The 57,671-nt window shown below is 61.0% G+C and carries 41 protein-coding genes and 3 pseudogenes (1 of these 44 running past the window's edge); 17 read left to right on the forward strand and 27 right to left on the reverse strand.

Annotation, left to right across the window (positions count from 1 at the left end; all coding sequences use genetic code 11):
* The 3 genes and pseudogenes from CKW26_RS28230 to CKW26_RS30615 form a co-directional block, all read right to left on the reverse strand.
* Nucleotides 1-148, reverse strand: a 148-nt coding sequence (locus CKW26_RS28230; protein ID WP_141231873.1) for a transposase, incomplete at its 3' end; no start/stop codon positions are given.
* 590 nt (nt 149-738) lie between these two features.
* Nucleotides 739-1,494 (reverse strand): methyl-accepting chemotaxis protein, encoded by a 756-nt coding sequence (locus CKW26_RS30610; RefSeq protein ID WP_371857720.1) that lies wholly within the window; start codon nt 1,492-1,494, stop codon nt 739-741.
* Between the two features lie 102 nt (nt 1,495-1,596).
* Nucleotides 1,597-3,105, reverse strand: a pseudogene (locus CKW26_RS30615) (HAMP domain-containing protein); the annotation flags it as partial.
* Nucleotides 3,106-3,271: 166 nt separating this feature from the next.
* On the opposite strand from CKW26_RS30615, the gene CKW26_RS28245 reads away from it, so the two are divergent.
* The 3 genes and pseudogenes from CKW26_RS28245 to CKW26_RS30625 all read left to right on the forward strand — a co-directional run.
* Nucleotides 3,272-4,588, forward strand: a complete 1,317-nt coding sequence (locus CKW26_RS28245; protein ID WP_095050993.1) for a Na+/H+ antiporter family protein — start codon at nt 3,272-3,274, stop codon at nt 4,586-4,588.
* A 203-nt stretch (nt 4,589-4,791) separates the two neighbouring features.
* A pseudogene (locus CKW26_RS30620) lies at nt 4,792-5,568 on the forward strand (cache domain-containing protein); the annotation flags it as partial.
* Nucleotides 5,569-5,880: 312 nt separating this feature from the next.
* A pseudogene (locus CKW26_RS30625) lies at nt 5,881-6,474 on the forward strand (methyl-accepting chemotaxis protein); the annotation flags it as partial.
* Nucleotides 6,475-6,680: 206 nt separating this feature from the next.
* Here CKW26_RS30625 and CKW26_RS28260 read toward each other — a convergent pair.
* Nucleotides 6,681-7,616 carry a LysR family transcriptional regulator gene (locus tag CKW26_RS28260; protein WP_095050996.1) on the reverse strand — a complete coding sequence of 312 codons (936 nt, stop codon included), beginning with the start codon at nt 7,614-7,616 and terminating at the stop codon, nt 6,681-6,683.
* A gap of 111 nt (nt 7,617-7,727) precedes the next feature.
* On the opposite strand from CKW26_RS28260, the gene CKW26_RS28265 reads away from it, so the two are divergent.
* The 3 genes from CKW26_RS28265 (at nt 7,728) to CKW26_RS28275 (ending at nt 10,094) form a co-directional block, all read left to right on the forward strand.
* Nucleotides 7,728-8,213, forward strand: a complete 486-nt coding sequence (locus CKW26_RS28265) for a DMT family transporter (protein ID WP_095051024.1) — start codon at nt 7,728-7,730, stop codon at nt 8,211-8,213.
* A gap of 3 nt (nt 8,214-8,216) precedes the next feature.
* On the forward strand, nt 8,217-8,669 hold the full coding sequence (locus CKW26_RS28270; protein ID WP_093433867.1) for a DMT family transporter: 453 nt from the start codon (nt 8,217-8,219) through the stop codon (nt 8,667-8,669).
* A 1,260-nt stretch (nt 8,670-9,929) separates the two neighbouring features.
* A complete protein-coding gene (locus CKW26_RS28275; RefSeq protein ID WP_077573617.1) occupies nt 9,930-10,094 on the forward strand; it encodes a metallothionein in 165 nt (54 codons plus the stop codon).
* A 25-nt stretch (nt 10,095-10,119) separates the two neighbouring features.
* Here the strand turns inward: CKW26_RS28275 and CKW26_RS28280 are convergent, their stop codons facing one another.
* Both CKW26_RS28280 and CKW26_RS28285 read right to left on the reverse strand, forming a co-directional pair.
* Nucleotides 10,120-10,392 (reverse strand): hypothetical protein, encoded by a 273-nt coding sequence (locus CKW26_RS28280; protein WP_095050997.1) that lies wholly within the window; start codon nt 10,390-10,392, stop codon nt 10,120-10,122.
* Between the two features lie 39 nt (nt 10,393-10,431).
* Nucleotides 10,432-10,659, reverse strand: coding sequence for a DUF6555 family protein (locus tag CKW26_RS28285; protein WP_093433873.1), 228 nt, complete (start codon nt 10,657-10,659; stop codon nt 10,432-10,434).
* A 136-nt stretch (nt 10,660-10,795) separates the two neighbouring features.
* On the opposite strand from CKW26_RS28285, the gene CKW26_RS28290 reads away from it, so the two are divergent.
* From CKW26_RS28290 to CKW26_RS28300, 3 genes are all read left to right on the forward strand, one after another.
* Complete coding sequence (locus tag CKW26_RS28290) at nt 10,796-11,569, forward strand: helix-turn-helix domain-containing protein (RefSeq protein ID WP_095050998.1); 774 nt, start codon at nt 10,796-10,798, stop codon at nt 11,567-11,569.
* A gap of 236 nt (nt 11,570-11,805) precedes the next feature.
* Complete coding sequence (locus CKW26_RS28295) at nt 11,806-11,979, forward strand: DUF1427 family protein (protein WP_007969534.1); 174 nt, start codon at nt 11,806-11,808, stop codon at nt 11,977-11,979.
* Between the two features lie 30 nt (nt 11,980-12,009).
* Complete coding sequence (locus CKW26_RS28300; protein WP_095050999.1) at nt 12,010-12,966, forward strand: zinc-binding alcohol dehydrogenase family protein; 957 nt, start codon at nt 12,010-12,012, stop codon at nt 12,964-12,966.
* A 138-nt stretch (nt 12,967-13,104) separates the two neighbouring features.
* Here the strand turns inward: CKW26_RS28300 and CKW26_RS28305 are convergent, their stop codons facing one another.
* Both CKW26_RS28305 and CKW26_RS28310 read right to left on the reverse strand, forming a co-directional pair.
* Nucleotides 13,105-14,127, reverse strand: coding sequence for a purine nucleoside permease (locus CKW26_RS28305; RefSeq protein WP_095051000.1), 1,023 nt, complete (start codon nt 14,125-14,127; stop codon nt 13,105-13,107).
* 15 nt (nt 14,128-14,142) lie between these two features.
* Nucleotides 14,143-15,102, reverse strand: coding sequence for a nucleoside-specific channel-forming protein Tsx (locus CKW26_RS28310; RefSeq protein ID WP_095051001.1), 960 nt, complete (start codon nt 15,100-15,102; stop codon nt 14,143-14,145).
* 512 nt (nt 15,103-15,614) lie between these two features.
* Between CKW26_RS28310 and CKW26_RS28315 the strand changes: the two genes are divergently transcribed.
* From CKW26_RS28315 to mnmH, 3 genes are all read left to right on the forward strand, one after another.
* Entirely contained in the window at nt 15,615-26,138 is a 10,524-nt protein-coding gene (locus CKW26_RS28315; protein ID WP_095051002.1) for an autotransporter-associated beta strand repeat-containing protein, read from the forward strand.
* Nucleotides 26,139-26,370: 232 nt separating this feature from the next.
* Nucleotides 26,371-27,405: a selenide, water dikinase SelD gene (selD, locus tag CKW26_RS28320; protein WP_095051003.1), complete on the forward strand. Its 1,035-nt coding sequence runs from the start codon at nt 26,371-26,373 to the stop codon at nt 27,403-27,405.
* Complete coding sequence (mnmH, locus tag CKW26_RS28325) at nt 27,405-28,508, forward strand: tRNA 2-selenouridine(34) synthase MnmH (protein WP_095051004.1); 1,104 nt, start codon at nt 27,405-27,407, stop codon at nt 28,506-28,508. Before selD ends, mnmH begins: the two co-directional genes overlap by 1 nt.
* Nucleotides 28,509-28,643: 135 nt before the next feature.
* On the opposite strand, the gene CKW26_RS28330 is transcribed toward mnmH, so the two are convergent.
* The gene (locus tag CKW26_RS28330; RefSeq protein ID WP_007918234.1) at nt 28,644-29,318 is read right to left on the reverse strand and encodes a hypothetical protein; all 675 of its coding nucleotides are present in this window, start codon (nt 29,316-29,318) and stop codon (nt 28,644-28,646) included.
* A gap of 343 nt (nt 29,319-29,661) precedes the next feature.
* Here CKW26_RS28330 and CKW26_RS28335 point away from each other — a divergent pair, with 343 nt between their 5' ends.
* Nucleotides 29,662-30,360, forward strand: coding sequence for a glutathione binding-like protein (locus CKW26_RS28335; protein ID WP_095051005.1), 699 nt, complete (start codon nt 29,662-29,664; stop codon nt 30,358-30,360).
* Between the two features lie 242 nt (nt 30,361-30,602).
* Nucleotides 30,603-31,577: a porphobilinogen synthase gene (gene hemB, locus CKW26_RS28340; protein ID WP_095051006.1), complete on the forward strand. Its 975-nt coding sequence runs from the start codon at nt 30,603-30,605 to the stop codon at nt 31,575-31,577.
* Between the two features lie 128 nt (nt 31,578-31,705).
* Here the strand turns inward: hemB and CKW26_RS28345 are convergent, their stop codons facing one another.
* Nucleotides 31,706-33,241 carry an FAD-dependent oxidoreductase gene (locus CKW26_RS28345; protein WP_095051007.1) on the reverse strand — a complete coding sequence of 512 codons (1,536 nt, stop codon included), beginning with the start codon at nt 33,239-33,241 and terminating at the stop codon, nt 31,706-31,708.
* A gap of 337 nt (nt 33,242-33,578) precedes the next feature.
* Nucleotides 33,579-35,783, reverse strand: a complete 2,205-nt coding sequence (locus tag CKW26_RS28350) for a TonB-dependent siderophore receptor (RefSeq protein WP_095051008.1) — start codon at nt 35,781-35,783, stop codon at nt 33,579-33,581.
* 273 nt (nt 35,784-36,056) lie between these two features.
* On the opposite strand from CKW26_RS28350, the gene CKW26_RS28355 reads away from it, so the two are divergent.
* The gene (locus tag CKW26_RS28355) at nt 36,057-37,148 is read left to right on the forward strand and encodes a DUF1615 domain-containing protein (protein WP_095051009.1); all 1,092 of its coding nucleotides are present in this window, start codon (nt 36,057-36,059) and stop codon (nt 37,146-37,148) included.
* A 70-nt stretch (nt 37,149-37,218) separates the two neighbouring features.
* On the opposite strand, the gene CKW26_RS28360 is transcribed toward CKW26_RS28355, so the two are convergent.
* From CKW26_RS28360 to CKW26_RS28415, 12 genes are all read right to left on the reverse strand, one after another.
* Nucleotides 37,219-37,542: a hypothetical protein gene (locus CKW26_RS28360; protein WP_095051010.1), complete on the reverse strand. Its 324-nt coding sequence runs from the start codon at nt 37,540-37,542 to the stop codon at nt 37,219-37,221.
* 132 nt (nt 37,543-37,674) lie between these two features.
* Entirely contained in the window at nt 37,675-38,367 is a 693-nt protein-coding gene (locus CKW26_RS28365; RefSeq protein ID WP_095051011.1) for an anti-sigma factor domain-containing protein, read from the reverse strand.
* On the reverse strand, nt 38,364-38,897 hold the full coding sequence (locus CKW26_RS28370; RefSeq protein WP_095051012.1) for a sigma-70 family RNA polymerase sigma factor: 534 nt from the start codon (nt 38,895-38,897) through the stop codon (nt 38,364-38,366). The genes CKW26_RS28365 and CKW26_RS28370 overlap by 4 nt, the downstream gene beginning before the upstream one ends.
* A gap of 163 nt (nt 38,898-39,060) precedes the next feature.
* Nucleotides 39,061-39,582, reverse strand: a complete 522-nt coding sequence (locus CKW26_RS28375) for a DUF3455 domain-containing protein (protein ID WP_093433916.1) — start codon at nt 39,580-39,582, stop codon at nt 39,061-39,063.
* A gap of 114 nt (nt 39,583-39,696) precedes the next feature.
* On the reverse strand, nt 39,697-41,382 hold the full coding sequence (locus CKW26_RS28380) for an ABC transporter ATP-binding protein (RefSeq protein ID WP_256579974.1): 1,686 nt from the start codon (nt 41,380-41,382) through the stop codon (nt 39,697-39,699).
* 1 nt (nt 41,383) lies between these two features.
* A complete protein-coding gene (locus CKW26_RS28385; protein WP_077573741.1) occupies nt 41,384-42,406 on the reverse strand; it encodes an ABC transporter permease in 1,023 nt (340 codons plus the stop codon).
* Nucleotides 42,406-43,470, reverse strand: coding sequence for a microcin C ABC transporter permease YejB (locus CKW26_RS28390; RefSeq protein WP_095051014.1), 1,065 nt, complete (start codon nt 43,468-43,470; stop codon nt 42,406-42,408). The genes CKW26_RS28385 and CKW26_RS28390 overlap by 1 nt, the downstream gene beginning before the upstream one ends.
* 1 nt (nt 43,471) lies before the next feature.
* The gene (locus CKW26_RS28395; protein ID WP_095051015.1) at nt 43,472-45,337 is read right to left on the reverse strand and encodes an extracellular solute-binding protein; all 1,866 of its coding nucleotides are present in this window, start codon (nt 45,335-45,337) and stop codon (nt 43,472-43,474) included.
* Between the two features lie 149 nt (nt 45,338-45,486).
* Nucleotides 45,487-48,198: a TonB-dependent receptor gene (locus tag CKW26_RS28400; protein WP_176471234.1), complete on the reverse strand. Its 2,712-nt coding sequence runs from the start codon at nt 48,196-48,198 to the stop codon at nt 45,487-45,489.
* Nucleotides 48,199-48,406: 208 nt separating this feature from the next.
* On the reverse strand, nt 48,407-48,808 hold the full coding sequence (locus CKW26_RS28405; RefSeq protein ID WP_093433931.1) for a biopolymer transporter ExbD: 402 nt from the start codon (nt 48,806-48,808) through the stop codon (nt 48,407-48,409).
* Nucleotides 48,808-49,494 (reverse strand): MotA/TolQ/ExbB proton channel family protein, encoded by a 687-nt coding sequence (locus CKW26_RS28410; protein ID WP_371857721.1) that lies wholly within the window; start codon nt 49,492-49,494, stop codon nt 48,808-48,810. Before CKW26_RS28410 ends, CKW26_RS28405 begins: the two co-directional genes overlap by 1 nt.
* Nucleotides 49,495-49,561: 67 nt before the next feature.
* Nucleotides 49,562-50,386: an energy transducer TonB gene (locus CKW26_RS28415; RefSeq protein ID WP_095051017.1), complete on the reverse strand. Its 825-nt coding sequence runs from the start codon at nt 50,384-50,386 to the stop codon at nt 49,562-49,564.
* Between the two features lie 1,112 nt (nt 50,387-51,498).
* On the opposite strand from CKW26_RS28415, the gene CKW26_RS28420 reads away from it, so the two are divergent.
* Nucleotides 51,499-52,122 (forward strand): glutathione S-transferase, encoded by a 624-nt coding sequence (locus CKW26_RS28420; protein ID WP_095051018.1) that lies wholly within the window; start codon nt 51,499-51,501, stop codon nt 52,120-52,122.
* 55 nt (nt 52,123-52,177) lie between these two features.
* Here the strand turns inward: CKW26_RS28420 and CKW26_RS28425 are convergent, their stop codons facing one another.
* Nucleotides 52,178-52,618, reverse strand: coding sequence for a CBS domain-containing protein (locus CKW26_RS28425; protein ID WP_008084932.1), 441 nt, complete (start codon nt 52,616-52,618; stop codon nt 52,178-52,180).
* Nucleotides 52,619-52,816: 198 nt separating this feature from the next.
* Here CKW26_RS28425 and CKW26_RS28430 point away from each other — a divergent pair, with 198 nt between their 5' ends.
* Nucleotides 52,817-55,177: a DNA polymerase II gene (locus CKW26_RS28430; RefSeq protein WP_177409298.1), complete on the forward strand. Its 2,361-nt coding sequence runs from the start codon at nt 52,817-52,819 to the stop codon at nt 55,175-55,177.
* On the opposite strand, the gene CKW26_RS28435 is transcribed toward CKW26_RS28430, so the two are convergent.
* From CKW26_RS28435 to CKW26_RS28445, 3 genes are all read right to left on the reverse strand, one after another.
* Nucleotides 55,142-55,612 (reverse strand): DUF1810 domain-containing protein, encoded by a 471-nt coding sequence (locus CKW26_RS28435; protein ID WP_095051020.1) that lies wholly within the window; start codon nt 55,610-55,612, stop codon nt 55,142-55,144. The genes CKW26_RS28430 and CKW26_RS28435 overlap by 36 nt on opposite strands.
* Nucleotides 55,613-55,637: 25 nt before the next feature.
* Nucleotides 55,638-56,459 (reverse strand): aldo/keto reductase, encoded by an 822-nt coding sequence (locus tag CKW26_RS28440; RefSeq protein ID WP_095051021.1) that lies wholly within the window; start codon nt 56,457-56,459, stop codon nt 55,638-55,640.
* A 184-nt stretch (nt 56,460-56,643) separates the two neighbouring features.
* Nucleotides 56,644-57,671, reverse strand: the 3' portion of a protein-coding gene (locus CKW26_RS28445; RefSeq protein ID WP_095051022.1) for an aldose epimerase family protein. The gene runs 121 nt beyond the window's last position; the window shows 1,028 of its 1,149 coding nt (coding positions 122-1,149); the start codon falls outside the window, past its right edge; the stop codon is at nt 56,644-56,646.

Here is a 57,671-nt window from a genome sequence, read left to right on the forward strand (position 1 = left end):
GCTCCGCACGCAGTTGCTCAACCCAGCGACGCAGAGCTGTAGGGCCCACGCCCATTGCTTCGCAGGCTTCACTCACCGAATAGTCTTTATCCAAAACCAGGCAAGCCGCATCCCGTTTGAAATCTGTCGAAAAATATCGTCTGGTCAAATCACACCTCGTCGTTGGGCGTAGATTAACGCCCTTTAGGGGTGTCCAGAATCATTAAGCCAGATCAGTGAGCCTCTAAAAGCCCCTCACCCTAACCCTCTCCCAGAGGGAGAGGGGACTGACCGAGGTGTTTGTTCGAGGTACACCGACGTGAGATACCGAGCCGAACTCAGGTTCCGAAAGCCTTCCCGGGACCGGAGATATCGAGCCGAACTCAGGTTTTGAAAGCCTTCCCGGGACCGGAGATATCGGGTCGAACTCAGGTTTTGAAAGCCTTCACTGGACCGGAGATATCGAGTCGAACTCAGGTTTTGAAAGCCTTCCCTGGACCGGAGATATCGGGTCGAACTCAGGTTTTGAAAGCCTTCCCTGGACCGGAGATATCGGGTCGAACTCAGGTTTTGAAAGCCTTCCCTGGACCGGAGATATCGAGTCGAACTCAGGTTTTGAAAGCCTTCCGTGATCTGAAATACCGAGCCGAACTCAGGTTTTGAATGACATGAAGATCGGCTCCCTTTCCCCCTCGCCCCCCTTGGGGGGAGAGGGCTGGGGTGAGGGGGGAATCCCACTGACACCCCACAACCTGCGAATCAAACGCGAAACTGATCCATCAAACTCTGCTGCTGATTCGCCAGGCTATTGAGCGACTGGCTCACCCGCGCCGACTCATTCGCCTGCCCGGACAACGACTCTGTCACATCGCGGATCGTCGCCACGTTGTTATTGATCTCTTCCGCCACCGCACTTTGCTCTTCAGCGGCGCTGGCGATCTGCAGGTTCATGTCGCTGATCACCGTCACCGCATCGCCGATCTGACGCAGCGCAGTCACCGCCTGGCCGACTTGTTCGACACTGCCCTGAGCTTGACGGTGGCTGTTGCCCATCGAACCGACTACATCCTGCGTGCCGGTTTGCAGTTGCTCGATCACCTGACGGGTTTCTTCCACCGACTCTTGCGTGCGGCGGGCGAGGTTGCGGACTTCATCGGCGACCACGGCAAAACCACGTCCGGCTTCACCAGCACGCGCCGCTTCGATCGCGGCGTTGAGCGCGAGCAGGTTGGTCTGCTCGGCGATGGCGCGAATGGTTTCCAGTACCGCGCCGATCTTCTCGCTGTTGGCCGCCAGCCCTTCGACTTGCACCATCGCCGCACTCATGTCGGCGGCGAGGGTGTCGATGCTCGCCGTGGTGCGATCGATCACGGTCAGGCCCTGACGGGTAGCGCGATCAGCATCCTTGGCCGCCTCGGCAGCTTGTGCCGCGCTACGGGCGACGTCTTGTGCAGTGGCGCTCATCTCGTGGGACGCGGTGGCGACCTGATCGACCTGACGGTATTGCTGTTCCATGCCAGCACTAGTCTGAGTGGCGATGGCCGAGGACTGGTCGGCGGTGTTGCGCGCATCCTGCACCGAGCGTTTCACCTCGGCGATGATCGGCTGCAACTTGTCGAGGAACTTGTTGAACCAACCGGCCAACTGACCGAGTTCGTCCTTTTTGTCGTAGGCCAGACGGCGGGTCAGATCGCCTTCGCCGCTGGCGATGTCTTCCAGCATGTGCGCCACGCCGAGGATCGGCTTGGTCACGCTGCGCGCCATCAGCCACACCAGCAGCAGGCCGATCAACGCCGCCAGCACGCCGAGGCTCAGTTCGATCAACGTGCCGGAATTATTGCTCGCGTCCAGCTGTTGCTTGAGCGCTTCGGCGCGGCTGACCAGAACTTTTTCCGGTACATCCAGCAGCACGCCCCACGAAGGGCCGCCGGGAATCGGCTGGAACGGCGACAGCACTTTCAACTGGCCGTTGCTGTGCAGGCTGCTGACGCTGGTGCTGGAAGCCAGTTTGCTCAGCAGTTCGGCGCCGCTGATCTTGTCGACGGCATCCAGACGCTGGCTGAGTTTGCCGGCATCCCGGCTGTAACCGGCGAGGAGGCCGGCGGGGCTGATAATGCTCACGGCGGTCTGGCCGTCATAGAGCTTTTTGCTCGCGGCCTGACTGATCGCTTGCAGGCTGTTGAGGTTGATGTCGACCGACAGCGAGGCGATGACTTTGCCGTTGACCATCAGCGGGAAGACGATGCTGGTCATCAGCACGTTTTGCCCGTCGATCACGTAGAAGTACGGTTCGATTACACACGGCTTGAGTGTGGCGCGCGGGCAGGTGAACCAGGCGTTGGCCGCTTGACCGCTGGGGCCGGTGCTGGTGTCGGCCATGTCGCTTTCCGGCAGGGCCATGGAGGTGACTTTGCCCGGGGTCGGTTGCGACCAGTACAGGGCGAAACGGCCCTTGTCGTTGCTGCCGAGTTCAGCCTGACCGGCAAACAGTTCGTCCTTACCGTCCAGCGCGTTGGCTTCGAATACCAGCGACAGGCCGAGCAGGTCAGGGTTGGCTTGCAGCGCGGATTTGACCTGACGGGTCATGTCTTCGCGCAGGTCGAAGGCATCGAGGAACCGCTTCTCGGCCTGCTCGCGCAGAAACAGTACCTGCCGCGAGAAGCCGTGACCGTACTGATAGGCGTCCATGAACTGCTGGCGAATGCCGGCCGCCTGCACTTCCCCTTGCGATTCGATGCGCGCTTGCGCCGACTCGGTGAGCATTTCCATGCTCGAAGCTTTCACCAGTTCAGAACTGTGCTCCATGCGATACAGCGAAAGACCTACCAACAGGGTCACGATACCGGCCAGGCAGAGGCCGGCGAGCAGGGTGATTTTCCATTGGATGGAAAGTTGTCTGAGCGACATGGAGACGTCCTTATTCGATAAATATCTGAGACTTTGCACTGTAACGGCCGCGTTTCGGCTTTCTTTATCCTTGAAACACAATATGACCAATTGCCGCATGCGGAGGCTGGAAACCCTGTTCTTGATCGTTCCCACGCGCAGCAAAGGAATGCAGCCCGGGACGCGCCGCGTCCCAAAGCGGACGCAGAGCGTCCAGTGAGGCGTTCCCACGCAGAGCATGGGAACGATCACTGGAGGCGGTGTTGGCTTTGACAAGGGAAGTTCGCTGCGGCACAGTGCGCGCCCTTCTAATAAGACCCTCTTTGCAAATCCGCCGGTATTCCGTTGGCGGACTCATCCTGTCTGGCGATGTGTTTTCCATCGCAGTGTTTTTCGAGGAAGTGAAATGAACGCAGTCATAGCGGCAGTCGGCATCATGCTGATCCTCAGCCTGTCCCGCGTGCACGTAGTGATCGCCTTGATCGTCGGCGCGCTGGTCGGCGGCCTGACCGGTGGTCTGGGCATCGACGCCACGCTCAAGGCGTTCAACAGCGGCCTGGGCGGCGGCGCGACCGTGGCGTTGTCCTACGCCTTGCTCGGCGCTTTCGCCGTGGCGATTGCCAAGTCCGGCCTGGCTCATGCGCTGGCCGATAAGGCGCTGGCAATGGTCGATCGCCAGCACTCGACCGGCGGTGGCAGCGTCAAATGGCTGCTGATTGGCCTGTTGTGGGTAGTGGCGATTGCCTCGCAGAACATTCTGCCGATCCACATTGCGTTCATTCCGCTCTTGGTGCCGCCGCTGCTCTATGTGCTGACCAAGCTGCAACTCGACCGCCGCTTGATCGCCTGTGTCATGACATTCGGTTTGATCACGCCGTACATGTTCCTGCCAGTGGGCTTCGGCAACATCTTCCTCAATGAAATCCTGCTGGCCAACGTTGCCCGTAGCGGTGTCGACATCAGCGGTATCAATGTCACCCACGCCATGGGCATTCCGGCGCTGGGCATGGTCTTCGGCCTGGCGATGGCGTTCATCACCTATCGCAAGCGGCGCGTATACGACCTGGCGAAGATCGAGCAGGTCGAGCAAGTGGCGGTGCAGTACAACCCGCTGAGCCTGATGATTGCCGGTGTGGCGATTGCTGCTGCGTTCATCGTGCAACTGCTGCTGGACTCGATGATTATCGGGGCGCTGGTCGGTTTCCTGATCTTCTCGGTGTCGGGCATTGTGAAATGGCGCGAGACCGATGACCTCTTCACCGAGGGCATGAAGATGATGGCGATGATCGGCTTCATCATGATCGCCGCCTCCGGGTTTGCCGAGGTGATGAAGGCCACTGGCGAAGTGCAGACGCTGGTTGAATCCTCGGCATCGTGGATCAATCACAGCAAGGGCATCGGTGCACTATTGATGCTGCTGGTCGGGTTGCTGGTGACCATGGGCATCGGTTCGTCGTTTTCCACAGTGCCGATTCTGGCGGCGATTTTCGTACCGCTGTGCGTGCAACTGGGCTTCAGCCCGATCGCCATTGTCTGCATCGTCGGCACCGCCGGTGCTTTGGGCGACGCCGGTTCGCCAGCGTCGGATTCGACCCTCGGCCCGACCTCCGGCCTGAACATCGACGGCCAGCATCACCACATCTGGGACACCGTCGTGCCAACGTTCCTGCACTACAACCTGCCGTTGCTGGCGTTCGGCTGGGTGGCCGCGATGGTCCTCTGAACCCTCTCCGGTGATCGTTCCCACGCTCTGCGTGGGAATGCCTCTTGTGACGCTCTGCGTCACGTTGTTGGACGCGGAGCGTCCGGGGCTGCATTCCCACGCAGAGCGTGGGAACGATCCTCATACCGAAGCTCAACTTTTGCTTGCGCGTGCCGTTAAAGCCTTTAACCACGCCAATAAAACCAAAAGAGTGAGCCCCCACAATGCGCCTGAGCCTCAAGGCTAAAGTCCTCTCCCTCGCCGTTCTCCCGGTGTTGCTCTTTGCCCTGGTCATCAGCCTGACCACGCTGTTCATCCTCCAGGAACAGGCGCACAAAGAGGTCGAACAGACCCGCGAGCGCCTGCTCGGCGATGCCAAAGCCACTCTGCAAAGCTACGTCGCCGTGGCCATGACCACGATCAAACCGCTGTACGACGCGGCCGCGCCGGGTGACGTTGAGGCGCGGGCGCAGGCGATCAAACTGCTCTCGGGCATTCGCTACGGCAAGGACGGCTACTTCTTCGGCTACGACTCCGAGACCGTGCGCCTGTTCAAAGCCAACGACCCCGAAGGCGTGGGCAAAAGCTTCAAGGACAACCGCGACCCGAATGGCGTTTACGTCAATCTCGGGTTGGTGAAAGTGGCGAAGGACGGCACCCACTATCTGCAATACAGCTCGCCACTGCCGGGCAACGCCAACGTGCTGGTGCCAAAGCTCGGTTACACCGAATACCTGGCGAAGTGGGACATGGCCGTCGGTACGTCGGTCAACCTCGACGGCATCGAAGCGCAAGTGGCACTGGTCGAAGCGCAGGTGCAGGAACGTATGCAAGGCGTGGTGCTGAGCATCGTCGGCGTCGCGGTGGTGGTGCTGTTGGTGATCGCGGCGGCAGGGATGCTGCTGGCCAATACCATTTTGCGTCCGTTGACCCTGATGAAAGCCAACCTCGACGACATTGCAGCGGGTGAGGGCGACCTTACGCGTCGCTTGAACATCACCAGCCAGGATGAACTTGGCGAACTGGCGGGCTCGTTCAACCGTTTCGTCGACAAGATTCATGGTCTGGTGCGGCAGATCACCGAGATGACCACGCAGCTGACCGGTCTGGTGACGCAGGTGTCGGATCAGGCACAGCGCTCGGATCAGGCGATGGAGCGTCAGCGCCATGAGACCGATCAGGTTGCCACGGCGATCAATGAAATGTCCGCCGCCGCACAGGAAGTGGCAAAGAGCGCGCAGAACGCCGCTGTCGCTGCTCAGCAGACCGACGAAGAAGGCCAGAGCGCCAAACGCGTGGTGGCTGGCAGCATCAAGCAGATCCATGCGCTGGTCGATGACATCCGCAGCAGCGGCGTGTCGCTCGACAGCCTGCAGCAAGACGTGACGTCGATTGTCGGCGTGCTCGGGGTGATTCGTTCGATCGCCGAGCAGACCAACCTGCTGGCGCTCAACGCCGCGATTGAAGCGGCGCGGGCCGGTGAGGCTGGGCGTGGTTTTGCCGTGGTGGCGGATGAGGTGCGGGCATTGGCCAGTCGCACGCAGATCAGCACGCAGGAAATTCAGGGGATGATCGATCGTTTGCAGGCGGGTACGCAGCAAGCGGTTGAAGCCATGCGTCGTTCCAGTGAGGCGGGTGACGGCACCTCACAGCAGGCCAATCAGGCCGGTGCTTCGCTCGACGCGATGGCATCGTTGATTGCGACGATCAACTCGATGAACGCGCAGATTGCCAGTGCGGCGGAAGAGCAGACGGCGGTGGCGGAGGAGATCAACCGCAGCGTGCATCAGATTGCGGTGGCGGTGGACAGCGTGGCCGATGAGACGCAGTTGGGTGCGCAGACTTCGCGTAGTTTGGCGGAGCTGGGGCAGCGCCTGGGCAAACTGGTCGGGCAGTTCCGGATCTGACAGCCTGAAAAGCCCCTCACCCTAACCCTCTCCCGGAGGGAGAGGGGACTGATTGGGGGATGCTATGGAACTACGCCGACCTGAAACAGCTTTACTGAATCCATAATCGACTGAATCTTTCCGGTCGATGGATGACGCGAGACACCTCGGTCAGTCCCCTCTCCCTCCGGGAGAGGGCTAGGGTGAGGGGCTTTTGATTTCAGTTTTCAGGGACGATCCCAATAGGGCACTTCACCAAAACATTCGACAAAGAAATCAATCACCGTGCGCACCTTCACCGACAACCTGCGGCTCCCCGGCCACAACACCGCAATCTGCTGCGGCTCAAGGCTGTTCGACACCTGATACTCCCCCAGCACCGGCACCAGCGTGCCGTCGCGCACTGCTTCGCCAATCAGCCATGACGGAAACATCACCAGCCCCAGGCCTTGTTCGGCGGCTTGGGTGAGGGTGTCGGCGTGGTTGCCGGTGATCGGGCCTTTCACCGAGTACGGCGTCCAGTCTTCGCCATCGCGGCGGAAAAACCAGCGCTGCTGGCCGGCCGCGCCTTTGTAGGCGAGGCAATGGTGTTGCGCCAGATCTTCAGGTTTCTGCGGCGTGCCGTGGCGCTTTAGATACGCCGGGCTGGCCGCGACCTGAAAGCGATGCGGCGCGAGAATCCGTGCCTGCATGCTTGAGTCGTGCAGCGGGCCGATGCGAAACAGCAGGTCAGCGCCTTCCTGCAACGGGTCGACGTAATGGTCGGTCTGCTGGATATCCAGTTGCAGCTTCGGATATCGCGCGCACAACTTCCCCAGCCACGGCGTCAGATGCCGCTGACCGAATACTACCGGGGCGTTGATGCGCACCAGGCCGGTGGGTTCGCTTTGCTGTTCCTGCAGCGCCTGTTCGGCTTCCTCCAGTTGCACCAGCACCAGCCGCGCATGGTGACCGAGCATGCGCCCGGCTTCGGTTGGCGTCACCGCTCGGGTGTGGCGATAGAGCAATTGCTGATTGAGCGCCTGCTCCATCAACTGGATCTGCCGGGAGATCGAGGAGGGTGCCACGCCTTCCCGACGGGCGACTTCGGAAAAGCTGCCGTGATCGAGCACCGCCACAAACAGCCTTAGCGCTTTGAATCCGAGTTCGTTAAGCCCGTGCATATCATCCTGCTGTGCGAATTACGCAAAAGTGTTGTCCGGATGCTCCCATTTATCGCACAACGGCGCCAGCCGATAATCCGCGCCATCGTTTACTTGAGTGGAATGTTGTTTATGCAGACGTTGGATGAGGTGAGCGTCAGCGCACCGGCGACGAAATCAGGGTTGCGCTTGTTGCTGCTGCCGCTGGTGATTCTCGCGGGCATGGGCTTGTCGGTGGAGGCGGGGTTGCTCGGTCCTTTGGGCGTGCAGGTCGGGCATCTGTGGGCGACCTTGAGCATCTTTGGTGTCGGCTCGGCGATTCTGTTTTTACTGCTGTTGTTCGCCGGTCCGCAAAAAGGCCCGGCACTAACGGATCTGCCGCGTTGGCAGTTGATTGGTGGTTTTCTGGGGCCGATGTATGTGGTGGTGCTGACGTTGGCCACGCCGCATATCGGTATCGCCATGACCATGATCGCGATTCTGTCCGGGCAGGTCGGCAAGAGTGTGTTGATCGACCATTTCGGCTGGTTCGGCGCGACGCGCAAGAAGGTCAATGCTGAGCGCTGGCTGGCGTTGGGGTTGATTGTGGCGGCACTTGTTTTGATTGCGCGGGGGTGAGTGATGAGTCTGGTTATTTTGTTGGCGGTGGTGGTGTTGGCCGGTGCGGTGTTGAGTGTGCAGGCGGCGATCAATGGGCGTTTGGGTGAGAGCGTCGGGGTGTTGCGCAGTAGTTTGCTGACGTTCGTTGTGGGTGCGGTGTCGACCGGGTTGTTGATTTTGTTTTTTGAGCCGGCGCATGCGGTGAGTCTTTTGGATGTGCCGAAGTGGCAGTTGACCGGGGCGCTGTTTGGTGTGGTCTACATGATGGTGATGGTCGGGGCGGTGCCGGTGGTGGGGACGGCTGTGGCGACGGTGGCTGTGATTGTCGGGCAGTTGGGCATGGGGATGTTGATTGATAATTTTGGCTGGCTGGGGAATCCGGCGATTGAGCTTTCTTCCAGTCGGATTTTGGCGATGGGGTGTTTGGGGTTGGCTTTGGTGTTTATGTATCGGAGTTCGCGTCAGGCTGGGTGACCTGGGTTGGGTACATATCCGTTGCTGCGGTAACGGCTGCTTAGGGTTTCGCCCTTACGGCGACTCACTTTTTTTACAAACGCCTAAAAAAAGTAAGCAAAAAAACGCTTGCTCCTACGTGCGGCCCACTCGCTGGGGCTCGGGGTTCCTTCGCTGCGGGATCGATCCGGGCGCAGCGTCTCCGGTTTGCTTCGCTGCACCTACTCCCGCTGTGTTTGGCTGCGCCAAACGGTCGCTGCGCTCCCACGCCCGGATCAATCCCTCCACTCAGCCTTCCGACGTCGCTTTACAGATCAAAAGCTGCAGCCGAGCTAACGCTCATCCTGTTGAGTGGTGAGGAGCAACAGCGTGTTCGGCTTTGATTCTGTGGTGGGGCTGCCCCTCACCCCAGCCCTCTCCCGAGGGAGAGGGAGCCGATTTGTGGGCTTTTCAAAATCTGAGTTCAACGCGGTATCGCAAGTCGGCGTAGCTCGCTCAATCATCTCGATCAGTCCTCTCTCCTTCAGGGAGAGGGAGCCGATTTGTGGGCTTTTCAAAATCTGAGTTCAACGCGGTATCGCAAGTCGGCGTAGCTCGCTCAATCATCTCGATCAGTCCTCTCTCCTTCAGGGATAGGGGGCTGATTTGTGAGCCTTTCAGAATCTGAGTTCAACGCGGTATCGCAAGTCGGCGTAGCTCTCTCAAATACCTCAGTTAGTCCCTCTTTTTCTTTGAGGGTGATGGGCCGATTTGTTTGCTTTTCAGAGCCTGAGTTCAGCGCGGTATCGCACGTCGGCGTAGCTCTCCCAAACACCTCAATCAGTCCCCTCTCCCTCCGGGAGAGGGCTAGGGTGAGGGGCTCTTGATCTAGCTTTTGATCTTGTTTCGGCTTTTGATCTTTTGCCCCATCGGCAGGCCGAGCGGAGGTGTTCATCCGGGGGTAGGCGCGCAGCGCCGTGCGGCGAAGCCGCACACATCGAAAGGAGGTGCAGCGAAGCAAACCGTAGGCGATGCCCCCGGATGGACACCGTAGCGAGGGAACACTGAGCCTCAGCGAAGTGCCGTACGCCAGGGGCAAAGCCTTTTGCTTACTTTTCGGCGTCTGGAAAAGTGAGTCGCTGTAAGAGCGAAACCGCCAGCGGCAACACCCGCAGCAACGGATATGCCCCCAATCCCAATCCCAAACAAAATCAAAAGATCGCAGCCTGCCGCAGCTCCTACACTGGGTGTTAGGGCTTGCCCTTCAAGCCCCAGACAACCCCCACCCAAGGAGTCTGTCCCATGCCCGATAGAAAATGCGACTGCCCCAACTGCAAATGCACGATCAAGGAAGGCGATCATGCCTACGCCGTCCACGGCAAACACTATTGCTGTGAAGCCTGCGCTCACCACCACAAGAGTGGCGAAGAGTGTTCAACCAAGGGCTGTAAATGCGCCCACGGATGACGAACGACGCATAAAAAAGTGGAGCCTAATCAGGCTCCACTTCCAGTTTCAGACTTTCATCGTCCATCCGTTCGGTATGCCGCACCGTGCCCTGCAGCCTTCGCCCCTCAACCCTGACCACGACGGTTTTCGCCTGATCAAGGTCTTCCGGCAGCGGTGCCGGCACTCGCAACGCGAAGCGAAACGGATCATCTACGACCGCCTCCAGCCCAACGCGGCAGTCCACGCTTTTGGTGATACGCCCGAACAACGTATCAAGGCCATAGTCCAGATGTGCCGGGCTGTTGATGTTGGTCATGGTGCATTCCCCCGAATGATGCCGATCACCAGGCTGAGCTTAGCTGGTCGGTCGCCACACGACGTTTTCCACGCCGAATTTTTCTGCCATCGGCTTGCTGGTCTTCTGCACCTTCTCACGGCCAAAGCGCGGGATGCGACCGACGCCGGCGTCGCAGCTCGCCCAGTGCCACGCCTCGACATTGTCCATCTTGTCCGAGCGGATAATGAAGGACTTGGGCGTGCCGTGGAGGGTGTATTCGATGACATAGAGTTTTGCGTTGTTCATAAAGCCCGTATTCCTCCCTGTAGTATTAGAGGGATCGCGGCGCACCGGGAAAATTCATTCGGATTGTCCGACGGTCTCTATCGTTGGCGACGCCGTGGCGCACTGGTTACCATGGTTTCCCCGCCAACCCCAATGAATGCTCGCCATGGCCCTTGCCGCACCGCCCGATCTCAGCGATACCGATGTGCCCGTGCAACCGCTCGCACGCACGTATCCGCGCGGCTTGTTTATCGAGCCGCATGAGCATGTCTGGGGTCAGTTGCTGTATGCGATGAGCGGGGTGATGTGGGTCGAGACCCCGCACGAGGCGCTGGTGGTGCCGCCGCAGCGCGCGGTGTGGTTGCCGCCGGGGGTGCCGCACGGGATTCGGGTGGTGTCGGATTTGCAGATGCGCAATATCTACCTGCGTCCGGCGCTGGCGGCGACGCTGGATCAGACGGTGCAGGTGATCGAGGTCGGTGGTTTGTTGCGCGAGTTGATTGTCGGGCTGGTGGAGCAGGGCGACAGCGGTGAACCGGCCTACTACGAGGCGTTGGTCGGGCTGGCCTTGCTGGAACTGAAACGCGCTAGGCGTTCACAGTTGAAGATCCCGATGCCGGATGATTCCGATCGGCGTTTGATGAACCTGTGCCAAGCGGTAATGGCAGCGCCGTCGCTGGAGATTCCGTTCGAGCAGCACGCGGCAAATGCCGGGGCCAGCGTGCGCACGCTGGCGCGGTTGTTCAAGGACGGCCTCGGCATGGGCTTCGCCGAGTGGCGGCGGCAGGTGCAACTGGCGACGGCGGTGGCGGAACTGATTCAGGGCGTGGCGGTGAGTGTGATTGCCCGGGAGCTCGGCTATTCACCCAGTAGCTTCAGCGACATGTTTCGTCGCGAACTGGGCGTCGCCCCTTCGCAATTCACTCTGTAACGACGCTATATCCTGAACCTACACAGAACCTTGTGGGAGCTGGCTTGCCAGCGATAGCGGTGTGTCAGCCGATGAGGATGTCGGATGTACAGGCCTCATCGCTGGCAAGCCAGCTCCCACAGGGTTTTGTGGTGACTGTGGTTGGTTTGTCCGAAATTCAGAAGTCCTTGGCCGATGCCAACCTCGCCGACTCCCTAAACTTTGCCCATTCCTTTCCACGGGCGGAGTTCCTCCCCATGAATTACCTGATTTCGCTAGCCATCGGTCTGGGCGTCGGTCTGTTGTACGGCGCGCTGGATTTCCGTTCTCCGGCGCCACCGGCTATCGCGCTGGTCGGTTTACTCGGCATGTTGGCCGGTGAGCAGTTGTGGCCGATGGGCCGGCAACTGGTCGCGGGCTGGCTGTCCTGAAATCCCTCTTTTCCTTCGGTGGATGTCCCCATGAAAGCACTGCAATTCGATAAAACCGGCGATCTGTCTGCCCTGCGTTACGTCGAGGTGCCGACCCCGGTACCCGGCGCTGACGAAGTGCTGGTGCAGATCAAGGCTGCCGGGCTGAATCCCAGCGATGTGAAAAACGTCCTGGGTCGTTTCCCCTACACCACGCTGCCACGGATTCCCGGTCGGGATTTTGCCGGTGTCGTTGTCGAAGGCCCGCAGGCCTTGATCGGTCAGGAAGTCTGGGGCACTGGTCGTGAGCTGGGCTTTTTTGCCGACGGCTCCCATGCGCAGTTCGTCAAACTGCCGGCCAATGGTGTGGCGCACAAACCTTCGCATCTGAGTTACACCCAAGCCGCCAGCCTCGGCGTGCCGTACACGACGGCGTGGGATGCTTTGGAACGCAGTCTGGTAACGGCTGAAACACGTTTGCTGGTGATCGGTGGCGGTGCGGTGGCCACGGCGGCATTGGCGCTGGCAAAAGTGCGCGGCGCGCAGTTGCTGGCAGCCGCGCGGCGCCCGGAGCAGGTGGCGGAGTTGCAGGCGCAGGGTTATCAGACGATTCAGCTGGATAAACCCGAAGACCTCGGTGCGCAAGTCAACGCGGTGTATCGCGGCGGCGCCGATGTGATCTTCGACACCACCGGTTTCTGGTTGCCAGCGTCGGTGGCGGCATTGGCCACCTTCGGCCGGATCGCGATCATCGCCGCGCCGGTGGATGGGCATGTGCAATTACCGGCGCTGGCCTTGTATCGCAAGGGCGGTTCGGTGGTCGGGATCAATTCGTTGTTGTATGGCGTTGAAGCGTGTGCGGCGATGCTCGAGCAGTTCGGGCGGTTCTTTGATGAAGGGTTGTTGCCGTTGCCGCAAGGGTTGGTCGAGGCGCCGTTGGCCGAAGGCCTGGCGCGCTACGCCGATGTGAATCAGGGCAGCGGTGACAAGATCATCCTTATCCCCTGATACACCTTAGATCTCCTTGACACCTAGCAAACTGTGGGAGCTGGCTTGCCAGCGATAGCGTCAGTTCAGGCAACTTCTTCTTTGCCTGTTCCGCCGCCATCGCTGGCAAGCCAGCTCCCACAGGGATTTTCGGTGTTCTTAAGAGGCGGGGACGCCGTTTTCCCACGCCGACCAGTTTTTCAGTATGTCCTGCACCAGCGGATTCCCCGCGCGATAGAGGTTTTCCAGCGCCGGTACGAAGCCGCCCTGATCGGCGTACTTGAGCAGGTTATCCACTTCACTGCCGCCCGGCTCAGGACGGTCAAAGTCGGAGCCGGCACGCACCACAGCCAGACGTTGCACGTCGACCAGACCTTCACGACCGGCACGCAGCAAGGCCTCATAGGTCGAGTTGTCTTCCTGCTGCGTCGTGCAGTATTCGCCCTTGTTATCGGTCAACAACTTGGTCCAGACCTCGGCCCGTTCGCTCAAGCGCGTGCCGGAGAACCAGGTGTTGCCGGCCAGTGTGTCGCAACGGGTCACCACCGGTGGTTGATTGGCCGGGGCCGACGGGTATTTCAGGCGCCACGCGGCGGATTCCTTGCTTTCGCTCAGCTCAACCTTGTGGCTCAGGGCGAACGCCTTGGCCTGCAGTTTCGGGTTGAGTTCAAAGACTTCGGTCTTGTAGTCCAACGGTGGTTTTTCGTTCGGGCCTTTGGTGTTGATGCCCAGGTAGCCGGTCGGCCAACTCGACGGCGCATCGCGCGAATCGATCTCCCATTGCGTGCCGAACTCCACCAGATAATGCGCCCACGCGGCGGTGCCGATAGTCCCGTGTTTCGGGCTGACGCCGGCGATACCGGCGATCAGGAAGTAACTTTTGCGCAGGTCGAATTTCGGCGACAAGGCCAAGGCCAGGGTCGAGGCGGCGGCGTTGGTCTGGCCCATGCCGGTGGTCAGCAGGCACACCTGCTGGGTGTTGCAGCGGATGCTCGGGTACTCGGCGGACAGGCCCGGCACGCGGATTTCCTGCTTCAGTTCCAGGCGATCGATCCAATGCTGCGCCTCGGGGGCGAACATGGTGATCAGCACGACTTTCGGTTGCATCGGTGCTTCGGCGGCCCACGCGGTGGAGGAGAGCACGGCCGCACCGGCCAGGGTCAAACGCATCATTGCTTGCATGGAAAACTCCTTGATTCAGAACTGATAACCGACGCCGGCGTAGTAACCCCAGCCGTTGGAACGCGCGCGGAAATTACCGTCGCCAAAATTCAGCTCGCTACCGTCTTCCCAGTTGCCGCCGTTGTGGAAATAACGGCCGACCAGGGTGAAGCGCAAGTGCGTGAACGAGTAGAGCAGGACGTTGGTCGCCACCGTCGCATTGGCGGTGCGCGCGGGGTTGTCCTTATGGATGTCCGAGCCGAAATCGAAGTTGGTGAAGCCGATGTAGGTCAATGAGGCGCCGTTGCTGAATTTATCGATCGGCACGATGTACTTGAGCTGTGCACGGTAGCCGTCCCAGGAATATTCGTTGCTCGCGCCGTAGTTTTCCCACTGATAGCGACCGTAGAGGTTGGCCGACAGATTGACCCGCGAATGGGTGTCGATGTCGGTGCCGAAACCGCTGTAGAGGGTGTTGGCGCGGTTCTCTTTGCGGCTGCCGTGGTCATAGATCCAGTCGAACGCCACATACCATTCCTTGAACGGGCCGATGGCCAGGCTGCGGCCGGCGAGGTAGTCGATGGAAATGCGCGGTTCGTGCTCCATAAACACTGGTGAGCCGTGATCCCACACGCCTTTGTCGTGGCTGTTGCCAATGTTGAAGATCTTCGGAATGTCGATGTAGCCGTACAACTCGAACGGGCCTTTGCGGCCGAAGTACTCGTATTCCAGATAGATATCGTCGGCCGGTTGCGGGCCGAAGCTGATGTCTTTGCTGCCGATCAGCATCAGGTCCTGGTTGTACCAGTCCGACAGGTAGGCGCCTTTTTTCGGCGGACTGGCTTCCGGGCTGAGGGCTTCGCCCTGAGCGGATTCTTCGGCTGGCGCCGGTTGCGCCAGAACGCTGTGGCTGAGAAGTCCGGTAACGCCGGTCAGTAGCAGGGAAACAGCGAGCGTGCGCGCAAACGGTGCGCGAAAAGGGCATGCGATGGGCATTCAAAGTCCTTTTTTTGCGGATCGAGGCCCGTGTTCCGTGGGCTTGTACGGTTTTGTTACGAAAACGTTGGTATTGACGTTACGCAAACGTTTGCACAAGGCGTACCAGTTTTCTCAATGCTCTGAAATATCGATGAATTCGCAAATTTAACTGACGGACTGATCAGGTATGCCTGCTCACCGCAAAACCCCTGTAGGAGTGAGCCTGCTCGCGATAGCGGTTTATCAATAAAACGTGGGCTGACTGACACACCGCCATCGCGAGCAGGCTCACTCCTACAGGTTCTGCGACAGGCTGAAGGCCCATGGATACGGGCTGAAACGCTGATGCCAGACCCCTCTAGTATTAAAGTATTAACACCATTTAATCCGTGCCCCATTGCCGGGCGTCTACTAGCGTTGTCCCCAATAACGCGGTTTTGTGATGACCGTCGCAGTCTTGATTCGCGTGTGGAATAAGCACGGTTCTGCGCGCCCTCAAGGAAGAAATTGGCCACGACAAGGAGTAGCCCGTGGAAGCAAGGTTTGGTGTCGCCCTCGTTTCGCGTTTTTCCCCTCTTTCCCTTGCTGTGCACTTGAGCGTCGCCGGGCTGCTGTTCGGCGGCGTCAGCGCACCTGCGCTGGCCACGTGTTCCACGGCAGGTTCCACTGTGACCTGCACCGGCGTGCCGAGTCTGCCGCTGTTCCTCAACAACTTCTCCAGTGCCACCAGCGGTTTGACGGTCAACGTCAACAGCGGCGCGCAGATGAACGCGACCCTCGGCGGCCATGTGATGGACCTGACCGGGGTAAACATCTCCCTGAACAACTCCGGCACCCTCGACCCGGCGCTACTGGGCCTGGTCTCGGTGTTGAGTGGCGGCGCATTCATTGGCACCGGTGCGACCAGTACGGTCAGTGTGCTCAACAATGCCAGCGGGATCATTCGCGGCACGGGCATGTTGCTCGGGCTCAACCTGACCAGCATCGACGGCCTCGGGATTGCGGTGAACAACGCCGCTGCCGGCACCACTAGCATCACCAACAACGGCACCATCACGTCGACCGGTTTGTCGGTCGGCGGCATCACCCTCGCCGACACCCCGGTGGTCGGCGTCTACGGCGGTTCGCAGGTCAACATGACCAACAGCAGCACCGGTGTGATCAACGGCCGGATCGCGTTCGAAACGTCGGCGGCGGGCAATACCTTCACCAACGCCGGTGCGATTACCGGCGGTGTGTCGATGGGCGCGGCGAGCACCAACACCTTCACTGCGGTGACCGGCTCCAGCGTCAACGTCGGTGACGGTGTACAGATCAGCGTCGGCCTCGGCGGTTTGATCGGCATCAACCTGACCTTCGCCCCGACCGGTACGGTGGATGGCGGTGCGGGCGGCACCAACAGCCTGATCCTGCAAAACCCGATCGGCGTCGGCGGCGGCACCACGGGTGTCGGCACCGCATCGAGCGCCACCTATATCAACTTCAACAACCTGACCCTCAACAGCGGTACCTGGACCTTGCAGGGGCCATTGGTCAGTGGCGCGACCACGCTCAACGGCGGTATCGCGAATTTCAACAACAACGCCACCTTCGGCAGCGGTGTGCTCACCTCCAACGGCGGGGTTCTGCAGGCCAGCAACGCCGGGTTGAACATCAGCAATCTGATCTCCCTCGGCGCCGCCGGCGTCACGCTACAAGGCAGCAACGCGACCACCCTGAGTGGGGTGATTTCCGGCAGCGGCGGTTTCACCAAGGCCGGTACCGGCCAGCTTAATCTCAGCGCCGCCAACACCTATCTGGGCAACACCACGCTCAACGGCGGCACGGTGCAGGTGGGCAACAATCAGGCGTTCAGCACTGGCACGCTCAATGTGACCGGCGCGACAACGCTGAGCGCACCGGGCACCATCAGCCTGGCCAACGCCATCAGCCTCGGCGGCACCTTGACCGCCGGTGGCACTGGCGCGCTGACCCTCGGTGGTTTGATCAGCGGCAGCAGTGGCTTGACCAAAACCGGCAGCGGCAGCCTGACTGTCAGCGGCGTCAACACCGGGTTCACCGGTACCACCACCCTCAGCGCCGGCAGCCTGCTGGTGACCAACAACAACTCGCTGGGCAGCGGTGCGCTGAACACTGCCGCCGGCACCAGTCTGGACAGCACCACCAACGTTACGCTGGCCAATAACATCGGCATGACCGGTGCGCTCAACGTGCTCGGCAGCAATGCCCTGACCCTTGGCGGCGTATTGTCCGGCACCGGCGGCATCACCAAATCCGGCAGTGCCAGCCTGACGTTGACCGGCAACAACAGCAACAGCGGCAACACGCTGCTCAATGCCGGTAGCCTGTTGGTGGGCAGCAACACCGCGCTGGGCACGGGCGCACTGAATACCGCCGCCGGGACCACGCTGGATGCGACGGCGGCGGTGACGTTGGCCAACGCCGTCGCAGTGACCGGGGCGCTGACCCTTGGCGGCACGCAGGCATTGGGCCTGAGTGGCGTCGTCAGCGGTGCGGGTAACCTGATCAAGAACGGCACCGCCAACCTGAGCCTCAGCGGCAACAACACGTTCTCCGGCGGCACCGCGCTCAACGCCGGCACGCTGATTGTCGGCTCCAACACCGCGCTGGGCACCGGGGCTTTGACCACGGCAGCCGGTACCACGCTGGACGCCAGCACCGCCGTTGCGTTGACTAACGCCGTTTCGCTCGGCGGCAACCTGAACGTCGGCGGCAGCGCCAACCTGACCCTCGGCGGCATCGTCAGCGGCAGCGGCGGGCTGACCAAAAACGGCGCGGCCAACCTGATTCTCAATGGCGCCAACACCTTCCTCGGGGCGGTCGCGTTGAACGCGGGCACGATCACCGCGGGCGCCAACGCGGCGCTCGGCAGCGGCAACATCACCGTCGGCGGCGTGGCCACCCTTGACAGCAATTCCGCTGTGACACTCAACAACGCGGTCATTCTCAACAACAGCCTGGGCATTGGCGGCAGCAACGCGCTGACCCTCGGCGGGGTGATCAGCGGCGCCAGCCAACTGGTGAAAAACGGCGCGGCCAATCTCACGCTCAGCGGCGTCAACACCTACAGCGGCGGCACCACGCTGAATGCCGGCAGCCTGACGGTCGGTAACGGCGCCGCACTGGGCACCGGCGCCTTGTCGGTGGAAGGTGCGGGCACGCTCAACAGCAGTTCGGCCGTGACCCTGAACAACAACGTGATTCTCAACGCCAACCTCACCGCCGGCGGCGCCAACGCGCTGACCCTCGGCGGGGTGATCAGTGGCGGCAATGGTTTAATCAAGACCGGCGCATCCAGCCTGACCCTCAACGGCATCAACACTTACACCGGCACCACGGCGCTGAATGCCGGTTCACTGATTGTCGGTTCCAGCACCGCCCTCGGGACCGGCACACTGAACGCCTCAAACGGCACCTCGCTGGATGCCAGCACCGCCGCGACCCTGGCCAACAACGTCAACCTCGCCGGCACTCTGACCCTGGGTGGCTCCAATGCGCTGACCCTCGGCGGCGTGGTCGCCGGTATCGGAGGACTGACCAAGAACGGCGCTGCCGACCTGACCCTCAACGGCGCCAACACTTATTTTGGCAACACCGCGTTGAACACCGGCAAACTGACCGTCGGCAGCAACACCGCGCTGGGTTCCGGTACGTTGAACGCGGCGGCCAACACCACGCTGGACGCCAACACGGCCGTCAGCCTGAACAATGCCGTGGCACTCGCTGGTGCCTTGAACATCGGCGGCACGGCGAATATGACCCTGACCGGTCTGGTCAGCGGCGTTGGCAGTCTGGTGAAAGACGGCGCGGCCAATCTGATTCTCAACGCCGCCAACAACTACGCCGGCGGCACCACGCTGAACGCCGGCACCTTGACCGTCGGCAACAGCTCGGCACTGGGTTCCGGTGCGCTGACCGTCGCGGGCGCCGCGACGCTGGACAGCAATTCGCCGCTGGTCAGCCTCAACAACGCTGTCGCTCTGAATGCGGCGCTGACCGTGGGCGGTACGCAGAACCTGACCCTCGGCGGCGTGACCAGCGGCGCCGGCCAGTTGATCAAGGACGGCGCGGCCAACCTGACCCTCAATGGCAACAACACGTTCAGCGGCGGCACCACGCTCAACGCCGGTACGCTGACATTGGGCAATGCCAACGGTCTGGGCAGCGGTGCATTGGTCGTCGGCGGCGCGGCAACGCTGGATAACAGCGCTTCGTTCGGCATCGGCAACGCGATTACGCTGAATGCCGGACTGACCGTCGCCGGCAACAATGATTTGAGCTTGAACGGCATCATTGACGGTGCCGGCAGCCTGACCAAAAACGGTTTGTCGGACCTGACTCTGGCCGGCAACAACACCTTCACCGGTGCGCTGAATATCGTGTCCGGTAGCGTCACCACGCTCAACACCAATGCGCTGGGCAGCACTTCCGGGGTCAACATCAGCGCCGGCGCCGGGTTGAATCTGGGCAGTGACGCCAGCCTCGGCGCGCTGACCGGCAGCGGCAGTGTGCAACTGACCGGCAGCAACACCCTGACCGTCGGCAGCGGCAACGTCACCAGTACGTTCGACGGTGATCTCAGCGGCAGCGGCGGCTTGGTCAAAGTCGGCACTGGCACGCTGAACCTCACCGGGATCAACGGCATCACCGGCAACACCGCGATCAATGGCGGCACCGTTGATCTCAGCGGCTCGCTGGGCAGTGCTCAACTCAACGTCAATACCGGCGGCACCCTGACCGGTACCGGCTCGGCGCTCGGCGCGGTCAACATCAACAACGGTGGGCATCTCGCGTTGTCGTCGGGCAACACCTTGTCGGCGAGTGCTCTGACTCTCGGCGCCGGCAGTAACGTTGATGTGGCACTGGGCACACCGTCGACCTCATCGCTGATGAATGTCGGTGGCAACCTGACTCTCGACGGCAATCTCAATGTCACCGATGCCGGCGGCTTCGGCGTCGGTGTGTATCGCTTGTTCAACTACACCGGCAGCCTGACCAACCTCGGTCTGGACGTGGCCAGCGTGCCGGTCGGCTACGGCCTCGGCGATCTGCTGGTGCAAACCGGGGTGGCCAATCAGATCAACATTCAAGTCTCGGCGCCGAACAGCAACATCCGTTACTGGGACGGCAGTCAGACCATTGCCAACGGTGTGGTCGATGGCGGCAGTGGCACGTGGAATGCGGTCGGCACCAACTGGACCGATGCCAACGGTCTGGTCAACCAGCCGTGGGCCGGCGACTTCGCGGTGTTCCAGGGCAGCGCCGGCACTGTGACGGTGAACGGCACGCAAGCGTTCACCGGCATGCAATTCCTCACCGATGGCTACAACGTGGTTAACGGTGCGGCGGGGCAACTCACGGCGGTCAACGGCACCGGCGGCACCACTTCGTTGCGCGTCGATCCGGGCGTGACGGCGACCATCAATGCCAATATCGATGGCAGCGGCATCCTCAATAAACTCGATGCAGGCACCTTGGTGCTCGGTGGTGCCAACACTTATACCGGCGGCACGCAACTGGACGGCGGCAAGATCATCGTCGGCAGCAACACCGCGCTCGGCACCGGCACGCTGACGGCGAATGCCGGTACGCAATTGGACAGCAACGCGGCGGTGACACTGGCCAACGCGGCGACGCTCAACGGTAACCTCACCGTGGTCGGCAGCAATGCGTTGACCCTCAACGGCGTGATTGGCGGCACCGGTGGCTTGATCAAAACCGGCACGGCCAATCTGACCCTCGGCGGCAATAACGCTTTCCTCGGCCCGGTGGCGCTGAATGCCGGCGGACTGATTCTGGCGTCGAACTCAGCGCTCGGCTCCGGCACGTTGAACGCGGCGGGCGGTACGACGCTGGATGCCAGCACGGCGGTTTCGGTAAACAACGCGGTCAACCTGGCCGGCAATCTCGGCATCGGCGGCACGGCGGATCTGACCTTGGCCGGTACGGTCAACGGCGCCGGCAGCCTGAGCAAAAACGGCGCGGCCAACCTGACCCTCAGCGGCAACAACAACTTCCTCGGCGGCACCACCCTGAACGCCGGCACCCTGACCGCCGGCAGCAACTCGGCACTGGGCCTGGGCAACCTGACCGTGGCGGGCGCCTCGGCGCTGGACAGCAACAGCGCGCTGAGCCTGGGCAACAACGTTGTGCTCAATGCCAATCTGAGCAACACCGGCAGCAACAATCTGACCCTCGCGGGTGTGGTCAGCGGCGCGGGTGGCTTGATCAAGGACGGCGCGTCGAACCTGACCCTCAATGGCATCAATACTTACTCCGGCGGCACCACACTGAATGCCGGTACGTTGACCCTCGGCACTGGCGGGTCGCTGGGCAGTGGCGCGCTGACTGTGGCCGGCGCTTCGACCCTCGACAACTCCGCGCCACTGGTGCTGGCCAACAACCTCAACGTCAACGCGAATCTGGCCCTGGCCGGCAACAACAACCTGACCCTTGGCGGTGTGATTGCCGGCGCCGGCACGTTGAGCAAAAACGGTCTGGCCGACGTCACGCTGAGTGGCAACAACACCTTCAGCGGCACGTTCGATGTGGCGTCCGGCAGCCTGACCACACTGAGTGGCGCAGCGCTGGGCAACAACGCTACGGTCAATCTCGCGGGTGGCGCGGCGCTGAATCTCGGTGCTTCGGGCAGCCTCGCCAGCCTAACCGGCAGCGGCACTGCGCTGATCGGTACGGGCAATACGTTGAGCCTTGGCGGCAACAACGTCAGCAGCACTTTCGCCGGCATCCTCAGCGGTGACGGCAGCCTGAGCAAACTCGGCAGCGGCACCTTGACCCTCAGCGGCATCAGCGATCTGACCGGCGACACCAGCGTCAACGCCGGCACCTTGCAGGTCAACGGCTCGCTGGCCAGCGGCAACGTGTTGGTCAACAACGGTGGCACCCTCGGCGGCAGCGGCACCTTGACCGGTGCCGTGACGGTGGCCGATGGCGGTCATCTGGCGGGCGTCACCGGCAGTACGCTGAACGTGAGTTCGCTGGTGTTCAACGGCAACTCAAACTTCGACGTCGGACTTGGCACACCGGTGTCCGGTGGCGGCAATGCGCTGGTCAGCGTTGGCGGCAACCTGACCCTCGACGGCACCCTCAATGTCAGCGACATCGGCGGTTTCGGCAGCGGTGTGTATCGCCTGATCGACTACACCGGCGGCCTGACCGACAACGGCATGCTCTTCGGCACGTTGCCGGGTAGCGTCAGCCCGGGCGATCTGCAACTGCAAACCGCGCTGGCCAATCAGATCAACCTGCTGGTCACCGCACCGGGCGTCACCGTGCAGTTCTGGGACGGCAATCAACTGGTGGCCAACGGTTCGGTCGAAGGCGGCAGCGGCACCTGGGGCACCGGCACCACCAACTGGACCGACGTCAACGGCACTACCAACCAGGCCTGGACCAACAGCTTCGCGGTGTTCCAGGGTGCGGCCGGCACGGTGACCGTCAACGGCGCGCAAACCATTACCGGCCTGCAGTTCGTCACCGATGGCTACAGCTTGGTGAATGGCACGGCGGGCTCGCTGAATCTGGTCAACGGTTCACTGGGCAATGCCACGGTGCGGGTTGACCCGAACGCCACGGCAACCATCGGTGTCGCGCTCAACGGCAGCGGCACGCTGGGCAAATACGACAGCGGTACGCTGGTGCTCAACGCGGCCAACGGCTACACCGGCGGCACCGCGCTCAATGGCGGCAAGATTGTGGTCGGCAACAACGCGGCGCTTGGCACCGGTGTATTGACCGCTGCCGATGGCACGGCGCTGGACAGCAACGCCGCCGTCAGCCTGGGCAACGATGTTGTGCTCAACGGTGGCTTGAATGTCGCAGGCTCCAACGCCTTGACCCTCGACGGCGTGGTCAGCGGCAGCGGCAGCCTGATCAAGGCCGGCGCCTCGAGCCTGACCCTCAACGGCAGCAACACTTTCAGTGGCGGCACTCAACTCGCCGGCGGCACGCTGGTTCTTGGCAACAACAGTGCGATCAGCAGCGCTGCGCTCAATGTGATCGGCAATGGCACCCTCGATAGCACTTCAGCGCTGCAACTGGCCAATGCCATCAACCTTGGCGCTCAACTGACCCTGGCCGGTAATCAGAACACCACATTGATCGGTGCGGTGACCGGCACCGGCAGTCTGCTGAAAAACGGTAGCGGCGATCTCGTTCTCAGTGGAGCTAACACTTACAGCGGTGGCACCACGCTGAACGGCGGCACGACGCGCGGTGACACCAGCAGCCTGCAAGGTGCGATCGTCAACAACGCGACCCTGACCTTCGAGCAAAACGCCGATGGCAGCTACACCGGCAATCTCACCGGCGCCGGTACGCTGAACAAAACCGGGGCTGGAGAGTTGCTGCTGACTGGCAACAACACCTTCACTGGCAACACGTCGGTGCAGGCTGGCAACCTGATCGTCAACGGCGTGCTCAACAGCGCCAATGTCGACGTTGCCAGCGGTGCGGGCATCGGCGGCGGTGGCCAGTTTGGGGGTGCCGTGCAACTGGCCAGCGGCGCGACGCTGCTGGGTGGCGGTACGGCAACGCCATTGTCAGTCGGTTCGCTGGCACTGTCGTCGGGGACCAATCTGGACTTCAGCCTCGGCTCGGCGGCCAGTTCGACCACGGTGGTCAATGTCGCCGGCAACCTGACCCTCGACGGTACGTTGAACATCAGCAACGCCGGCGGTTTCGGCACTGGGGTTTATCAACTGTTCAGCTATGGCGGCAGCCTGATCGACAACGGTCTGGTCTACGGTAGCCTGCCGGTGTCGGCGGCCAACCTGACCCTGCAAACCGCCATCGCCAATCAGATCAACCTGCTGGTGCAAGGCACCCCGGGTGAGGTGCAGTTCTGGAACGGTGGCACCACCAATCCGGACGGCAGCATCGGTGGCGGCAGCGGTGTGTGGGGGCCGGACACCAACTGGACCGATCCGAGTGGTACTCAGGCGCTGGCTTCAAATGGTCAGTTCGCGGTGTTCGGCGGTCAGGCAGGTACGGTTACGGTGCAGGGCAACCAGAACTTCACTGGTCTGCAATTCCTCTCCGGCGGTTACAGCGTGGTTCCGGGGGCTGGAGGTACGCTGACTCCGGTCAACGGCACGGACGGCAGCCTCGCACCGGTGCGGGTCAATGCCGGAGGGAGCGCAGAAATCTCCGCGCCGCTGGTGGGCACGGGCGGCATCGAGAAGCTTGATTCCGGCACGCTGGTACTGAGCGGCGCCAACACCTACAGCGGTGGCACCACGGTCAGCGGCGGTACGCTGGTCGGTAACACCACCAGCCTGCAGGGCAATATCCTCAACAACGCATCGCTGCTCTTCTTGCAGAACTTCAATGGTCAGTTCAATGGATCGCTGCGCGGACTTGGCGCGATGCTCAAACGCGGTACCGGCACCTTGCTGTTGACCGGTGATAATCCGTTCAGCGGCACGGTCGCGGTCGATCAAGGTGTGTTGCAAGTCGGCAGCCTTGCGGCGCGCGCTTCGTTGGGTGGGCAAGTCACCGTGGCCAACGGCGCCGGCCTGAGCGGTAATGGCAGCGTCGGCTCGGTGGTCAACCATGGCGTTGTCGCCTCGGGCTCCGAAGCAGGAACGCTGAGCGTGGCCGGTAACCTGACCAATGCGAGCGACGGGGTGCTGGCGCTGACCGTCAGTTCGCCAACCGCGACACCGCTGGCCGTCGGTGGCACCGCAACCTTGGGCGGCGCTTTGCAAGTCAACTCGCTGGCACCGTTCACCGGCAACACCACGTATTCGCTGATCACGGCGGGCGGTGGCGTGAATGGCACCTTCAGCGCTGCGGACCTGCCGCAATACGCGTTCCTCAACACAGCACTGGTGTATGACGCCAACGCGGTAAACCTGGTGGTCAGCCGCAATGGCAATTCGTTCGCCGATGTCGCCGCCACCGGCAACCAGTTCCGGACTGCTACTGCGCTGTCGAACAACGGCCCGGCCGGTGCGGCGTTGCAGAACGAGATCGTCAACCTCAGTGTTGCCGGTGCGCGCAATGCCTTCGACAGTCTGTCCGGTGAGATCCACGCCAGCACCGCCAGCGCCATCCTCGAGGATTCGCGCTATGTGCGTGACGCGGTCAACGATCGCATGCGCCAACCGTCATGCAGCGCGGCGGATGATCCACGCCGTGCTCTGGCGCCAAGTGACAACCAATTGAGTAGCAACGGTTGCCACGGCGAAATGGTTGGCTGGGCGCGGGCTCTTGGTGCGTGGGGTGAGTCGGATGGCGACAGCAACGCGGCGAAACTCGACCGTAACCTCAGCGGCTTCATGCTCGGCACCGACAAGCAACTCGATGACCAGTGGCGCGTGGGCATGGCCGCCGGTTACACCCGCAGCGATCTCGATGCGCATGATCGTCGCTCGGATGCCACCGTTGAAAGCTACCACCTGGCCGCGTACCTCAACTCGCAGTTCGATGCCCTGGCCGTGCGCCTCGGCGCCGCGTACAGCTGGCACGACATCGAGACCAAACGCAACGTCAGCGTCGGCAGCTACAACGACCGTCTGAAAGCCAACTACGACGCGCGCAGTGCGCAGGTGTTCGGTGAAGTCGGTTACACGATTGACGCCGGCGGCATTGCCCTTGAGCCGTTCGCCGGGCTGGCCTACGTCAACTACGACACCGACAAGGCCAAGGAGAAAGGCGGAGCAGGGCGCCTGGAGGCCGATGCCGATCAGGACATCACCTTCTCGACCCTCGGCGTGCGCGCCGGCAAAGTCATCACCCTGGCCAACGGCGGGCAATTCACCCCGCGCGCGGCGCTCGGCTGGCGACATGCCTTTGGTGACACCAAGCCTGACGCTGATCTGACCTTCATCGACGGCGGCGCCTCGTTCAGCACCCAGGGCGTGCCGATCGCCAAGGACAGCGCGATTGTTGAAGCGGGGGTCGACTTCCAGATCAGCCCGACCGGCAAACTCGGCGTCGGCTACTCGGGTCAACTGTCGAACGACAGCAACGACCATGCGATGACCATCAGCTTCAGCCTGGGCTTCTGATTTAGGGGCGAAGCACTTTTAGCCGCCCGTAAGGGCGGTTTTTTTTTGCCTTGTCGCCAGATGATCGTTCCCACGCTCTGCGTGGTAACGCCTCTAGGGACGCTCCGCGTTCCGGCTCCGTGAAGGGACGCGGAGCGTCCCGGGCTGCATTCCCACGCGGAGCGTGGGAACGATCGGATAGACCCGGCGTGCTCTGCTAGAATCGCCCCCATCAACAGCCTGAGACTCCCCCATGAGCGAGCCGATTCGTCTGACCCAATACAGCCACGGCGCCGGTTGCGGCTGCAAGATTTCCCCGCAGGTGCTGGAAGTGATTCTGGCCGGCAGCGGTGCGCAGAACCTTGATCCGAAACTGTGGGTCGGCAATGCCTCGCGCGATGACGCGGCGGTGTACGAGATCGATGCCGAGCGCGGCGTGGTGTCGACCACGGACTTTTTCATGCCGATCGTCGATGACCCGTTCGACTTCGGCCGCATTGCCGCGACCAACGCGATCAGCGACATCTATGCAATGGGCGGTGATCCGCTGATGGCCATCGCGATTCTCGGCTGGCCGGTCAATGTGCTGGCGCCGGAAGTGGCGCGTGAAGTGATTCGCGGCGGCCGTGCCGTTTGCGACGCGGCGGGCATTGCGCTGGCGGGCGGGCACTCGATCGATGCGCCGGAGCCGATCTTCGGCCTCGCCGTCACCGGACTGGTGGAAAAGCGCCACATGAAGCGCAACGACACCGCTACCGCCGGTTGCCTGTTGTACCTGACCAAACCGCTAGGCATCGGCATCCTCACCACCGCCGAGAAGAAGGGCAAGTTGCGCCCGGCCGACGTCGGCGTGGCCCGCGACTGGATGTGCACCCTGAACAAACCCGGCAGTCGCTTCGGCAAACTCGCCGGCGTTACAGCGATGACCGACGTTACCGGTTTCGGCCTGCTCGGGCATCTGGTGGAAATGGCCGATGGCAGCCAGCTCACCGCGCGCATCGCCTATGACCGTGTGCCGCGTCTGGACAGCGTCGAGTATTACCTCGATCAAGGTTGTGTCCCCGGCGGTACGCTGCGCAACTTCGACAGCTATGCGAGTAAGGTGGGCCGCGTGCAGGAACTGCACAAACGCGTGCTCTGCGACCCGCAAACCAGTGGCGGTCTGCTGATCGCGGTGACGCCGCAAGGCAATGAAGAATTCCTCGCTGTTGCCGCCGAACTGGGTCTGAACCTTGCGCCAATCGGCGAACTGGTTGAGCGACAGACGAACGCAGTCGAGGTGATTTGATGCTCCGCGACTGCACTGACTACCGAGACATTTTTCTCAACGACCGGCCGTTGATGGACGCCCGCGCACCGGTCGAATTTCACAAGGGCGCGTTCCCCGGCGTGATCAATCTGCCGCTGATGAACGACGTTGAACGGCAGAAGATCGGTACCTGCTACAAGCAACACGGCCAGCAGGCCGCCATCGAGCTGGGCCATCAACTGGTGTCGGGCGCGGTGAAGGCCGAGCGCATCCAGGCCTGGGCCGATTTTGCCCGCGCCCATCCTGACGGTTATCTGTATTGTTTTCGTGGCGGCCTGCGCTCGCAGATCACTCAGCAATGGCTGCGTGACGAGGCCGGCATCGACTATCCGCGCATCGGCGGTGGTTACAAAGCGATGCGCAACTTCCTCATCGACACCCTTGAACAGGCCATCGCGCAATGTGATTTCGTCCTGCTCGGCGGCATGACCGGCACTGGCAAGACCGAAGTGCTGGTGCAGTTGCGCAATGGCCTGGACCTGGAAGGGCACGCCAATCATCGTGGCTCAAGCTTCGGCAAACGCGCCACCGGACAGCCGTCGAACATCGATTTTGAAAACCGCCTGGCCATCGACATTCTCAAGAAACGCGACGCGGGGTTTGCGCAGTTCGTGCTGGAGGACGAGAGCCGGGTGGTCGGCAGTTGCGCCTTGCCGCTGCCGCTGTATCAGGGCATGCAGCAGTACCCGATGGTCTGGCTGGAAGACAGTTTTGACGATCGCGTGGAGCGGATTCTGCATGATTACGTGGTGGATCTGTCTGCGGAATTTACGGCTGTGCACGGTGAAGAGGGCTTCACGTTGTTTTCTGAACGCTTGCTGGAAAGCCTCAACAATGTGCAAAAACGCCTCGGTGGCGAGCGTCATCGGCGAATGCTGATGTTGATGGAAGAGGCGTTGATCGAGCAGGGGCGAAGCGGGGCGGTGGACTTGCATCGCGGCTGGATCGAAGGGTTGCTGCGTGAGTATTACGACCCGATGTATGTGTTTCAGCGCGAGAAGAAGGGCGGGCGGATCGAGTTTGCCGGGGAGCGTGGGGCGGTGCTTGAGTATCTGCGTGAGCGGGTGAATCAGAAGGATTGATAGTGCTTTTGCTGGCCTCATCGCTGGCAAGCCAGCTCCCACAGTTATTGCGGATGTACATGGATTTTGTGTACACCCTAGAACCCTGTGGGAGCTGGCTTGCCAGCGATGGGGCCGGTTCAGACAGAAGATGACTCAGGTCGGGCAGGTTTCCTTGCCATGATCCAGCCCCTGCTTGTAGCTGTGGCTCTGCAGACTGGCCTTGCCGTTGTGCCAGGTCAGGGTCAGTACATACAGCGAGTCAAAATCGTTGCCCGCCCAGTCCTCGGTGATGTTCTGTTTTTCGCCGACCGCTTTGCCCGCCACCTTGTTGATCAGCTCTGGCAGATAGCCGTGGGACCAGGCGGTGTAGATCGTCGAGTTGTGATACTTGTCTTCCAGCAGTTCGCGGGCCAGATCGCTGGTGTCGTTGGCCGAGAACTCGATGTTCACCGGCAGGCCGAGCTTGATCGCGGCGGGGCTGATGGTCATCAGCGGGCGAATGTAGCTGTAGGAATTATCCAGCTCACCTTCCTCGACATTGCGCGTCGGGTTGGCGGCAAACACGTAATCGGCCTTGCCGAATTTCTCCGGCAGCAGCGTCGACAGGTCGATGGCGCGGTTCAGGCCCTGACAGTTGAGCTGGCCGAGGCCACCTTCGGGTTTCTCCGCATGGCGCAGGAACACCAGCGTCTGGGTACCGTCCACCGGTTGCGCGCGGCTTTCGCTGGACTCCAGCGACAGGAACAGCGCACTGACGGCCAGCAGGGAAGGCAGGGCCACATATGCGCGGTGTTTGAAACGTTTGGCGAATCGCATAAGGATCGTCATGAAATAAAAGGTTCTTCAACAAATTCGGTTAAGGCTGACAAACCTTTACACCGCGGGCTCCCAGCACCGGGTGTTTTCCCTGTCGTGAACGGCTTCCTCTGCAACAAAGGCATAGCTCAGAGTCCCCTGAGGGCCGATTGGTTCGATCGTCCGAGTGCGCAGCACTCTAACGGCTACGTTCAGCGGCCTGGTGGCAGGTTAGCGACAGGATGTTACGGGTTCATGTAGGCGCTGGCGCAGGCTGTGATCTTTTTGCAGGCTGCAAAGGCTCAAGATCAAAAGATCGCTGCCTGCGCAGCGCCTACATTATGATCAGGCTTTAATTTGTGACTGGATGCTTCCCATGACCGATCTGTCCGCGTTCCCGATCACCCAGAAATGGCCGGCGCAGTACCCTGACTGGATTCAGCTCTATTCCTTGCCGACGCCCAATGGTGTCAAAGTCTCGATCATGCTCGAAGAGATCGGCCTGCCGTACGAACCGCACAAGGTCGCTTTCGACAGTAATGATCAATTGTCTGCCGAGTTCCTTTCGCTGAACCCGAACAACAAGATCCCGGCGATCCTCGACCCACACGGTCCCGAAGATCAGCCACTGGCGCTGTTCGAGTCCGGTGCGATCCTGATTTATCTGGCCGACAAAAGCGGCCAGTTGCTCGCGCAGGAAGGTGCGCAGCGCTACGAAACCATCCAGTGGCTGATGTTCCAGATGGGCGGCATCGGTCCAATGTTCGGCCAGCTCGGTTTCTTCAACAAATTCGCTGGCAAGGATTACGAGGACAAGCGCCCGCGTGATCGTTACGTCGATGAAAGCAAGCGTCTGCTCAAGGTGCTCGACGGCCGGCTCGAGGGTCGTGACTGGATCATGGGCGAGCGTTACACCATTGCCGATATCGCCACGTTTCCGTGGGTGCGTAACCTGATTGGGTTTTATGAGGCCGGTGATCTGGTCGGCATCAGCAACTTCCCGAATGTCACCCGCGTACTGGGGCGATTCCTCGCCCGCCCAGCGGTCATTCGCGGCCTGACCATTCCTTCCTGACACCACACATCCCCCTGTAGGAGCTGCCGAAGGCTGCGATCTTTTGATCTTGCTTTTAAAAATCAACATCAAAAGATCGCAGCCTTCGGCAGCTCCTACAGGGGATTTGGGTACTCTCTGGGATTATTACACCCCCGGTAATGCACTCTTGATTGATCCAGGTTTGTACCGCGCGCCCCGCAAGGCATAAGCTTCGCCCCCTACGACTTTCGTCTCATCTGCCGTTTTCAGGAAAGGCCCCCATGTCCAGTCAGTTCCCCGAAGCACGTCCCCGCCGTCTGCGCCGCAATGCGAGCCTGCGCAGCCTGTTCCAGGAAACCGAATTCAGCCTGAACGATCTGGTCCTGCCGATTTTCGTTGAAGAAGAAATCGATGACTTCGTGCCGATCAAGAGCATGCCCGGGGTGATGCGCATTCCCGAGCGCAAACTGGCCAGCGAAATCGAGCGTTATGCCCGTGCTGGCGTCAAGTCGGTGATGACCTTCGGCGTGTCGCATCATCTGGACAGCAACGGCAGCGATACCTGGCGCGAGAATGGTCTGGTCTCGCGCATGTCGCGCATCGCCAAGGACGCTGTGCCGGAGATGATCGTGATGTCCGACACCTGCTTCTGCGAATACACCGATCACGGCCACTGCGGCGTGATGCACAACCATGAAGTCGACAACGACCAGACCCTGATCAACCTCGGCAAACAAGCTGTGGCGGCGGCCCGCGCTGGTGCCGACGTGATAGCGCCGTCAGCAGCGATGGATGGACAAGTGCGGGCGATTCGTCAGGCGCTGGATGCCGCCGGTTTCACCCAGATTCCGATCATGGCTTACTCGACCAAGTTCGCCTCGGCACTCTACGGCCCGTTCCGCGAGGCCGGTGGCAGTGCGCTGAAAGGCGACCGCAAAAGCTATCAGATGAACCCGATGAACCGCCGCGAAGCCCTGCGCGAATCGCTGCTCGACGAGCAGGAAGGCGCCGATGCGCTGATGGTCAAACCGGCCGGCGCTTACCTCGACATCATCCGCGACATTCGTGAAGCCTCGAACCTGCCGCTGGCGGCGTATCAGGTCAGTGGCGAGTACGCGATGATCAAGTTCGGCGCGCAGGCCGGGGCAATTGATGAGGATCGCGTGGTGCGAGAGAGTCTGGGCGCGATCAAGCGTGCGGGTGCTGATTTGATCTTTACTTACTTTGCGATGGATCTGGCCCTGGCCGGGATCTAAAGACCAACGCACAACCCTGTGGGAGCTGGCTTGCCAGCGATAGCGTCAGCACAGTCAAAATCAATCTTGACTGATCCACCGCTATCGCTGGCAAGCCAGCTCCCACAGGTTCTTGTGGTTTCCTTGGGTCAGAGGCAGGCAAAGAACGGGCGGATGCCGTGATCGCGGAAGTAGCGTTCAATCACTTTCGGATCCGCGCTGCTTTCGGCAATCGCCACATAAGTATCCGGGCGCAGCAGATAAAAACCGTTGCGCCCTAATCCTGCCGCGTCAAACGCCGGGCGCCAGTCGAACACATGCAGCGGTAAATGGTGTTCATTGCACCAGGCGATCATTTCGTCGCTGGTGTCGCCGTACACGTGCACCTGCCAGCATGGTTGCCTTAGCGGTTCGTAATTATCCCCCTCACCATCATGCGCCCACGGCAAGCGATCGCCGCCATGCACGTGGCCGGCGGCGCCCTGGCTCAGCGGCATGCCGCGATAGTTGAGGGTGACTTGTGACACGGTGCGAAAAAGGAACTCGCGACTGGCCTCGAACGAAGCCATTTTCGGGATCAGAAACGGTGCCACACGCATGCGTAGCAGATCGGCCATGCGTCCTTCGGCAGTGACAAAACTGAAGACTTTGTCGGTGGTCGACACCAGTCGGCGGGCGAAGGCAATGCGTTCTGTTTCGTAGCTGTCGAGCAGGCTTGGTTCGGCGCCACCGCTGAGCACAGCGGCGAGTTTCCACGCCAGATTGATCGCGTCGCCAATGCCGGTGTTCATGCCCTGACCGCCCGCCGGGCTGTGCACATGCGCGGCATCGCCGAGCAGAAACGCACGACCGCTGCGAAAATGCTCGGCCACGCGGTGATGCACGCGGTAGGTCGAGAACCAGTGCACGTCTTCGATATGCACTTTCAGATGTTCGATGGCACGGCTGCTGACGTCGGAGAATTCCAGGCTTTCGGCGCGATCCGCGCGCTCATCACGCACCGTGCCGATCAGACGGGCATGGCCTTCGCCGGCCAGGGGAAACACGGCGAGGAAGTCCGCCTCATCCAGATCCAGGTGCAACTCGCCGTTCATAGCCGGGCCGCTGGCCTTGACGTCGGCGACGTAGAAAATCTGCTGATAGGTGCCGCCGGGAAAACCGGTGTCGAGGGTTTTGCGCACCACTGAGCGGGCGCCATCACATCCCGCCAGATAACAGGCCTGGCAGATTTCCTGCTCGCCATCGGGCAGGCGCAAGTGCGCGGTGAGGCCGTCGCCGGTTTCCTCGAAGCTTTCCAGGGTGGTATCGCGTTCGACCGTGACCCCATAGTCTTCAAGACGCTCGATCAGCAGCCGTTCGTGTTGATCCTGCGGGAAGATTTCGACGAACGCGTACGGCGTCAGGCCTTCGCCGATGCGGTTCAGTGGCAACTGCGCGACCGGTTTACCGTTGACCCAGAAATTCGCCGCCGCCACCCGATGGCCGTTGCGCACCACGGTGTCGGCGAGGTCCAGTTGCCGGTACAACTCGAGGGTGCGCGCCTGCACCGCCAGCGCTCGCGACGTGGTACCGGGCGCGGAGGCCTTGTCGATGATCCGCACGCGCACGCCCAGTTTGCTCAGCCACAGGGCCAGCACCAGCCCGGTGGGGCCGGCGCCGATGATCAGAACGTCGCTGCGGTTCATGGGCCTGTCCTCCGTTTGCTGTGCAGCAAGTATGGATCAGAAGGAGAGGCTGGCCAGTTGATCGGCCAGACGGAAGACGGCCCCGCAGCGGTGAGGCTGTGGGGCCTTTTTTGGGTGTTCGGCGGGAAGGTATTGGCGGTAGTGAAATTTACCCCCTCACCCCAGCCCTCTCCCCCAGGGGGGCGAGGGGGAAAGGGAGCCGATTTGTGTGTTTTTTAAGACTTGAGTTCGACTCGATATTTCAGGTCGGTGTAACTTGCAAGAACACCACGGTCAGTCCCCTCTCCCTCTGGGAGAGGGTTAGGCGGGCGGCGTTCCGATGAGGGGCTTTTCAGCTTTAAAAATCAATGGCGCCGGACAACTTCGCCACCCGCGGCTCACCCTGAGTCAGATACCCCCCCTGAGCCGATTCCCAATACTTCTTGTTCGCCAGATTTTCCACGCCCAGACGCACGGTCACGTCCTTCTCCGACACCTTGAACGCATAACGCGCCCCCGCATCGAAGCGGTTCCAGGTCGGCAGGCTGAGGTTGTTCGCCGCGTCAGCGTATTGACCGCCGGTACGCAGCATCCGCGCATTCAGCGCCACGCCTTGCAGACCCGGCACGTCCCAATCCGCACCAGCGTTGAACTGGAAGGTCGGCACACCGATCGCACGGTTGCCGTCGTTGGCGCCATTGAGGGTGTTCTTCAGTTCGGTGTCCATCAGGGTCAGACCGCTGATCAGGCGCAGACCATTGATCGGTTCGCCGAACACGTTCATTTCCACGCCTTTGTTGATCTGCTCGCCTTCACGCACGTAGGTGCAGGTAGTCGCACTGTCGATTTCGCAGTAACCATCGCTCGGCTGCTCGATGCGATAAACACCGAGGCTGGCGCCGTAAGTGCCCATGTCGACTTTCACCCCGACTTCGGTCTGCTTGGAGCGTTTCGGCGCATAGACTTCGTTGCCGTTGGTGACACGGAAACCACCGGAACTGGTCGGCGAAGTCGGGCCCTGGGCCAGACCTTCGATGTGGTTGGCGTAGAACGACACATGGTCCCACGGCTTGAACACCACGCCGTAGACGGGTGTGGTGATCGATTCGTCGTAGCTCGACTTGCGACCGCCGCTGCCCCAACTGGCGTAGTTGTAGCCTTGCACCACCAGTTGCTGGCGACGCAGGCCGGCGGTGACCAGCAGGCGATCATCGAAGAAACCGAGGGTGTCAGAGAGTGCGATGCTGCGGTTGAAGGTCTTGCCGACGATGCCGGGATCATTCAAGTCGCCGCCGGCAAAGTTGCCCACCGGCGACGGCGTTTGCACCGGGTGGTAGATGTTGTTGGCGTATTGGGTCAGGTCAAAATCATAGGCGCTGCGCTGCTCGGCCCAGATGCCGGTCAGGCCGAAGTTGAGCTTGTGGCTGACCGACCCGGTGTTGAATTTACCGTTGAGGCCGGCCATCACGCTGGTGTTGTCTTCGTCGTGCGGAATGAACGAGCCGGTGGTGAACGACGCGCCGTTGTTACCGACCAGCGTGGTCGAGTTGTAGCGCCCGACTTCGCGGGTGTGCTTGGCGCCGCCAGCGGCGTAGGCAGTCCAGTTGTCGTTCAGGTCGTACTCGGCGCGAAGCATGCCGAAGGTGTCTTCGATGTCGGTGTAGCCCCACTTCGGCGCGTAGTTGGTGTCGGCCGAGGGCGCGTCTGGAATGTGCGTGGCAGTGCCGAGGTTGACCGAGTTACGACCACCGTTGACGCGTTCTTTCTGGTAGGCGAAGTCGCCGGAGAGGCGCAGGGCGTCGCCGCGATAATCGAGGCCGATGGCAAACAGTTTCGAGCGCTGGTTCTCGTGATCGATACCGGTGTCACCTTCACGCTGGGACAGGTTGATCCGGGCGCCGAAGCGGTTGTCTTCACCGAAACGCTGACCGATGTCGAAGTGATGACCGATGCGGCCTTCGCTGTTGATGTCGGTGGTGTAACGCCGCAGCGGCACGTCGCCGGCGCGCTTCGGTTGCAGGTTGACGCCGCCACCGATGCCGGAACCGGTCGGGGTCACGCCGTTGATAAAGGCGTTCGGGCCTTTGAACACTTCCACGCGCTCCAGGGCATCGGTGGAAATGATCTGCCGGGGCAGCACGCCGTACAGGCCGTTATAGGAAATGTCGTCGCCGTTCAGTGGCAAGCCACGAATCATGAAGACCTGTGCCTGGTTGCCGTAACCGGACGCCTGACGTACCGACGAATCGTTGAGCAGCACGTCGGCGACGTTTTCGGCCTGTTGATCCTGAATCAATTGTTCGGTGTAGGACGCGGCGCTGAACGGCGCGTCCATCATGTCCTGATTGCCGAGCACGCCGAGTTGACCACCACGGGCGACCTGACCACCCGCGTAAACCGGGGGCAGGGCGTTCGGCGTCGGGGCTTGGGCGTTGACGTTGACGTCGTCCAGCACCAGCGCTTTGGTATCGCCTTCTGCGGCTTGGGCGGTGATGGTCAGGGAACACAGCAGGGCGAGAAGCGTCGGGCGAAACGGGACGGCGAGTCGAGCTGGAACGGGCATGTAGATACCTGGAGGCGCACGGCCGGTGAGAAAAATAAGGGCGGCGCGGGAACTCCTTGCGCAAATGCGACTCCAGGCGCAAATGATAGGTTTTCTCAGTAACGTTTTGCAATCAGTTTGTCATCACCCTCTCAAAACACACATCACCTGTAGGAGCTGCCGCAGGCTGCGATCTTTTGATCTTGTTTTTTAAAATCAAAAGATCGCAGCCTGCGGCAGCTCCTACACGGATTGTGTATGGTGGTTTGGGCTTAACGGACTGGATAAAGCTTCATGCACAACTTTCAATTACCGATCACGCTCGCCGTACTGCTGGTGCTCGCCGGTTGCGCGGGGCAACGCAGTACCGAGCCGGTGCCCCGTGCGCCTGCTGAAGTGAAGGCCGAGATCGTGCGGCTGATGCCGGCCAAGACTGCCGATCGCCAAGGCTGGGCCACCGATATCTACGCCGCGTTTGCCGCGCAGAACATCAGCCCGACCACGCAAAATCTTTGCTCGGTGCTGGCCGTGGCCGAGCAGGAATCGACCTTCCAGGCCGACCCCACGGTGCCAGGCCTGGGCAAAATCGCTCGCGACGAAATCGACCGTCGCGCCGCCAAAGTGCACATCCCCAGCTTGTTGGTCAGCGGCGCGCTGCAAGTGCGCTCAACCAACGGCAGGACCTACAGCGAACGCTTGAATACGGCGCGCAGTGAGAAAGAACTCAGTGGTATTTTCGACGACTTCATCGGCCGGGTGCCGATGGGCCGTACGCTGTTCGGCGGTTTTAACCCGGTGCACACCGGCGGGCCGATGCAGGTCAGCATCGAATTTGCCGAACAGCACGCCAAGGATTATCCGTATCCGGTTGACGGCACGATCCGCCGTGAAGTGTTCAGCCGCCGTGGTGGCATGTATTTCGGCATCGCACATTTGCTCGGTTATCCGGTGAGTTATCGCGAGCCGCTGTATCGGTTTGCCGATTTCAACGCCGGTTGGTACGCCAGTCGCAATGCCGCGTTTCAGAATGCGGTGAGCCGCGCTTCGGGCATCCCGCTGGCGCTCGATGGCGACCTGATCCGCTACGACTCGATCATGCCCGGCGGCACGGAACTGGCGGTGCGCACCCTCGGCAAGTCGCTGGGCATGCGCAACCCGACGATTCGCGACCAATTGGAGGAGGGCAAAACCCTGGAATTCGAAGAGACCAAGCTCTATCAGCGAGTGTTCGAACTGGCGGAGCAAGCGGAGGGGAAAAAGCTGCCGCGCGCGGTGTTGCCGGGGATCGTGCTGCAGAGCCCGAAGATCACCCGCAAACTCACCACAGCTTGGTTCGCCAAGCGCGTGGACGAGCGCTACAAGCGCTGCATGGCCAAGGCCGGATAAATCAGGCAGACATAAAAAACCCGGCCAAGGGAGCCGGGTTTCTCTGGGTTGTTGCGCTTACAGCCAATCATCAGGCAACGCGGCGTTCGATCAGACGATCCGAGCCACCTTCGGCAACGCGACGTTCGATCAGACGATCCGAACCACCTTCGGCAACGCGACGTTCCAGCAGACGATCAGCGCCACCTTCAGCAACGCGACGTTCGATCAGACGATCCGAACCACCTTCGGCAACGCGACGTTCGATCAGACGATCCGAACCACCTTCAGCCACACGGCTTTCGATCAGTTTGTCCGAGCCGCCTTCGGCGATCATGGTGTGGGCCGGGGTAGCGGCGAAAGCGTTGATAGCGAAGACCGAGAAAGCGATGCCGAGAAGAGTTTGGCGTTTCATGATGGTGTGCTCCGGGGTGTTGTTGGTTGGTATGGAGCAGATGTTACGCCCGGGATTTTTTATGAGAACTTCATTGCCGTGATGGTGAACATCGATGCCGATGATGGTTGCCGGAACCCGCAGATCAGAGCCTCACAGCACCTTCACCGCACGCCCGATCGCCTGAATCGGCCCGGTCGGTTTGCCGATCGGCGAGCCATTGGCGCCCTCAAGTGTCAGCTCGAATAGCTGATTGGGTTGCAGCGGCGGTAACTTGTCCAGCGGCACCGACAAGGCCTGCCCGGGTTTGACCAGCCCCAGCGAAACCGGCCCCTGCCAGCCGTCAGCCTTGGTCCAGAATTCCAGAGCCTTGTCGGCTGGTACCTCAACCACGCCGAGCGGAATCAGTTGAATTTCATGCGAATTGCTCGCCTGAATCACCCAGCCCGGCGCCTTGTCCTGCGGCGCGACCAGCACCACCAGATAACTCGGTTTTGGCGTGGTCTGAGTCAGCAGGATCGAACCCAGTAGCAACGTCGCGGCCAGTCCGGCTGCACTCAAACCGCGCCAGAGAGGCAGTAGATTCCACCATGAGGTCGATGACGCTTTTGGCGCGAGTCGTTCAAGGCTGCGTTCGATCCGTGACCACAACTGCGCCGAAGGTTGTTGTGAGGGTGCAAGGTCAGTCAACTCCAGCAGACGCCGCTCCCAGGCGTCCACCGCTGCACGCAGTTCGGGATCCTTCGGCAAACGCCGTTGCACCTCGCTGCGCTGTTCGAACGATAGCGTGCCGAGCACATATTCGCCGGCCAGTTCATCCCGTTCTTGCGCTGATTCGCTGGTCATCCCATGCACTCCCGCAAGGCATTGAGGCTGCGCTTGATCCACGCTTTGACGGTGCCCAGCGGCGTGTCGAGGCGCGCGGCAATTTGCGCGTGGCTGTAGCCGTCGACGTAAGCATGCAGGACGCAACTGCGCCGTTGTGGCTCCAGCTGTTCAAGGCAATGGTAGATGCGCGCCGAATGCGCGTGGGCGTCGAAGCTGGCATCGTCCGCAGCGGTTTCGTGGGCCTCGCTGAACGGCGTTTCCCGGCCGTGATCACGCAGCAGATTCAGCGCCAGATGCCGGGTCACGCTGAACATCCAGCCACGCGCCGAACCGCGCGCCGGGTCAAACCCCGCCGCGCCGTTCCAGATCTTGATGAAGGCCTCATGAACAATGTCCTCCGCCAGCGCCGTATCGCGCACCAGGCGCTTGGCCACGCCGAGCAGACGCGGGCCTTCCTGCACATACAAATCGCGCAGGGCCGCACGCTCGCCACGGGCACAGGCAGCGATGCGGGCTTCGTAATCGAAAACGGATTCGGCTAAAGGCATGTCGTGCAATCTAGCTCACATTCCGTAAACATCCAGAACACATAATTCCCCTTTTAGGAGTGAGCCTGCTCGCGATAGCGGTGTATCAGCAGCATATTCTTCACTGATACACCGCTATCGCGAGCAGGCTCACTCCTACAGGGGATTTGTGGTGTTCCGGAGATCAGTTCGCCGCCCAGAAAATGTAATCAGCCTGGTACTTCACCACTTCCTGCTTGCCCTTGTTCGCCGTCGTGCATTCACTGCCCGGTGCCACGCCGCCCTTGAGCGCGACACGCTGGATGTAACTCACGCCGCTCATCGCGCCTTTACCCTCGGCGGGGTTGGCCTTGACCAGTTGATAGGGCAGGTTGCCCGGAGTCGACGGCGCCACGGCCAGTTGCGTGCCGGTGACTTTCGAACCGTCCTTGGCCTGCCAGGTCGCTGGCGGGCCGAAGTAGGTGCCGACCTGCTTGCCGCTGCGATCATTGAGCACCGCTTTCGGACCGACAAACGTCCACTCGGTCTGCCCGGCCGCGTTGGGCTTGTCGCGGCACTCGTAGGTGATCTCGCCGACGCCGGTGGTTTCCATCGCAATCTTGTGGCCGTCCGGCACTTTGATCGCGTCGGGGTAACTGCTTTGGGCGAAGGTTGTCGAGGACAGGGCGAGCAAACCGGTGAGGCCAATCAGCTGGGTGATGTTCATCAGTGTTATCTCCGAAAAGGGTAGACCGCTGACAGCCGAAGAGGGCTGTTACAGGGACTACCCGTGACGGAGGCGTTTGGATGCAGTGCCTGAAAAATATTTTTTGGATCACTTCTATACCTGTGGGAGCTGGCTTGCCAGCGATAGCGGTGGGTCAGCGAAGGGGATGTCGACTGACCCGGCGCCATCGCTGGCAAGCCAGCTCCCACAGGGTTTTGTGTCGGGCTTGAGGCCGGAGGCGTTCAAGAGCTCTTGGGTGTAGGGGTGTTTGGGTGCGGCGAAAATCTCGCGTGAAGAACCCTGCTCAACCACCTTGCCATCCTTGATCACCATCAAGTCATGCGCCAGCGCATGTACCACCGCCAGATCATGGCTGATGAACAAATAGGTCAGCCCATGCCTGATCTGCAATTGCCGCAACAACTCCACCACCTGTTTCTGCACCGTGCGATCCAGCGCCGAGGTCGGCTCATCGAGCAGAATAAGCGCCGGCTCCAGCACCAGTGCGCGGGCGATGGAGATGCGCTGGCGCTGGCCACCGGAAAACTCGTGGGGATAACGATGGCGGCTCTGCGGATCGAGGCCGACTTCCTCCAGCACCCGGATCACCGCCGCTTCCCGCTCAGCCTCAGTGCCGATACCGTGAGTCAGCAAGCCTTCGGCAATAATCTGCTGCACTGACATCCGTGGGCTGAGGCTGCCGAACGGGTCCTGGAACACCACTTGAATCTGCCGCCGCAACGGCCGCATCAATCGTTGATTGAGCAAGCTCAGTTGCTTGTTACCAAAACGGATATTGCCCTCGGACTCGACCAACCGCAGGATCGCCTGACCCAGCGTCGATTTACCCGAACCCGACTCACCGACAATCCCCAAAGTCTTGCCGCGTTGCAGGGTGAAACTCACGCCGTCCACGGCTTTGATGTAATCCTGCTGGCGACTGAACAACGCCTTGGGCAATGGAAACCACACCTTCAAATCATCGACTTCGAGCAGGTTGTGGTCGTACTCACTGGGCACCGGCGCACCGCTCGGTTCGGCCTCGATCAACAACCGACTGTAAGGATGCTGCGGCGCGCGAAACAGCGCCTCGCAATCCGCCTGCTCGACGATTTCACCATGGCGCATCACGCATACCCGTTGCGCGATGCGCCGTACCAGATTGAGGTCGTGACTGATCAGCAACAGCGACATGCCGAGGCGTTGCTGCAACTCGATCAACAACTCAAGAATCTTCTGCTGCACCGTGACGTCGAGCGCCGTGGTCGGCTCGTCAGCGATCAACAATTCCGGCTCATTCGCCAGCGCCATCGCAATCATCACCCGTTGCCGTTGACCACCGGAAAGTTGATGCGGATAGGCTTTCAAGCGCTGCAACGGCTGGCGAATGCCGACCAGTTCCAACAGCTCCAACGTCCGTTCACGGGCAGCGCGGCCCTTGAGGCCTTTGTGAATCTCCAGTACTTCGCTGATTTGCTTTTCCACCGTGTGCAGCGGGTTCAGCGAGGTCATCGGCTCCTGGAAAATCATCGCAATGCGGTTGCCGCGCAAGCCGCGCATCTGCTGCTCGCTGGCGTGCAATAAGTCCACGCCGTTGTAGCGGATCGCGCCGCTGCTGCTGACGTTCTTGCCCGGCAACAAACGCAGGATCGAATGCGCGGTCACCGACTTGCCTGAGCCGGACTCTCCGACCAGTGCCAGGCACTCGCCGCGGCGGATATCCAGGTTCAAACCGTGCACCACTTCTTGTCCGGCGAATGCGACGCGCAGATCGCGAATTTCAATCAGGTTGTCGTTCATGTCAGCTCCGGGGATCAAATGCATCACGGCAAGCCTCACCGATGAAAACCAACAACGACAAAATCAGCGCCAAAGCAAAAAACGCCGTTAGCCCCAGCCATGGCGCTTGCAGATTGCGCTTGGCCTGTCCGATCAACTCGCCCAGCGACGCGGTGCCGGCCGGCATGCCGAAGCCGAGAAAATCCAGCGCAGTCAGGGTGGCGATGGCGCCGGTGAGAATGAACGGCAGGTAGGTGAGGGTGGAGGTCATCGCGTTGGGCAGGATGTGCCGGCACATCAGCTCGTTGTCGGTCAGGCCCAGCGCTCGCGCGGCTTTGACGTATTCCAGATTGCGTCCACGCAGAAACTCGGCGCGCACCACATCAACCAGCGCCAGCCAGGAAAACAGCGCCATGATCCCCAGCAACCACCAGAAACTCGGCGAGACGAACCCGGACAAAATGATCAGCAGGTACAGTACCGGCAACCCCGACCAGATCTCCAGCACCCGTTGCCCGAGCAAGTCGACCCAGCCACCGTAATAACCCTGCAACGCCCCGGCGACGATGCCGATCAATGCACTGATGCCGGTGAGAATCAGCGCAAACAGAATCGATATTCGCGTGCCGAAAATCACCCGCGCCAACACATCCCGCGCCTGATCATCGGTGCCCAGCCAGTTGCTCGATGACGGCGGACTCGGCGCCGGTTCGCTGAGGTCGTAATTGACCGTGTCGTAACTGAACGGGATCGGCGGAAACAGCATCCAGCCGCCCTGATCCTCAATCAGCTTGTGTACGTAACTGCTGGCGTAATCCGGCTGAAACGGCAGCTCGCCGCCGAAATCGGTTTCCAGGTAATCGCTGAGGATCGGGAAGTAAAAAGCGTCGTGATAACGGATCACCAACGGCTTGTCGTTGGCGATCAACTCACCGCCCAGACAAATCAGGCACAAACCGATAAACAGCCACAGCGACCAGCGTCCACGGCGGTTGGCCTTAAACTGAGCCACGCGACGCTGACCAAGAGGGGAGAGAGTGAACATCAGGCAGTCCTCGCCGAGAAGTCGATGCGCGGGTCGAGCAGGGTGTAGCAAAGGTCGCCGATCAGCTTGATCAACAGGCCGAACAGGGTGAACAGGAACAACGCACCGAACACCACTGGGTAATCCCGCGACACCGCCGCTTCGTAACTCATGCGCCCGAGGCCGTCGAGGTTGAAGATGGTTTCGATCAGCAGGGAGCCGGCGAAAAACACCTCGATCAGTGCTGACGGCACTCCGGCCACCACCAACAACATGGCGTTGCGAAACACGTGGCCATAGAGCACGCGACGCTCAGTCAGACCCTTGGCCCGAGCGGTGATCACGTACTGGCGGCTGATTTCGTTGAGGAAGCTGTTCTTTGTCAGGATCGTCAACGTGGCGAAGCCGCCAATCACCAGCGCCGTCACCGGCAACACCAGGTGCCAGAGGTAGTCGCCGACCTTGCCCATCTTGCTGAGGCTGTCGAAGTTATCCGAGACCAGCCCCTGCACCGGAAACCAGTTGACGTAGCTGCCACCGGCAAACACCACGATCAACAGAATCGCGAACAGGAACGCCGGCATCGCGTAGCCGATGATGATCGCCGTGCTGCTCCAGACATCAAACGCGCTGCCGTTCTTGATCGCTTTGCGAATGCCCAGCGGAATGGAAATCAGGTAAGTGATCAACGTCGCCCATAGACCCAGCGACAGCGACACCGGCAACTTCTGCACGATCAGATCAGTAACCTTGGCGCCGCGAAAAAAACTGCTACCCAGATCCAGCTGCGCGTAGTTTTTCAGCATCAACCACAGGCGTTCGTGCATCGGCTTGTCGAAGCCGTAATGGTGTTTGATCTCCTCGATCAACGCCGGATCGAGGCCACGGCTGCTGCGGCCCGCGCCGCCAACTGCAGCGACCTCGCCACCGCCGCCCATGCTGTGCCCGCCGAACCCTTGCAAGCGGGCGATGGCTTGCTCCACCGGCCCACCTGGCGCGGCCTGCACAATCAGAAAATTCACCACCAGAATGCACAGCAGCGTCGGGATGATCAGCAGCAATCGTCGGCTCAGATAACGCAGCATGTCACTGGCCCCCCGCGAGTTGAGAGTGCATCTGCTGGGTGGTCAGCGCCTTGGCCGCTACCTCCCACCAGGTGTTGAGGCCTTCGTCATACGCCGGTTGCACGGGTGGCATGCCGAAGCGGTTTTGATACACCGTCGGTGTGCCTTTGGAGTAGTAGTTGGGAATCATGTAGTAACCCCATTGCAGCACCCGATCGAGGGCGCGGGCGTAATGCACCATGGCTTCGCGGCTGTTGGCCTGGACCAGTCCGTCAATCAGTTGATCGACCGCCGGATTGGCCAGCACCATCGAGTTCGAACTGCCGACTTGCGTGGCGCTTTGCGAGGCGTACAGGCTGTACAACTCGCGGCCGGGAGAGACGATCGGATCGCCGCTGCGCGGGAAAGCGACGACGATCATGTCGTAGTCGCGGGCGTTGAGGCGGTTGATGTATTGCGCCGAATCGATCCGGCGCAGATTGAGCGTAATGCCGATCTGCGCGAGGGTGCGTTTGAACGGCAGCAACATGCGATCGAAGCCGCCCTGACCGTCGAGGAAAGTGAACTCCAGCGGCTCACCCGCAGCGTTGACCAGACGATTGTGTTGCGGCGTCCAGCCGGCCTCGGCGAGCAGTTTCAGCGCTTGCAGTTGTTTGTCGCGGATGTAGCCACTGCCATCGGTTTTCGGTGCCTGGTACACCGTGGTGAAAACCTCGTCGGGAATCTGCCCACGCAGCGGTTCGAGGATCTTCAATTCTTCGGCGTCGGGCAGGGCGGTGGCGGCCATTTCGCTTTTTGGCCAGAAGCTGTTCTGGCGCACGTAGAAGCCGCGCATCATCTGTTTGTTGGTCCACTCGAAATCCCACAGCAGGCTGATCGCCTGACGCACGCGGCGATCCTTGAAGAACGGGTTCTGCAGGTTGAACACGAAGCCCTGAGCGGCGGTGGGTTTGTCCGGGGCGAGGATCGACTGTTGCAAACGACCGTCGCGCAATGCCGGGCTGTCATAGCCGACCACATAACCGGACGAGGAGAACTCGCGGTTGTAGTCGAACGCGCCGGCCTGCAGCAGTTGCCGGGCGACGTCGGTGTCACCGTAGAAATTCACCGTGAGCGTGTCGAAGTTGTACATGCCGCGACTGACCGGCAAGTCCTTGCCCCACCAGTCCGGATCACGTTCGAAACTGATACTGCGCCCGGCGTCGACCTTGCTCACCCGGTACGGGCCGCTGCCCAGCGGTGGCTCGAAACCGCCGCCATTGGCGAAGTCGCGGGTTTTCCACCAGTGTTCGGGGACCACGCGCATCGTCGCCAGATCCAGTGCGAGGGTGCGGTTGAGGTTGTTCTTGAAGGTGAAGCGCACCTGTCGTGGGCCTTCGATCAGCACGTCCTGCACATCGGCGTATTGCTGGCGATAACTCAGGCTGCCCTTGGTCATCAACAGGTTGAAGGTGTAGCGCACGTCTTCAGCGGTGATCGGCGTGCCGTCGGCGAAACGTGCTTGTGGATTGAGGGTGAAGCGCACCCAGAGTCCATCGGGGTCGCGCTCGATCTGCTGCGCGACCAGTGCATAAACGGTGTACGGCTCGTCCAGCGAACGAAACGCCAATGGCGAATACACCCAGTCGTTGACCTGCACCACGGAAATGCCCTGATCGGCATACGGGCTGATGTAGTTGTATTGGCCGATCTCCATCGACGCACGGCTGAGCGAACCGCCCTTGGGCGCCTTGGGATCGACGAAATCGAAATGCTCGAAGTTCGCCGGATACTTCGGCGCTTCGCCGTACACCGTCAGCGCATAGCTGCCGCCGGCCAGCGCCGAGGTGCCGGTGCACAGCAGCGCACTGCCCAAAAGCAGGCCAGCCATGTTGCGCAAAAAACTCATGAAGTCACCCTGAAAATCCCTGAAGAAACCCGGCCCCCATGTGGGAGCTGGCTTGCCAGCGATAGCGGTATGTCAGTGAAGTAAATGTCGACTGATACAACGCCATCGCTGGCAAGCCAGCTCCCACAGGGTTTTATGGTGCTCGTTCTTTAGAAGTGGTAGGTCATGCGCGCAAACAAAGTACGGCCCAGCGGGTCGGTGTAGCGCGGGTCATAGCCGCTCTGGAAGTTGTAGGCCTGGTTGGAAAACGGCGGGTTGCGGTCGAACACATTCTTCATCCCGGCATCGACATCCAGCACCTTGTTGAAGGTGTAACCGGCCGACAGATCCCAGACCGAATACGACGCCACGCGCGCGTGGGTGTCGCGGTCGTAGTCGTTGTAACCCGTGGTGAAACGGTTGGTCAGTGCTGCCCGCGCCGCGCCGAAGGTCCAGCTGCCGGTGAGGTTGTGCTTCCAGCGTGCGATCACGCCGTCACCCTGAAAGTCGCCGACCTTGTCGGTAAACGGGCCTTTGATGGTGCTCTGGAAGTCGTACTCGTCAACATAAGTGCCTTGCAGCCCCAGACCGAACTGACCGTACGGCGTGTTCGGGAAGCGATAGTCCAGCGACACATCGACACCGTTGGTTTCGACGATGCCGAGGTTGGCGTTGCCGGTGACGATGTAGTTGAGCGTGCCATCGGCGTTGCGCACGAAGCGATCCGGGTAAGAGCCGGCCTGATCAAACACGGTGGATTCCGGGAACGGCTGGATCTGGTTGGAGATGTGGATCCACCAGAAATCCAGACCTACCGAGAGGTTGTTGATCGGCTGATAGACGAAGCCGAGGGTCACGTTACGCGCCTTTTCCGGGGCCAGGTCTTCGTTGCCGCCGATCTGGTTGAGGAACTGCTGACCGCAATCGCGGCCGCCGTTGCCGCCTGGTTGCACTACGCCGCCGGTACACAGCACCGGGTCGTTGTAGTAGCCCTGGGTGAAGGTGATGCTGCGCGGCGAATACAACTCATACAGCGACGGCGCACGGAAGCCTTCGCTGTAGGCGCCACGTACCACCAGCTCTTTCAACGGCTGATAACGGAACGAGTATTTCGGGTTGGTGGTGCTGCCGAAGTCGCTGTATTTGTCGTGACGCACGGCGGCGGACAGTTCGAGGCTGTCGAGCACCGGCACGTTGATTTCCGCGTAGGCGGCTTTCACGCTGCGGTCGCCTTCGACGCTGCCGGCCGGGTCGATACCGAGGCTCTGGATGTCGCCGGCGAACGACTCGAAATCCTGATGGAATTTCTCTTTGCGGTACTCGCCACCCAGGGCCAGACCGGACGGACCTGCGCCGAACCAGTCGCCGATTTCACGACTGATACGACCATCGAAACCGGCTACACGGCCCACAGCAGTGGAGTAGGCACCGTGGTAGGCCGCGTTGTCGATGTACTGCTGACCGGCGGCGGACTGCGGGCCGAACGGGTTGAGCAAACCACTGGCCAGACCATTGATCATCGCCTGGTCGCTGACAAAGCCATTGGTGACGCTGGAGACGATTTTGTTCTGGTTGTACGAGGCGCCGACGTTGTAATCCCAGCCGGCGACCAGACCATCGAAACTGAGCAGGAAGCGCTGGCTGGTGTTCTGGTCTTTCGATTCACGCGGGCCGGCAGCGGTTTCACGCCAGTTGACGTCCACCGGTTGGGTCGGGTCGAGGGCGAAATCGGTTGGCGCCGGGGTGATGCCGTTGCCGGGATAGTAGGGCGACGAGGAATCGAGGCTCAGACCGGTCAACGGCGCAGGGCCGATCGCCGTGGCGTTGTTGTTGCGCGACCAGAAGTATTCGAGATTGACGTTGTGATCGTCGCCGAGCTTGCCAGTGGTTTTGCCGAAGAACGAGGTCTTCTCGGTTTGCGGCACCAGGTCGATGTATTCGCGGGTGCTGAAGCGGCACAAACCGTCGCGGGCGATCAGGTTGGGGCCGTTGCAATTGCTGTTGGCCAACGGGTTGGTGGCGTTGCCATTCTGACTGTAGTTGCCGGGGAACGCGGTGCCGGAGGTCTGATCGAGGCCGCGACCGGGGGCGTAGTCGGTGGCGAAGGAGCGGTCGTTGGCGTCGAGGTTCTGCTGCTTGTTGTAGTTGAACACGCCGAGGACGTTGAAACGGTCTTCTTCCAGATCGCCGTAGCCCCAACTGGCGCTCATGTCTTTGGTTGCACCGCCGCCGCTGTGGGTCGGGGTTTCGCCGCCGAGGGTCAATTGGCCGTCGGTCAGGGATTTCTTGGTGATGAAGTTGATCACGCCGCCGATGGCGTCGGTGCCGTACAGGGCCGAGGCGCCGTCGCGCAGCACTTCCACACGTTCGATGGCGGCAAACGGGATCATGTTCAGATCCACCGCGCCGCCGGCCGAGTTGGTCCCCGACAAGGCGTTGTTGGCCAGGCGTCGACCGTTGAGCAGCACCAGCGTCTTGTTTGCGCCGATGCCGCGCATGTCGGCGAATGAGGCGCCGCCAGTGGCTGCGCCCACGGAGCCTGCGCTGTTGTTGATCGACTGGCTACCGGTGATGCGCTGCACCAGTTCGGCGGTGGTGGTCACGCCCTGTTTGCGCAGCTCATCGGCCTTGAGAATGGTGATCGGCACCGCCGTTTCCGCATCGACCCGGCGAATCGCCGAACCGGTCACTTCCACCCGTTGCAGTTGCGTGGTCGGCGCAACCACCGCCGCAGCTGCCGGGACGTTAGCGTTGTCGTCCTCGGCCGCCTGCACAGTCCCGGCGCCCATCCCCATGGCCACCAGATACAACGGAACAAAACGGTGGCGAGAAATCGTTGCCACCAATGGTTTGAGCGTGAAGCGTGGAGTGTTCATCAGCATGGTTATTTCCGACTTTTTAGACGTTATCGAATTGGCCTTGTGAGCCCCTCATTGCTCCGCTATCGGTGATACCGCGTGCGGAAAACCACTTTCTTCAAGCAAGCCGATCCCCTCCGAAGACGCGTGGCGTTTTTTCGGTCGGCCGTTTACGACGGGATTCGGTCAGCGGTGCCGGACGCGTGTTTTCAGTACGCGGCCGGCACCGCACTCAGTGGGTGGTCATCACCGATATTTTGGTAATGCCCGAGCGTTCGATAGACGCCATGGCCTTGGCCACCTGGCCGTAATTGACGGCGGAGTCGGCCTGCAACTGCACGCGCACTTCGCTGTCCTTGGCCTTGACCTCTTTGAGGCTGGCTTCCAGTGATTCCGGGGCCAGCTCGGTCTTGGCCAGATAGAACTTGCCGTCCTGATCGACGCTGACCACCACCGGATCCTTCTTCTCGGCGGGGGCGACGGCGTCGGTTTTCGGCAGGTTCACTTTGATCGCGTTGGTCATCAGCGGTGCGGTGACGATGAACACCACCAGCAGCACGAGCATCACATCGACCAGTGGCGTGACGTTCATTTCGCTGAGCACTTCATCGCTGTCTTGAGTGGAAAAGGACATCAGCTGGCCTCCCGCACGGCGGCCGTGGTTTTGCTGGCGATGGCCTGACGGCTGATGGAAAACGCACTGCGCGAGGCGAGGGCGTCGAAGTCGTGGGCGAAGTCATCCATGTCTGCCGAGGCGAGTTTCAAACGGCGCAGGAAGAAGTTGTAAATCAGTACCGCCGGTACGGCGACAGCGATACCGACGCCGGTGGCGATCAACGCGTGACCGATGGGACCGGCGACCGCTTCAAGGCTGGCCGAGCCTGTTTCGCCGATGCTTTTCAGCGCTTCCATGATTCCCCACACGGTGCCGAACAAACCAATGAACGGCGCGGTGCTGCCAATACTGGCGAGGATCGCCTGACCGTTTTCCAGGGAGCGACGTTCCTTCTGGATCTGCTGGCGCAGGTTGCGTTCCAGGCGATCCGAACGGTTGATGGTGTGCGCCAATTGCTGGGTGGTACGCGGCGAATCTTCCACCAGCAGCGCTTCGAAACCGCTGCTGGCGATACGCGCCAGCGCGCCCGGATACTGGCTGGCGTGTTCGGCGGCGGTGAGCAGATCCGGCGCGCCCCAGAAGGCTTTGCTGAATTGTTTGTTCTGCGCTTTCTGCCGCAGGTACTGCGCCGACTTGACCAGCAGGATCGCCCAGCTGACCACGGAAAACAGCACCAGACCCCAGAGCACGCCGGGGACAATCATCGAAGACAAATCGTTCATGGTGACACCTCGCTTGCGTTATTCGGTTGTGCGTTGATTGAGCGTTCGGTTATTGCGGCAATTTGAAATCGATGGTCTGGGTGGCGAAGCCGTCAATCGGCGTGTCACCGCGTTTGGCCGGAATGAATTTCCAGTTCTTCACGGCGGCAACAGCAGCGTCATCCAGTTGCGGTTTGCCGCTGGATTTGGTCACCGTCACCGAACCGGCGCGGCCGTTGGCGAGTACCTGAATGCGCAGTACCACGCTGCCTTCCCAGTTGCGCCGCAGTGCCAGCGACGGGTATTCCGGCGGCGGATTGCCAAGGCTGGCGAGACCGGAAATCGCTGCCGACTCCTTGACCGGACCCGGCGCGGCGGCAGGAGCCGGTGGCGCGCTCGGGGTGGCCGGGGCAGCAGGAGCCGCCGGTTGTGCCGGCGCCGGTGGCGCTTTCGGTGGCTCGACCTTTTTCACCGGTTTCGGCTTCTCGACCGGTTTCGGTTTTTCGATCGGCTTGGGTTTCTCCACCGGTTTCGGCGGTGGCTTGACCGCATCCTCGTCTTCCACCGGTTGTTCCGGTTCCGGCGGCGGTGGCGGAGGCGGCGGTGGTGGCGGTTCCGGTGTGGGCGGTGCCGGTGGCGTCGGGCTGGTCAGCTCGACGGTCATTTCCGGAATCTGCGGTGGCGTTGGCAATGGCTCTGTTTTGGACTGCTGGAGAAACCACCAGGCGCCGCCATGTATCAGTGCCGACACAGCGACCAGCAACACCATCTGCTGTTTATTCAGACCGCCGGGTTGCGAAGTGTTGGCTTTAAACGCCGGCCTGCCCGGAGGCGGCGGAATTGGCGCTTCCCGCAACGACCCCGGCAGGGTTCTGTGCTTTACCGCATCGTTCATTAAAGCTCCCTCGGGTTGATGAAGGGCAATAAGGTGCCGTCCGAACATCCAGGAGATGTTCGAGTGGGTGGGTGCAACTTTCTTCAAGGTGAGCAGAAGCCGATAGTTGAACTATCCGGTTAACAAGGCTTGTGCAAACTTACTGGCTTGGCGTCATCGACTTCGACTGTTCATTAGCCATTCCCTGGTTGTTCTTCTATTACGTAAGACAACGGTCGGTGTCTCATGCTTGTTACACATAGCAACCGCTGTGCCACATGTTGCTGAAATGTAGAGTGCGTATTTCATGAGTGTTACCCATGTCGCATTTATATAAGTTTTACCCTTGTCGTGGTTTTTCCATGGCGCGCAGATTGCCGTTACTCCGGTCGAGGGAGCTTTTTCACAGGCGAGTCAGGCTGTGCGCCATATCACGCTGATCGGCGGGATAGAGCGGCGGCCTGGCTTGCGGCCAGGGCACTTGCTGGTGCGCGGCGGACCGAATTGGTGCGGGTCAATGTTTTAGCGGCTCACGGGGCATGTTCCTTGTTGTTGGTTAAATGAAATCACTGTTTGAAGTATTGAATAGTTCAAACCCGTGGAGCAGTTTTGGTGCACTTGCAATAGCGTTGAAAGTTATTGTTCGACAATCCTGCTGTCGTTCAATGCGCACTGCGTTTGCGTAGTAAATGTCCGAGTCTTATTTAAAAAATAAATAGCACGCTGCCGTCGGCCAATAACTCATTGCCGAACGCAGTGCGCTGTCGAAGTGTCAGGTAATAAAGTAAGTGTGAAGGCAGCCGGGACTGTTCGGATGAACTCGGCGGCGAACGGATAAATGCAAAGAGGCTGTGATGCGGCAGAGCGTTTGAAGATTCACGCGGTGAACTCCTGTTGCCAGCTCGGATACGCGAACTTTTGGTTCGGTATCGCACCTTACAAGAACGCGGATAACGTTCGATGATTGCTCTTGGTGCGGGATGGGCACCGCAAGCGCTGTTTTGCGAGGTTTGAATTCGCAAGTCGCGAGTGCATGGGAAAACCGTGCCAAAGCCGATACACAGGCAGATTATTTCTACATCCACGCTACAGCCATCTACCCTGTGGCAATGGTCTTTTCGGGGGGATTGGATATGTACCAGCTCTATGGGCACAGAAATTCAGGCGCGGCGGCCATCGAAGCGGCGCTGGAGCTGTGCCAGATCGCTTACCGTTTCATTGATGTCGAAGCCAGCACCGAAGCTGCCGAGGCGTTGGCGCAGCTCAATCCGCTCAAGCAGATACCGACCTTGCAACTGCCCGATGGCGGCGCCATCACCGAGAGCGCGGCGATCCTGATTCACTTGGGGCTGACGTTTCCCAAGTCCGCTTTGCTGCCTGCCAAAGCAGAGGATCGTGATCAGGCGATTCGCGGTCTGGTCTACATCGTCAGCAACTGCTACGCGGCGATCGGCGTCATCGATTATCCGGAGCGCTGGCTGCTGATGCCCGACGAAGCCTCGCGGCAGAATCTGGTCGCCGGCGCGCGCGAGCGTTTGCACTGGAGTTGGGAGGTGTTTGCCGACCAGTTTTCCGCCGAGCTGTATCTGGATGACGAAACGCCGGGGGCGTTGGATGTGCTGGCGGCGGTGGTGACACGCTGGGCGGGCAGTCGCGAGCATTTGCGCCAGACGCGACCGGGGTTTTATGCGTGGCTGCAGCGGATTGACCGGCATCCGGTGCTGGCACCGGTGTTCGCCCGGCATTGGCCGTCCTGACCGACGATGATCGTTCCCACGCGGAGCGTGGGAACGATCATGAGGAGGACGGGGATTATTCCCCGCGGATGTACTGCTCCAGTTGCTTGATCAGCTCTGCCTGTTCGGCAATCGCTTCCTTGACCAGGTCACCGATCGACAGCAAGCCGATCAACTTGCCGTTCTCCACCACTGGCAAGTGCCGCAGGCGTTTGTCCGACATGATGCCCAGGCAGGTGTCGACAGTTTGGTGGGTGTCGACGGTGATCACGTTCGCCACCATGATGTCGCGCACCGGCGTGCCCACGGATGAGCGGCCATGCAGCACCAGTTTGCGTGCGTAATCGCGTTCACTGATGATGCCGACCACCTTATCGTCTTCGACCACCAGCAAGGCGCCGACGTTTTTCTCGGCCATCTTCATCAGCGCTTCGAGCACCATGTGATCAGGCTTGATCTGGTGCACTTCCTGATTTTTCTGATCTTTGAGCTTGAGCAGTTGGGCGACGGTCTTCATGGTGGTTACTCAGGTGTTGTCGTTGTTCTCCAAGCATCGTAGACGCAAGCGCGCAGGGCAAGGTGGCAAAGCGGCAGATAACACGCAAAAAACGTCATTCGCCGGTTTTTTCCGTGGTTGACGCCGATTTATCGCCAGGGTCATCCCACGCAATGCCGCGTAGAATGCCCCTCTGATTCAATTCCTGAGGTTGCAGTGGTGGATTTACCGCAGGGCTTCGTCCTGACCCGGCATTGGCGCGATACCCCGGCCGGCACCGAAGTCGAGTTCTGGCTGGCGACTGACGCCGGGCCCCGTCGTGTGCGTTTGCCGCATCAGCCGTCGGTGGCGTTTATCCCCGCTGAGCAGCGCGAAGCGGCCGAACGCCTGCTGCATGGCGAGAAGAATGTCGAACTGCGCCTGCTGGCCCTGCAGGATTTCGAGCATCGCCCGGTGCTCGGTCTGTATTGCCAGCAACACGGCCAATTGATGCGCCTGGAAACCGCGCTCAACCGCAATGGGGTCGACGTCTACGAAGCCGATGTACGCCCGCCGGAACGCTACCTGATGGAGCGCTTCATCACTGCGCCGGTGCAGTTCAGCGGCACGCCCGATGCCGACGGCGTGTTGCTCAACGCCCAGCTCAAACCTGACCCCGATTACCGACCGAAGCTGCGCCTGGTCTCGCTGGACATCGAGACTACAGAAACCGGCGAGCTGTACTCCATCGCGCTCGAAGGCTGTGGCGAGCGTCAGGTGTACATGCTTGGCGCGCCGAATGGCGACGACAGCATCGTCGATTTCGACCTCGAATACTGCGACTCGCGCACCATCATTCTGAAGAAGCTCAACGACTGGTTCGCCCGCCACGATCCTGACGCGATCATTGGCTGGAACGTTGTGCAGTTCGATTTGCGCATCCTCCACGAACACGCACGGCGCCTCGGCGTGCCGCTGAAGATCGGCCGTGGCGGCGAAGAGATGCAATGGCGCGAACATGGCAGCCGTAATCACTACTTCGCCTCGGCGGCGGGGCGGCTGATCATCGATGGCATCGAGTCGCTGCGTTCAGCGACCTGGAGCTTCCCGTCGTTCAGTCTGGAAAACGTCGCGCAGACCCTGCTCGGCGAAGGCAAGTCCATCGACAACCCGTACCAGCGCATGGACGAAATCAACCGCATGTTCGCCGAGGACAAACCGGCGCTGGCCAAGTACAACCTCAAGGACTGCGAACTGGTCACGCGGATCTTCGCCAAGACTGAATTGCTGACCTTTTTGCTCGAACGCGCCAGCGTCACCGGGCTGCCGGCCGATCGCAGCGGCGGCTCGGTGGCGGCGTTCACGCATCTGTACATGCCGTTGATGCATCGTCAGGGGTTTGTCGCGCCGAACCTCGGCACCAATCCCCCGCAGGCCAGCCCCGGCGGCTTCGTCATGGACTCACAGCCGGGCCTGTATGAATCGGTGCTGGTGCTCGATTACAAGAGCCTGTATCCGTCGATCATACGCACCTTTCTGATCGACCCGGTGGGCCTGATCGAAGGCCTGCAACACCCGGATGACGCCGATTCCGTGCCGGGTTTCCGTGGCGCGCGTTTCTCGCGTACTCGCCATTGCCTGCCAGCGATCGTCTCACGTGTCGCCGAGGGGCGTGAGACCGCCAAGCGTGAGCACAACGCACCGTTGTCGCAAGCGCTGAAAATCATCATGAACGCCTTCTACGGCGTGCTCGGCTCCAGCGGTTGTCGCTTCTTCGATACGCGGCTGGCTTCATCGATCACCTTGCGTGGTCACGAGATCATGCTGCGCACGCGCAAGTTGATTGAAGAGCAGGGCCACGCGGTGATTTACGGCGACACCGATTCGACCTTCGTCTGGCTGCGTCGTCCGCACGGGCAGGAAGAGGCGGCGAACATCGGTCATGCACTGGTCAAGCACGTCAACGATTGGTGGCGCGAACATGTGCGGGAGGAGTACGGACTGGAAAGCGCCCTCGAACTGCAATTCGAAATTCACTACAAACGCTTCCTGATGCCGACCATTCGCGGTGCGGAGGAGGGCAGCAAGAAACGCTACGCCGGCCTCGTCACCCGCGCCGACGGCAGCGATGAAATGGTCTACAAAGGTCTGGAAACCGTGCGCACCGATTGGTCGCTGCTGGCCCGGCAATTTCAGCAGGAACTCTACGAGCGGATTTTCCAGCGCAAGCCCTATCAGGATTACGTGCGCGACTACGTGCGCAAAACCCTTGCCGGCGAATTCGATGATCGGCTGGTGTACCGCAAACGCCTGCGCCGCACCCTCGACGATTACGAGCGCAACGTACCGCCGCATGTGCGTGCGGCGCGGCTGGCCGACGACTACAACGCCCAGCACGGGCGCCCACGGCAATACCAGAACGGCGGCTGGATCAGCTACGTCATCACCCTGGCCGGCCCGGAGCCTTTGGAAGTGCGCCGCGCCGCCATCGACTACGACCACTACATCACACGGCAACTGCAACCGGTGGCGGATGCGATTCTGCCGTTTGTCGACGACGATTTCTCAACCCTGATCGGGGGGCAACTGGGCCTGTTTTGAGTCGAGCAATTGCAGCGTCCATTCATCGAGAATGCCGTGAAAATAGCGCTCCAGCGCTTGAGTGAACACGCTGTCTTCAGCGGCGAACTGAGCAAACAGGGTCATCGAGGAATGAAACTTCAGGTCATCGGGATGGCCGAAAATCTCCGCGATCGAGCGCTGTTTCACCTTCAGCACTAACTGCGTGCAGGTACGCAGGCGCGCGCCGAGCAGCTCGTGGGCCAGATAGGCCCGGGCTTCCTCGGCTGAACCGATGGCGAAGCGCCGGGACATTTCACTGCCGCCCAGGCCGGCGAACTGCGGAAAGACAAACCACATCCAGTGGCTGCGTTTGCGGCCCTCATCAAGTTCGCGTTGCACGCGCTCGAACACCGGGTCCTGGGCCTGGACAAAACGTTGCAGGTTGAACGGGTCGTACTGATCTGTGCTTCTCATCGCGAAGCCCTCGCCAGTCGGCGGCTCAGACCATGGCCAGCCGCTGCTTGCGTTGTGGCGCTTTAAAAACCTGGTCCAGCGCCGCCAGATCCCCGGCCTCCAGTTGCAGTTGCGCGGCTTGTGCATTGAGTTGCACGTGTTCCGGTCGCACAGCCTTGGGAATCGCAATCACACCATCCTGACGCAGAATCCACGCCAGCGAAACCTGTGCGGGGGTTACGCCATGACGAGCGGCAATCTCATTGGTCAGCGGTTCAGCCAGCATCGCGCCGCCTTGGCCAATCGGGCAGTAAGCCATCAGCGGCATGCGCTGGTGTTGGCACCACGGCAGCAGATCGAATTCGATACCGCGCTCTTCGAGGTTGTAGAGCACCTGATTGGTCGCGCAGACCGAACTGGAGAGTTCTTCGAGATCGTCGACATCGAAATTCGACACGCCCCAACGGCCGATCTTGCCGTCCTCGCACAGGCGTTCAAAGGCTTCGACGGTTTCTTCCAGCGGATACTGGCCGCGCCAATGCAACAGATAGAGGTCGATGTAATCGGTGTCGAGCCGCCGCAGACTGCGCTCGCAGGCCTGCGGGATGCCTTTGCGGCTGGCGTTGTGCGGGTAGACCTTGCTCACCAGAAACACCTGATCGCGCAGACCGGCAATGGCTTCGCCAACCACGCTTTCGGCGCCGCCCTCGGCGTACATTTCCGCCGTGTCGATCAGGGTCATGCCCAGCTCGATCCCCGTGCGCAGCGCCGCCACTTCACGCTTGTGCGCCGAGCGGTCTTCACCCATGCGCCAGGTGCCTTGGCCAATGATTGGAACCTGGACGCCGGCCAGTTCGAGGGTACGCATGCAAACCTCCTTGCTGAATGTGTCGATACCTTTTAGTGGGCAGCAGGATAGACCAGATCGTTCCCACGCTCTGCGTGGGAATGCAGCCCGGGACGCTCCGCGTCCCTTCGCGAGCTGGAACGCGGAGCGTCCCTTGAGGCATTCCTTTGCTGCGCGTGGGAACGATCAGGTACGGCGGGGCGAGTTATTTTGCGGAGAACTTCAACACCACGCTGTGGCTGTAAGCCTGCCCCGGATCAAGCCGAGTACTCGGGAAGTCCGGTTGATTCGGTGAATCCGGATAGTGCTGAGTCTCCAGGGTAAACGCGCCCCAGTGCGGATAGACCTTGCCACCCTTGCCCTTGACGGTGCCGTCGAGGAAGTTGCTGGTATAGAACTGCACACCCGGCTCCGTGGTGAACAACTGCAGCACACGACCGGACTGCGGGTCACTCACCTCAGTAGCAACTTTGCCGATATCGCCCTTGGTATCCAGCGCCCAGTTGAAATCAAACCCACCCTGTTTCGGCTCAGCGAATTTTAGCTGCGGATGATCAGCCTTGATGTGCGTGCCGATCTCCGTCGGTTTGCTGAAGTCCATCGGCGTGCCCGCCACGGGTGCCAGTTCGCCGGTCGGGATCAGTTTGGCGGTGACCGGGGTGTAATGGCTGGCGTGCAGGGTGGCGACCTGTTTGAGAATGTCGCCATTACCAGCGCCGGCGAGGTTGAAATAGCTGTGGTTGGTCAGGTTGAGCACGGTCGGTTTGTCGGTGCTGGCCTTGTAGTCGATGCGCAGCTCGTTGTTGTCGGTGAGGCGATAAGTCACCTCGGTGGTGAGGTTGCCGGGGAAACCCATTTCGCCGTCCGCCGACAGATAGGTCAGGGTCACGCCGACCGAATCCTTGTCCTTGGTTTCCTGGGCTTTCCAGACTTTCTTGTCGAAGCCCTGCGGGCCGCCGTGCAGCGCGTTGGTCTTATCGTTCTGCGGCACTTGATAGCGCTTGCCGTCGAGTTCGAAGGCACCTTCGGCGAGGCGATTGCCGAAGCGGCCGATGGTTGCGCCGAAGTAGGCGGTGCCTTTCTGGTAACCCTGGACATCATCGAAGCCGAGCACGACGTCGTCGAACTTGCCGTGCTTGTCGGCGACTTTCAGCGATTGCAGGGTCGCGCCGTAGGTGATGACGGTGGCTTGCATGCCGTGGCTGTTGCGCAGGATGTATTGCTCGACGGGCG

Source organism: Pseudomonas sp. Irchel s3h9 (assembly GCF_900187475.1).
Lineage (GTDB): Bacteria > Pseudomonadota > Gammaproteobacteria > Pseudomonadales > Pseudomonadaceae > Aquipseudomonas > Aquipseudomonas neuropathica.

Excerpts from the sequence above, each read along its gene's own strand:
- selD (WP_095051003.1), top strand. The coding sequence starts at position 26,371 with ATGAGCGAGCCGATTCGTCTGACCCAATACAGCCACGGCGCCGGTTGC.
- CKW26_RS28380 (WP_256579974.1), bottom strand. The coding sequence starts at position 41,382 with ATGAACGACAACCTGATTGAAATTCGCGATCTGCGCGTCGCATTCGCC.
- CKW26_RS28420 (WP_095051018.1), top strand. The coding sequence starts at position 51,499 with ATGTACCAGCTCTATGGGCACAGAAATTCAGGCGCGGCGGCCATCGAA.
- CKW26_RS28435 (WP_095051020.1), bottom strand. The coding sequence starts at position 55,612 with ATGAGAAGCACAGATCAGTACGACCCGTTCAACCTGCAACGTTTTGTC.
- CKW26_RS28370 (WP_095051012.1), bottom strand. The coding sequence starts at position 38,897 with ATGCCTTTAGCCGAATCCGTTTTCGATTACGAAGCCCGCATCGCTGCC.
- hemB (WP_095051006.1), top strand. The coding sequence starts at position 30,603 with ATGTCCAGTCAGTTCCCCGAAGCACGTCCCCGCCGTCTGCGCCGCAAT.
- CKW26_RS28305 (WP_095051000.1), bottom strand. The coding sequence starts at position 14,127 with ATGCAAGCAATGATGCGTTTGACCCTGGCCGGTGCGGCCGTGCTCTCC.
- CKW26_RS28360 (WP_095051010.1), bottom strand. The coding sequence starts at position 37,542 with ATGAAACGCCAAACTCTTCTCGGCATCGCTTTCTCGGTCTTCGCTATC.
- CKW26_RS28290 (WP_095050998.1), top strand. The coding sequence starts at position 10,796 with ATGCTCGCCATGGCCCTTGCCGCACCGCCCGATCTCAGCGATACCGAT.
- CKW26_RS28390 (WP_095051014.1), bottom strand. The coding sequence starts at position 43,470 with ATGCTGCGTTATCTGAGCCGACGATTGCTGCTGATCATCCCGACGCTG.
- CKW26_RS28330 (WP_007918234.1), bottom strand. The coding sequence starts at position 29,318 with ATGACGATCCTTATGCGATTCGCCAAACGTTTCAAACACCGCGCATAT.
- CKW26_RS28310 (WP_095051001.1), bottom strand. The coding sequence starts at position 15,102 with ATGCCCATCGCATGCCCTTTTCGCGCACCGTTTGCGCGCACGCTCGCT.
- CKW26_RS28270 (WP_093433867.1), top strand. The coding sequence starts at position 8,217 with ATGAGTCTGGTTATTTTGTTGGCGGTGGTGGTGTTGGCCGGTGCGGTG.
- CKW26_RS28260 (WP_095050996.1), bottom strand. The coding sequence starts at position 7,616 with ATGCACGGGCTTAACGAACTCGGATTCAAAGCGCTAAGGCTGTTTGTG.
- CKW26_RS28245 (WP_095050993.1), top strand. The coding sequence starts at position 3,272 with ATGAACGCAGTCATAGCGGCAGTCGGCATCATGCTGATCCTCAGCCTG.
- CKW26_RS28350 (WP_095051008.1), bottom strand. The coding sequence starts at position 35,783 with ATGCCCGTTCCAGCTCGACTCGCCGTCCCGTTTCGCCCGACGCTTCTC.
- CKW26_RS28285 (WP_093433873.1), bottom strand. The coding sequence starts at position 10,659 with ATGAACAACGCAAAACTCTATGTCATCGAATACACCCTCCACGGCACG.
- CKW26_RS28375 (WP_093433916.1), bottom strand. The coding sequence starts at position 39,582 with ATGAACATCACCCAGCTGATTGGCCTCACCGGTTTGCTCGCCCTGTCC.
- CKW26_RS28425 (WP_008084932.1), bottom strand. The coding sequence starts at position 52,618 with ATGAAGACCGTCGCCCAACTGCTCAAGCTCAAAGATCAGAAAAATCAG.
- CKW26_RS28395 (WP_095051015.1), bottom strand. The coding sequence starts at position 45,337 with ATGAGTTTTTTGCGCAACATGGCTGGCCTGCTTTTGGGCAGTGCGCTG.
- CKW26_RS28355 (WP_095051009.1), top strand. The coding sequence starts at position 36,057 with ATGCACAACTTTCAATTACCGATCACGCTCGCCGTACTGCTGGTGCTC.
- CKW26_RS28300 (WP_095050999.1), top strand. The coding sequence starts at position 12,010 with ATGAAAGCACTGCAATTCGATAAAACCGGCGATCTGTCTGCCCTGCGT.
- CKW26_RS28335 (WP_095051005.1), top strand. The coding sequence starts at position 29,662 with ATGACCGATCTGTCCGCGTTCCCGATCACCCAGAAATGGCCGGCGCAG.
- CKW26_RS30610 (WP_371857720.1), bottom strand. The coding sequence starts at position 1,494 with ATGGAACAGCAATACCGTCAGGTCGATCAGGTCGCCACCGCGTCCCAC.
- CKW26_RS28405 (WP_093433931.1), bottom strand. The coding sequence starts at position 48,808 with ATGTCCTTTTCCACTCAAGACAGCGATGAAGTGCTCAGCGAAATGAAC.
- CKW26_RS28440 (WP_095051021.1), bottom strand. The coding sequence starts at position 56,459 with ATGCGTACCCTCGAACTGGCCGGCGTCCAGGTTCCAATCATTGGCCAA.
- CKW26_RS28280 (WP_095050997.1), bottom strand. The coding sequence starts at position 10,392 with ATGACCAACATCAACAGCCCGGCACATCTGGACTATGGCCTTGATACG.
- CKW26_RS28345 (WP_095051007.1), bottom strand. The coding sequence starts at position 33,241 with ATGAACCGCAGCGACGTTCTGATCATCGGCGCCGGCCCCACCGGGCTG.
- CKW26_RS28295 (WP_007969534.1), top strand. The coding sequence starts at position 11,806 with ATGAATTACCTGATTTCGCTAGCCATCGGTCTGGGCGTCGGTCTGTTG.
- CKW26_RS28415 (WP_095051017.1), bottom strand. The coding sequence starts at position 50,386 with ATGAACGATGCGGTAAAGCACAGAACCCTGCCGGGGTCGTTGCGGGAA.
- CKW26_RS28265 (WP_095051024.1), top strand. The coding sequence starts at position 7,728 with ATGCAGACGTTGGATGAGGTGAGCGTCAGCGCACCGGCGACGAAATCA.
- CKW26_RS28410 (WP_371857721.1), bottom strand. The coding sequence starts at position 49,494 with ATGATTGTCCCCGGCGTGCTCTGGGGTCTGGTGCTGTTTTCCGTGGTC.
- CKW26_RS28385 (WP_077573741.1), bottom strand. The coding sequence starts at position 42,406 with ATGTTCACTCTCTCCCCTCTTGGTCAGCGTCGCGTGGCTCAGTTTAAG.
- CKW26_RS28275 (WP_077573617.1), top strand. The coding sequence starts at position 9,930 with ATGCCCGATAGAAAATGCGACTGCCCCAACTGCAAATGCACGATCAAG.
- CKW26_RS28400 (WP_176471234.1), bottom strand. The coding sequence starts at position 48,198 with ATGCTGATGAACACTCCACGCTTCACGCTCAAACCATTGGTGGCAACG.
- mnmH (WP_095051004.1), top strand. The coding sequence starts at position 27,405 with ATGCTCCGCGACTGCACTGACTACCGAGACATTTTTCTCAACGACCGG.
- CKW26_RS28365 (WP_095051011.1), bottom strand. The coding sequence starts at position 38,367 with ATGACCAGCGAATCAGCGCAAGAACGGGATGAACTGGCCGGCGAATAT.